This is a genomic window from Clostridium sp. D33t1_170424_F3, from assembly GCF_015667585.1.
Lineage (GTDB): Bacteria > Bacillota > Clostridia > Oscillospirales > Acutalibacteraceae > Anaeromassilibacillus.
The window spans coordinates 1-57,671 of sequence record NZ_JADPEG010000019.1 but is presented as its reverse complement, the minus strand read 5'-3'; the positions used below and the strand labels follow the sequence as shown (position 1 = coordinate 57,671).

The window sequence follows — 57,671 nt, the reverse complement described above, 5'->3', positions numbered from 1 at the left end:
CGCATATAATAAACATATGAACAATAATTCATATGAAAGAATGTGAGAATATGACAGACCCCACCGGCGTGGAACGCTGCGAATTTATTCACGCGCACGAGGACATCGTCCGGAAAGTCAACCGCGATATGCCCGACGAAGAAATCCTGTACGACCTGGCGGAGCTGTTCAAGATTTTTGGCGACTCCACCCGCATCAAGATTCTGTACGTCCTGTTTGAATCCGAAATGTGCGTATGCGACATCGCACAGCTGCTGAACATGACGCAGTCCGCCATCTCGCATCAGCTTCGTTCCCTCAAGCAGAGCAAGCTGGTCAAATACCGCCGCGAAGGCAAAACGGTTTTTTACTCCCTGGCGGACGGCCATGTGCGCACGATCATCGACCAGGGGATGGAACACGTCGCAGAATAAATCAAATTATCGAGGAGGAACCTGACTATGAAAAAACGTTTTAAGCTGATCGATCTGGACTGCGCGAACTGCGCCGCTAAAATGGAAGACGCTATTAAAAAAATCGACGGTGTGCAGGACGCCGCCGTCAGCTTTATGACTCAGAAGATGACATTGGAGGCGGACGACGCCCGTTTTGACGCCATTATGCAGGAAGTGGTCCGCGTCTGCAAGCGCATTGAACCGGACTGTGTAATCCAGCTGTAATCCACAACATTTTAACAGGAGGGATTTCCATGAGCAAAAAGCAAAAGAACACCCTCATTCGTATTATCGCAAGCGCCGTCCTTCTGGCCGCCGCTTACCTCATCCCCTCTGCGGGAATCGCCCGGCTGCTGCTGTTCCTGATTCCCTACGCCATGATCGGCTGGGACGTCCTATGGCGCGCCGTGCGCAACATCGCCCACGGGCAGGTGTTCGATGAAAACTTTTTGATGGCAATTGCCACTGTCGGCGCGTTCTGTCTGGGGGATTACCCGGAGGGCGTGGCGGTTATGCTGTTCTATCAGGTGGGCGAATTGTTCCAAAGCTACGCGGTGGGGCGTTCCCGCCAGTCCATCTCCGCCCTGATGGATATCCGCCCCGACTATGCCAACGTGGAGCGGAACGGCCGGTTGGAGCAGGTGGACCCCGAAGATGTGGAGGTAGGCGACACCATTGTCATTAAGGCCGGGGAAAAAATCCCGTTGGACGGTACGGTGCTGGAGGGCTCTTCTTCTATCAACACCTCTGCGCTGACCGGCGAATCCCTGCCCCGCGACGTTGTTCCCGGCGACGCGGTCATCAGCGGCTGCATTAACCAGAGCGGCCTGCTGAAGGTACAGGTCACCAGGGAATTCGGAGAATCCACCGTGGCAAAGATTTTGGATCTGGTGGAAAATTCCAGCACAAAGAAAGCGCGCGCGGAAAACTTCATCACCCGTTTTGCCCGCTACTATACGCCGGCAGTCGTCATCGGCGCATTGCTGCTGGCGATTCTTCCCCCGCTGATTTTAGGCGGCGGCTGGGGCGACTGGGTGGAACGCGCGTTAATCTTTCTCGTCATTTCCTGCCCATGCGCACTGGTGATCTCCATTCCGCTCAGCTTTTTCGGCGGCATCGGCGGCGCGTCCAAACACGGCATTCTGGTGAAGGGCGCCAACTATCTGGAGGCCCTTGCGGAAACGGAAATCGTGGTTTTTGACAAAACCGGCACCCTGACCAAGGGAACTTTCACTGTAACGGCAATCCATCCCGATCAGATCAGCAAGGAGCAGCTTCTGGAGCTGGCCGCGCTGGCGGAAAGCTATTCCGACCACCCGATTTCCCGTTCTTTGAAGGAAGCCTGCCAGAAACCGCTCGACGCCGCACGCGTTGCGGACGTGGAGGAAATCTCCGGCCACGGCGTGCGCGCCAGGGTGGACGGCAAAACCGTCTGCGCGGGCAACGGCAAGCTGATGCGGCAGATTGGCGCGGACTGGCACGAATGCCATAGAACCGGCACCGTGGTACATGTGGCGGTGGACGGCCTCTACGCCGGACATATCGTGATCTCGGACGAAGTAAAAGAGGATTCGGCATCCGCCATTGCCAGCCTGAAGCGGCAGGGCATCCGTAAAACGGTGATGCTCACCGGAGACAGCAAAGCGGTGGGCGAAAATGTGGCGCGGACGCTCGGCCTGGATGAGGTCCACACCGAACTGCTCCCCGGAGATAAGGTGGACCGGGTGGAAGACCTGCTGAAACAGAAAACCGGCAAGGGCAAGCTGGCCTTTGTGGGCGACGGCATCAACGACGCGCCCGTGCTGTCCCGCGCGGACATCGGTATTGCGATGGGCGGCCTCGGTTCCGACGCCGCGATCGAAGCGGCCGACGTGGTCCTGATGGACGACAAGCCGTCAAAGCTCGCCGCGGCCATGCAGATTTCCAAAAAAACGCTGCGTATTGTCAGGCAGAATATCGTCTTTGCGCTTGGCATTAAACTGCTGTTTCTGGCGATGGGCGCTTTCGGACTGGCAAATATGTGGGAAGCGGTCTTTGCGGACGTAGGCGTATCCGTAATTGCAATCCTGAACGCGTCGCGCGCTCTGCGGGTCAAGACGGACGCGGCATCATCCCCCGGACAGGAACCGTCCATTACACCGCAAAACGAATAATTCTATTTCCCGTTTGTAAATTTCTTCTTTATTTATACAATTTGTAATATTAAAAAAGACGTACCGAAGGATCCGGTACGTCTTTTTTGTCTTATTCCAGATTAATGCCGAACTGCTCCGCGATGTTTTCCAAGCCGTCCTTGATTTCCTCGCGCGAATAGTCGTGCGCTTCCAAAAACGCATCGTCGTAGCCCTTCAGCTTGCTGTAAAACCCCAAAGCAACCTTTAAATCCTGCATATTGCCGGTATCCATTTCCTCATACAACAGGTTTTCCGCCTCGTTGATTTTCCCCTCTTCCAGCATCTGATACAGCCGCATGTACAGCTCGTCCGAAGCCGTCCAGGCCGTCTCGTCCTGAATGGTATATTCGGCAACATTTTTTCCGTACAGCAGCCGCGCCAGGATCATCACAATCATTTCGATCTGCCGCAAAACGTAGTCTTCCTGAAACATTCGATCTCCTCCGCTCTTTTAAAAATACGATAGACCCATCATAGCACAACGCGCTTTTCTGGGCAAGAAAAAGATTGCACCTGTATATTAAATCATATTTTATACAAATTGTATTTTTTATTCTTTCTTTTACCTGTTTTCCGTATAAAGCCGCCGCTTTTTCAAATGCTAGTATTCAGAATCAAGCGGCGGGAGGGAATGCGCGTGGAAAAAAGCGGCGGACTAAAACGGTTTGCTTCCATGATTATCGGCGCGGTGTGCGGCGTGCTGAACGGGCTGTTCGGCGCGGGCGGCGGAATCGCGGCGGTTCCTCTCCTGAAATGGTCCGGCATCCCGCTGAAAAAAGCGCATGCGACCTCCCTCGCGGTCATCCTCCCCATCTCCATTGTCAGCGCCGTTCTGTATTTGATGAACGGCACCATCCAGTTCACCGACGCGCTGCCCTACCTGCCCGGCGGCTTCATCGGTGCGATCCTCGGCGCGATGCTGATGCAAAAGATTCCCGATAAGCTTCTCAGAAAGGCGTTCGGCGCGTTTATGATCTACGCCGCCGTCCGGCTGCTGTTCCGATGAGCACGTGGCTGGTGGCGGGAATTGCCAGTCTGGTGGCGGGCTTTGTCAGCGCGCTTGGCCTGGGCGGGGGCGGCATTCTTGTTTTGTATTTGACGCTGTTCCTCAACATGGAACAGATGCAGGCGGGCGGGATCAATCTCATTTTCTTTTTGCCGCTGGCGGCGGTGTCCATCGCGATCCACATCAAAAACAAGCTGATCGACTACAAGTTTGCGCTGAAATGCGCGCCGTTCGGCGTGCTGGGCGCTTTCCTGGGCGTTTGGCTGGCCAACACGATCCAGCCGTTCTGGATCAGCAAGGGCTTTGCCGTGTTCGTGCTGATTTTGGGCATCCGGGAACTGTTCTTCTCCCCTAAGAAAAAGGAACCGGAGGAGGAAGACGCATAGTTTTCCCGACCGGTTTTATCAATATTGATAAGCGCAAAAAGGTGAACAGCCAAGGCTGTCCACCTTTTCTACATAGAAACAGATTCGCCCATCTTTTTCCACTCACAAAATAAGCTGTACCGCTATGGCTTTGACGTAATATCCTGTATTAGATCTTCTACATCCTGTAAAGATTTTAACTGATAGGAATACGTGTAGTCGTCAAAAATCAATTTGCCGTCATCATAGAGAAAAACATCTCTCCGTCCATCCGTCAATCCATAATCCGCAATGTCCGGGAAATACAATTCTGCGTCGTCGATCCTCCAATAGGACGACGCATCGTATTTTTTGGGCAGGAAAATCCCCGTCATTCCGCTTCTAATGCAGGAAATGACTTCTGAATCCTCATAATGGACAATGGTGTTAATGGGAACAGGCATGAGAAGAGATACCGTTGAACCAACGGTTGCTGTTCCTGACAATACCTTAGTAACCTTTACCTTTGCAATGGATTTGTCATAGGTATAGGAACCGATGGATATTCTTATGTTTTTAATGTCCGATACCTCACCCATAAACATATCCGCCGAATGATTGTTGATGAACTCTTCGGGCGTGTAGTATGGAAACAGGGCGGATGACTCTAATAATGAAAAGTAAAAAGGGATATAAGAAACTTTAGCGTTTTTGGAAGAAGCGGATAAACGCATGGGAATCGAGATGTTCGGCAAAACACATCCTATGCTGATAAGAATCAAGATTGCCACCATGATAATAACCGGTTTTTTCTTAAACATTTTCATTTCCTCAAATAAATTACAGCTAAACACCTACAATTATCAAGCCGCCAACTTCCTGCTATTGATTTACCTGTTTCTCATCGGTTCTTCCCACCAGATAATCCAGCGACACATTGAATAACTCCGCAATTTTGAGCAGGATTTCCAATTTCGGCTCCCGCGTTATCAGTTCATAGTTCTGATAGGTCTTTTCGGTAATATCGCAGTAGATCGCGACTTCGCCCTGCGTAAGCCCCTTCTCTTTTCTGCATTGTTTCAGCCGCTCTGCCAATATTTCTTTCATGTTTCAGCACCTACAATTGTTCTGATCTATACCAAAGTATACGATTTTGCAATAGAGATAATACCAACGATCGTTGGTGACAGGCTGCAAGAGGACAAAAATGGACCACTTGTATGATCGTCCACACAAGCTTTGGCGAACGTCTCCTCACATTTTCACAAACCCTCTTGACATTTCTGTCTAATTGCATTAGACTAAAGATACAAGGCAGTCTAATGCGATACGACAGGAGGGCTTTTCATGCATACCTACCAATTGGGTGAAAAACAACAGCAGTTTGCAGACATCATCTGGGACAACGCGCCGGTTTCCTCCCGGATGCTGGCGGAGCTGTGCGCCGAGGCGTTGGGGTGGAAACGGACCACCACCTATACCATGCTGAAAGGGCTCTGCGACAAGGGGATTTTTGAAAACCGCGGCGGCACCGTCGTGGCATTGATGAGCAAAGAGGATTTCGCCGCGGCACAGGGAAAAGAGTTCCTGCGCGAAAGCTTCGGCGGCTCCCTGCCGAAGTTCCTGACCGCCTTTACCCGAAAAAATAAACTCAGCGACAGCGACGTTGCCGAGCTGCAAAAGCTGATCGATGAACACAGGGAGGGATCGTAATGCTGGAATCCTTGTTTTTATCCGTACTCCGCATGAGTCTCACTGCAAGCTATGCCATTTTGTTCGTTCTGCTTGCACGGCTGCTTTTGAAAAAAGCGCCCAAGATTTTCTCCTATGCGCTGTGGAGCGTGGTTTTATTCCGGCTGCTTTGCCCGTTTTCCTTTGAAAGCGTTTGGAGCCTTCTGCCGGCGAACGAGCCGCCTGTTCTGCAGGAGGTTTTCTACGCCCCAACGACGCCGAACAGCGGCGCAGCCGCTCCCGCCGTCACGCCCATCGTTCCCGCAGCCCCCACGGGGCAAACCCTTTCACCGGACTGGAACGCGATCGCGGCTGTGATCTGGCTAGCAGGTGTTTTCGCCCTCCTTGCCGCCAGCGCCGTCTCGCTGGTCAGGCTGCGCGGCCGCCTGCGGGACGCGGTTCCTTACAGAGACAATATTTATTTTTCCGAATCATTGGAAACCGCCTTTGTCATCGGCTTTTTTCGTCCCAAAATCTATTTGCCCGCGCACCTTTCCGACGCGGAGCAATCCTTCATTTTGCTGCACGAACAGACCCATATCCAGCGTTTGGACTATCTTGTAAAGCTGGTCAGCTTCTTCTCACTGTGCCTGCACTGGTTTAATCCGCTTGTCTGGCTGGCGTTCGCTTTGAGCGGCAAGGACATGGAAATGTCCTGCGACGAAGCGGTAATCAAACGATTGGGAAGCAATGTCAAAAAGGACTATTCCTCCTCCCTGCTCACCCTTGCGGCTGGGAAACGGCTGCCGGGCGGCACGCCCCTCGCCTTTGGCGAGGGCGACACAAAAGGCCGCATCCGGAATGTCCTCCATTACAAAAAGCCGGCCTTTTGGCTCGTTGCCATTGCAGCGGTTGCCGTCGTCTGCGTGAGCGCCGGGCTTTTGGCCAATCCAATCAAAAACACGGCGGAAGCGCCCGGGCCGCAGCCCCTCCTGCAATACCGCACCCCGTATACCGGCGACAACGCCGCCGTGGGGAATCTGGTTTCCGCGTTGGATTTCCCGGAAAACCTGCAATACGACGGCGTCGAACTGCAAACGGCGGAGACGCCCTACGGCATCACGATTCGCTTCAAGACCGATACGGAAACCCGAAATTTTTACTCCGGCGCTTTCAATCAGAACCCTTTTCAGCAAAATGCCGTCCTCCTGTTTTCTCTCATTGAAAACGCTGACACCATTACCTTTACTTGGGACGACGGAAAAGATCCCTATTCAGAAAGCTTCTCCCGCGCATGGGCGGAGGCCCTGATGGAGGAAGAAAATCTCTTTGGGCGCACGGAAACCCCGGAAAAACTGGAAGCGCTGTTACAGGAAATCCCGGTCAAAGTGGGCAATCACACGGAAGATCAGATCAAGCACCCGAAGGAAACGCCTCATGAAGCTATCACCTTCTATGTGAAGCCCGACGAACCGCTGGACGTCATCGGCAACACCGCCGCCACCGTGTTCCTGAATTCCTTTGTGGGAGAAGATGTTCCCGCGGACCGCCGCATCGCAGCCTTTCAAATTACCGACGTTACGGTGATCGCCGGGGAACCAAAGGCCGGGACGACCCGGGAAGAAATGCCGTATCATTATGTGGTGCAGATGACCTACGACATCGAAACCTCTTCTGAGGAATACCTTGCGGCGGGAGACGGCATATCGGGCAAGGGCAAATTCAGCGGCCTGTTCCGCGAGCTTTGCGTGAAGGCTCTGGAAAATGGCGGCTTTGAGATTGTCAGCGCCGGCACCGGCGGCGGCACGCAGGCGTTTGCGCCGCCGGGCTACCAAAACAGTCTGACTGACGGCGAACGGAAGGAAACCGAGGCGATCGCCAAGGCGCATTTTTCCAAAGAACCCTTTGAAGGGGTCGCCGCCCTCAACGCCGTACCCGACGATTCGCCCCAATACCACAACAGAGGCATTGAAAGCGAGTACGCGGCGGGCAATCTCATTATCTATGAGGTCCTCACCGTCAAGGACCAGCGGGAGGGCAGTCCCCCGCGCACAATCTCCATTGCGAGAACCAGCCGGGATGCGGATTGGGAGGTCGTCAACTGGGGCTATTGATATCCGTTTGACAAATGGAAATGCCTGTGATACGATAAAGATACATCAACGGGGGGCTCGCACCGGCGGGCTGAGAGTAAGCGGAACGGAGCTTTGACCCAAAACCTGATTTGGATAATGCCAACGTAGGGAACCACACGATTTTTCGGGGACATGCTTTTGGCGTGTCCCCTTTTGTCGTTTTGATCCGCCGCATATCCAGTGATAGAAAGAAGGATTTACCCATGAACGCAATCGATTGCAGCCTGTATCTGGTGACCAACAGCGACCCGTTCCCGGAGGAACGCTTTCTCAAGATTATAGAAGAAGCTCTGCAAAACGGAGTTACTCTGTTACAGCTTCGGGAAAAGGAGCTGACCGGGCGGGCGTACTATGAACGCGCTCTTGCTGTCAAAAAGCTGGCGCACCAATATCACGTTCCGCTGATCATTGACGACCGCGTCGATATTGCACTGGCGGCAGACGCGGACGGCGTGCATCTGGGGCAGAGCGACCTGCCCGTCTCTGTGGCGCGCCGGCTGATGGGACCAGATAAAATCATCGGCGCGAGCGCCAAGACGGTGGAGCAGGCGCTGGAGGCGGAACGCCAGGGCGCGGATTACCTGGGCACCGGCGCCATTTTTCCCACCAAAACAAAGGTAATCACCCGGCAGACCAGCACGGACACCCTGCGCGCCATCTGCGAGGCCGTGAAAATCCCGGTCGCCGCGATCGGCGGGCTGAACCGTGAAAACGTCCATGTGCTGGACGGTATCCCCGTCAGCGGTTTTTGCGTTGTCTCCGCCATTATGTACAGCGATACGCCCGGCGCGGCGGCAAGGGAGCTGGCGGCGATTTCCACCAAGATGCAGGCCAGGCGCCAGAGTCTGTAACGCGTGTTTCTTTGCCGCCGCTGAATTTTCCACAGGACGCGCGCAGAATGTGGAAAACGGGCGTCTCTTTTCGCTTTACGAATCCTCGAAAATGCGATATAATAACCGCACGGCGTGACCAAAATCAGAGATTTTGACGCCTGAGCGAACATTGTTCCGTTGTGATGGAGGCTGCGCCTCTTCATGGAATAATAACCGCACGGCGTGACCAAAATCAGAGATTTTGACGCCTGAGCGAACATTGAAGCATACCGGCTATGTGCAAATCGACTATAGCTGGTTAAATGCATTCCATAATCGATACGGGTATGCTATAATAACAATTACATAAAAAATTTTAAGTAGTTTAGAAGCGGGAAACGCACCCGTATGGAGGATTCTATATGAAATTAAAACCATTGCAAATCGGCGAATTGACCGCTCGTCTGCCGATCATACAGGGCGGCATGGGCATCGGCGTCAGCCTTTCCGGGCTGGCGGGCGCAGTCGCCAAAGAGGGCGGCGTGGGCGTGCTCTCCGCCGCACAGCCCGGCTTTGACGAGCCGGACTTTTCGGAAAACACCACGGAAGCCAACCTCCGCGCTTTGGAACGCGAGATCAAGCGCGCGAAGGAAACGGCGGACGGCAACGGATTGATCGGCGTCAATATCATGTGCGCGCTGCGCAACTACAAAGAATACGTCCAGTGCTGCATCAAAAGCGGCGCGGACCTGATTATCTCCGGCGCGGGCCTGCCGACCTCCCTGCCGGAGCTGGTGGAGGGAAGCAAGATCAAATTTGCCCCCATCGTCTCTTCCCTGAAGGCGGTCAAGGTGCTGTTCAAGCTCTGGTCCCGCCGGTATAAAACCGTATCCGATATGGTGGTAATCGAAGGCCCCATGGCGGGCGGGCATCTGGGTTTTGCGGTGGAAGAAGTTGACAAGGACGACTTTTCCGACTACGACCGCGAGGTTTCCTCCATCATCGAATATGTGCGCGGCTTTGAAGAGCCTTTCGGCAAAAGGATTCCCGTCGTTGTGGCGGGCGGCGTTTACGACCGCGCCGACATCGACCACTATCTTGCATTGGGGGCGGACGGCGTGCAGATGTCCACCCGTTTTGTCGCCACAGAGGAATGCGACGCGGATATTCGCTTTAAGGAAGCCTATGTCAACGCGAAAAAAGAGGATATTGCCATCGTCAAAAGCCCGGTCGGGATGCCCGGCCGCGCAATCCGCAACGCGTTTATCCGGGAGCGGGAAAAGAGCAAGGAGCGGATTCAGAAATGCTACCACTGTCTGGAGCACTGCGACCCGTCCGCCATTCCCTACTGCATCACGGGCGCGCTGGTGCGGGCCGTCCGCGGCGACGTGGAGAACGGGCTGGTGTTCTGCGGCGCGAACGCCTGGCGGGTAAACCGCATCATGCCCGTTAAGGAATTGATGGCGGAACTGGCAGGGGAAAGTTAATTTGCAAAAAACATGTCATGGAATGCAAAAGCATTTCATGACATGTTTTTTTATTATCCTATCCATCTTTCCTTTTTCTGTTCTGACACCATCGTTTCAAAGGTAACAGGATTCAACATATAAATTTTCTTTTTGTATTCCTGCGCTTGTCGGATTGTTCTTCCTGTTCCACTTTTTATATTTGGATGCTCCCAATCATAAACAGCAAATAAAGCATCTGATTTTTCAACCATATATAGATTGCGCTCCTGATATTTGTCATGAACAGAAAAGTTGCTCAGACAGACTCGTCCATCACAATTTTTAATAATAATATGGTATCTTTTTTGATCTTCAAAGGTCCAAAATCTTTCCCTTTCCCTAAAGGGATCAATACAGATTAACTTTATATCTTGATATGTCGTCTTCAGCTTTATAATTTCTTCTGCACTCCACATATCCACGCCCAATGTCATCGATGAATAAAAGCATCTTGCTCCGTAATCATATAACAGCTTTATCTGGGTTTCAATCGCAGCTTTTAATGCTATGCAGTCTGGGTCCCACTCATCATATCCAAAGGTAAAACGGATTGGCCTGGGCCCTGTGATAGAACAAGAAAAAAATTTTGTCATGTCAAGCCTCCTCTTGGTCAATTATTGACCAAATTATAGCACGAAAATCCTTTAGAATCAATACAGGTCTACTTTTGACCAAAAATTGTGAGGAGGATTGACATGCCTAAGCTTTTAGCACCAGATGGAAGCAAAAATATAATAGGCCCGCGCATCCGCCTCTTAAGAAAACAAGCAAAGCTTTCACAAGAAAAATTAATGGAGGATTTACAGCTACTAGGGTTTGACAGTGAACGCGGCGTTATAAAACGAATTGAAAACGGTGATCGTTTTGTCTCCGACATTGAGCTGAAAATGCTGGCCAGTTATTTTCATGTTAAATACGAGTATTTGCTTGACGGCAAAGAAGAAAATTAAAATGCGTCCTCACAACATTCTGTGAAGACGCATTTTTTATCGGTTATTCCAATATTGTTCGAGTTTGTCCTCCGCGTCGCGCAGAACGTTTTCCACAAACTCCTGCGGCAGTGTGGAAAACCCGCGCGGCGGCTCCGGCTTGTCCGGTTTGGGCGCGAGCCGCTTTTCCAGCACCAGCATGTCGTGCCACGTGCCGAGCTTATAGCCCGTGCGCGGATACTTTGCAATCTGGTGAAATCCCAGCCGCTCATGGAACGGGATGCTGTCCCGGTTTGGAATCGTCACCAATGCATACAAGGACAAATATTCCATTTCCCGCAGGAACTGGAAGACGCATTCATACAGCACCTTTGCGATACCGCGCCGGTGGAACCGCGCGGAAATATAGACGCTCAGCTCCGCGTCCCACTGGAAGGCCTTGCGCTCCCGGAAGGCGGCGGCGTAGGCGTAGCCCGCGATTTCCCCGTTGATTTCACAGACCATATAGGGAAACCCCTGCGAGATTTTCCGAATGCGCGCGGCGAATTCCTCCACGCTGGGCACATCGTATTCAAAGGTAATCGAAGTGTCTTTCACATAAGGCTCGTAGATACCCACCAGTGCGGCGGCGTCTTCCGGCCTCGCCAATCGAATCTGCACCATTGGGGTCCCCTCCTCTTATACGTTGAAACGGAACAGGACAATGTCCCCGTCCTTCATCACATACTCCTTGCCCTCCGAACGGACAAGGCCTTTTTCCTTTGCCGCGGTCATGGTGCCGCAGGCCATCAGGTCGTCAAACGCGATAACCTCCGCACGGATGAAACCGCGCTCAAAATCGGTGTGAATCTTGCCCGCCGCCTGCGGCGCTTTGGTCCCCCTGGTGATGGTCCACGCGCGCACCTCCGGCTGGCCGGCCGTCAGGTAGGAGATCAGGCCCAGCAGGGAATAGCACTCGTTGATCAAGCGGTCCAGGCCGGACTCCGCAAGGCCCATGTCCGCCAGGAACATCTGCTTTTCTTCCAGCTCCATGCCGGAGATTTCCGCTTCGATCTCCGCGCTGATGGGCAGGACACCCGCGTGCTCGCTGTCCGCAATCTCTTTCACCTGCTTGAAATAGGGGTTGTTTTCAATGCCGCCCTTGAAATCGTCTTCGCTCACGTTGGCGGCGTAGATCACGGGCTTATTCGTCAGCAGGGACACGGTGGAAAGGAGCTCGGCCTCTTCCGGCGTACACTCCACGCTGCGCGCGGACTTGCCCGCGTTCAGCGTCTCCTTAACGCGGTGGAAAAAGTCCAACTCTTCCTGATACTTCTTATCGGCTTTGAGCATCTTCTGGGTTTTATCGATCCGGCGGTCCAGCACCTCGATGTCAGAGAGGATCAGCTCCAGATTGATGGTTTCAATGTCGCGCCTGGGATCGATGCTGCCTTCCACATGAACGATGTCATCGTTGACAAAACAGCGCACCACATGGACGATCGCATCCACCTCGCGGATATTGGCAAGGAACTTATTGCCCAATCCCTCGCCCTTGCTGGCACCGCGCACCAGACCGGCGATGTCCACAAACTCGATGGTTGCAGGCGTATATTTTTCCGGATGATACATTTCCGCCAGCGCGTCCAGACGCTTGTCCGGCACTGCGACGACGCCGACGTTCGGCTCAATGGTGCAAAACGGATAGTTTGCGGACTGTGCGCCCGCGTTGGTAATGGCGTTAAACAGGGTGCTCTTGCCGACGTTCGGCAGGCCTACGATTCCCAGCTTCATTCGTTCAACCTCTTTTTCGTTATTTTCCAGCCGTAAGGCATTTCTTTTCATTGTTATTATACCTTTTTTCGGGAAAAAGAGCAACAACAGGGTTGCTGGCATCTAACGCGTTTTCCCGCTTTTCTGAAAAGCGGCGGTTTCCAAAGGCAGGGCCTTTGGCCGTTCTCCGCAGAGAACGGAACTCTCTTCCTGAGAAGAGCGAGTGGAAACGAGTGATATTGTTGTTTATGAGGCAGGAAGCTGCCTCTGGGGCTTTTCTTTGGTTCCCCGGCTTTCGCCGGGGGGTTTCGTCGCTTTGAAAAGCGACAGCAAAGACTTTTTACTTTAATAAAGTAAAACAAATTTAACATTGCAAAAGCAATAGAATTCCTTGATTTTAATAAGCAAAAAAATTGTTGCACAAGCAATGTTTTTTTAAAATCTTTAACTTTACTTCAATAACATCTTATTCTTAGATTGTTGCATTAACAATATTATATTAAAAATCCTAAATATCCTTATAGGACTTTACATAAAGCAAGCAAATTGACTGCACGCACAATCTTTGTTGCTTACTCGCTTTTGATAAAGCGGGAAAAAACCGCAGGTTGCCCTCATGCCGGGCGGCACTTACTTTTCGTCTTGCCACAAAAGTAAGCAAAAGCACGCGAAGGGGGGCGTGAGAGATGGGCTCCGGATGGGTACGACTCGCGCCCCCCTTCACCCCCGGTATCCCCCGTATACCTAAGTTGCTCAGGGCCAGCAGTGTGGTTTTCATTGCCGGCGGAGCTTTGGCTGAATTTTCTTCTTTAAATTTTTAGCAAATTATCGGTGCAGATGCCACACGGGAGATTGTTCTTTCCGTCGCGGGTATCCGTGGTATTTTATTTTGCTCCACGTCCGCCCGCGCCGTGCCGACCGCAGGTCTGGTATGAGGGAGGAAAAAGTGGTAATATTATGAAAGGAAACCAATCCAGGAAGAGAGGATCTGAACGTATGCCGTCCTTTAACGAACTATATGACCGACTGGTCCGCGCGTCTTTGGCGGACAAAACCGAAGAAGAGCTGGAACAGCTCCGGCGGGAGGACTTTGACAAAAGCCAACTGGAATGCCTGCTGCATCCCGACCAATACCCCGCCGTCTGGAAGATCGGCGACTGCGACTGCTCACAGGAAGAAGCCGCCAACTGCGCGGGAAAATGCCTGTTTGACGCGCTCCACACCGATGAAAAGGGCAACGTCACCGTCAACAACAAGCTGTGCGTCGGCTGCGGCGCGTGTGTGGAACGCTGCAAGGCGAAAAACCTGGTGGAAAGCAAAGACATCCTGCCCGCGCTCAGCCTGCTCCACAACGAGGACGCGCCGGTCTACGCCATCGTCGCGCCCGCCATCATCAGCCAGTTTACGGAGGAGGTCACCCCCGGCAAGCTGCGCACCGCGTTTAAGGCGCTGGGCTTCGCCGGCATGGTGGAAGTCGCGCTGTTCGCCGACATCCTGACGCTGAAGGAAGCGCTGGAATTTGACCAGAACATCCACACCGATCAGGACTATCAATTGACAAGCTGCTGCTGCCCCATGTGGATCGCCATGCTGCGCCGCGTCTACAAGCAGCTGATGCCGCACGTCCCCGCCGCCGTCTCCCCGATGGTCGCGTGCGGACGCGTGATTAAAAAATTAAAGCCCGGCGCCAAGGTCGTCTTCATCGGGCCGTGCCTCGCCAAAAAGGCGGAGGCCAGGGAACCCGACGTCGCCGACGCGGTGGACTATGTACTGACGTTTAAAGAGGTGCAGGACATCTTTGCATTCGCGGACATCCACCCAGAGAAAATGGCGGAGGACAACCGCGACCACTCCTCCACGGGAGGGCGCATCTACGCGCGCAGCGGCGGCGTCAGCCGCGCCGTCAAGGACTGCGTGCAGCGCCTGAATCCGGACCGCAAAATCAAGGTGCACGCGGTACAGGCCAACGGCGTTCCCGCCTGCAAGCAGCTCCTGAACGATTTGCAGGAGGGCAAGATCGACGCCAACTTTCTGGAGGGCATGGGCTGCGTCGGCGGCTGTGTCGGCGGGCCGCGCGTGCTGATCGACAGGGACGCTGCCCGGGAAAACGTCAACCAATACGGCGAAGAGGCCGCCGCGTCCACGCCGATCGACAACCCGTATGTGATCGATCTGCTGCACCGGCTGGGCTTCTCCACCGTGGAACGGCTGCTGGAGCACGACCACATGTTTACCCGCAAATTTTAATTTCATATTCAGAAGGAGGCCCGCGCGGCCTCCTTTTTTTGGTACATAAAAATTTTTTGAAAAAGTTGAAGTCAAACCGCGCCCTGCGTCGTTTTATTGATTGAACGGCCGGGAACACAGGAGGGGGTGAACACGGGCAATTATGACAAATGAACATTTTTCACAGCTGGTAAAGCAATATGAAAAGCTCGTGTTTACCATCTGCTTTCAGATGGTGCGGGACTATCAGGAGGCGCAAAATCTTTCGCAGGATACGTTCCTCTCCGCGTACCGCAGCATCGACAGCTGTCCTCCTGAACAATACAAGCCGTGGCTTTGCCGCATCGCTTCCAACAAAGCCAAGGATTATTTAAAAAGCGCCTACGCGCGGCGTGTGGCGATTCCCGGCGAAGAAACGCTGGACGCCATCCCCTCCCACGCCAGCCCGGAGGACCTCTACATCGAGGGCGAGAGCGAAACCCGCGCCCACCGCATCGTGCGGAACCTGCAGGAACCCTATCAAAAGGTATCCGTCCTCTATTTTCTGGAAGAAAAAAGCGTGGAGGAAATCGCGGAAGCGCTCAAGCGCCCTAAAAAAACCGTACAAACACAATTATACCGCGCAAAAGCCATACTGCGAGAACAACTGGGAAAGGAGCTGAGCCAATGAAACCCTATTTTGACGCGGACGGCCATCTGACCGATTTTGCCTTTGACGAACTGCTGCACGGGGAACCGGCTGAGCTGACCCGGCTGGAGATCGCGGAGCATCTCTCCTACTGCGACGCGTGCACGGAACGGTACGCCGACCTGCTGTGCGGGGACTCGCTGCTCGACGCACCGGAAACGCTTCATCCTCTCACGATGCGGCGCCTCCGGCAAAGGGCTGCGGAGCTGTTCTTCAACCGCTATGTGGCGGTGGGCGTCGCGGCGTGCCTGACCATGCTGCTCTGGCTGGGCGGCGTCTTCAACCTCAGCACAAACGAAACAAAGCCGGACCCCTTCCAAGGCCTGACAAGCTTTTCCACACAATTCTCGGAGAAGACCAACGAGATCGGGCGGCAGGTATCGGACGGCATTCAACAATTTTTTGACCACCTGAATTTGAAAGGAGCTTCCGGCAATGAAAAAAAGTAGTGTTTTGACCTTCCTCTTTTCCATGTTCCCGGGCGCCGGGCATATGTACCTCGGAATGATGAAAAAGGGCGCGTCGCTGATGCTGGCGTTCTGCGGCGTTATCGCTGTGGCAGGCTTTTTCAGTCTGCCCTTCCTGACGATTTTAATCCCTGTCATCTGGTTTTATTCCTTCTTTGACGCAATAAATCTGTGCCACCTCCCGTATGAGGAGCGTCTGGCACAGGAGGATCACTTCCTGTTCGGCGCGGACGATTTCTTCAAAAAAGACTGGCTGGGCGTCGCAAAAAAGCGCCACCTGCTGGTCGGCGGCATCTGCATCTTCCTCGGCGTCTGGATGCTGTTCCAAACCTGCATCGGGCCGTACATGTCCCTGATCTACGACACCCTGCCCTGGCTCTACCGTCTGATCGACAACCTGCCGACGATTCTGGTCGCCACCTGCGTCATTTTGCTGGGCGTTTACCTGGTGGGCGGCGGCAAAAAGAACAAGGAGCCGATCGACACCGACTACATTGAATACGGAGGGAACCGCGATGAATAACGAATACCCGGAACTTGATTTTGGCAAACAGCCGGAACCGGAACAGGAGGTCTGCTACTCCCCGGAGCCGGAGCAAACCCAGACGGAGCCGCCGCGCTATTCCGCGCCTGTCCGGCAGCCCGTGCCGGCGCGCCCCCAGCCCGCGCAGCGCGTGCGCCGGGTCGGCAGCTTTTCCATGGGATTGGCGCTGATCGTCTTCGGCGTGCTGCTCCTGCTGTTCCTGTTTACCCGCAATTACAACATCCCGCTCACCGCGGCAAAATGGTCGCCGCTGCTGCTGGTCTCCCTCGGCATCGAAATCCTTCTCAGCAACGTGCTGTTCCGCAAGGATAAGTTGAAATACGATTTCCTCAGCTGCCTGTTTACGCTGTTCCTGCTCGGAAGCAGCATGGTCATCGCGTCCATCCCCGTCTTTTATGAAGTCGGCCCGCAGCGGAGAATGGCGGAGGAAACCATCTCGCAGGAAATCCGCAGCCAATATTACGACACGCTGAAGGGCACGCCGGAAATTTCCGCCCTTCATGTACGGGTCAATCTGTACGGCGTCGATAAGGAGATTCCCAAAAACGCGCAGGATCTGCGCGCGGGGGACAGCGTGTACACCAGCATCGAGCTGCTGGACAGCAGCGAAACTCCGGAGGCCTTCGCCGCGCGCTGCAAGACGCTGATCGACAAGCTGAAATTCAGCCAGGGGTATGCAGAAACCATTCATTTTTCATCCATCCCCGCCGACAGCCAAACCGCACGGACCTACGACCTGACCGTCAACGACCGCTTCCAGGCCGATATGACGGCGGAAACGCTCTCCCGCCTGGTTTCCACCACGGAGCCGGAAGTGGACGCATAATATATATAAGCGCAAAACATAAAACAGGGCCGCGGCAAAACAAAGAAGTTTGCTGCGGCCCTGCTTGTTTATGCCAGAACGCGGAGCGCTTTTAACAGGATCACACAGTCCCGCATACCGCGGCGGTAGGCGCGTTCCTCATAAATCTCAGTTACTCCTTTATAGCAAATCGATATTATGCACAAAGGACTTAATTAAGGCCAGCTGTTCTCTCGAACAATCAATCAGCAATTGAGAAATCTCTGAAATACAGGCAAGCTTTATGGGGTCGTCTTCATCTTTCGCATCAATTCTGATAATATCGTCGAGGGGAATCTGGAAGCAAGTACAAAAAAACATTAGCTTTTCGAGGCTCAGCTTTTTAACGCCACGCTCAACCTGTCCATAATATTGCTCGCCAATGCCCAGTATTTCTGACAGTTGCTTTTGAGTCATCCCTGCCAGCAAACGGTACTTTTTGAGCCTCTGACCGACCGCTTTCAATATACTTTTGTCCAACAATATTCTCACCTCGTTATTCCTTACCATGTGTCACATATTTGCATGTAATTAAAATTATCACACTTCAAGTTGAAGCATACAAATTCACTTCAACTTGAAGTACAACTAATCATAAAATAAAATCACTATAAAGGTTAAAGACACTCGTTACATATGGAACTTACAACGCCGGTACTATCAGCGAGAATTGGCGGAGTTTTTAGAAATCGACCGTTCTACTTACGCTTATTACGAAAGCGGAAAAGTTGTTCCACCTTTGCATATCCTATTGGAGCTTAGCGATTTGTATAAAGTGTCGCTCGACTTCCTCGTTGGAAGGGAATGGAATGTTTTGGGGTCTGAACAAACGGAAGAGACGAAAGCGGGTGAATATTCTTCACTCGCTTTCGTCTCTCTATTTTTTTGAAAAGCTCCACATGAATTTTTTGTACTGCTCCTCACACTGTATTATTATATTTTTCGTGCAATGTATTGTATTCTTCGTGCAAATTGCATATAATATAAGTATCTACTGGAAAGGGGCGATCTAATGGCCAGCAACACAACAAACATCAGCATTCGCATTGACACGGAGCTTAAGGCACAGGCAGACGCGCTTTTTGCCGAGCTTGGCATGAACCTTTCAACGGCATTCAATATTTTTGTCCGTCAATCTCTCCGTGAAGGCGGCCTTCCGTTTGAAGTAACGTTAAATCAACCAAACAAGGAAACCATTGCCGCAATGCTTGAGGCGGAAAGGATTGCGAAAGACCCCACAGTAAAGGGTTACACGGACGTAAACCAGCTTTTCGCGGATTTGAAAGAATGACAAAATACATTGTTAAAACCACCACACAGTTTAAGAAGGACTACAAACTGGCGATCAAGCGCGGACTGAAAATTGAATTGTTGGAACAAATTGTAGCAAGCCTTGCAGCCGGCATGCCTCTGCCGGAGCAAAACAGGGATCATGCCTTGAGCGGCGATTGGCGCGGGCATCGGGAATGTCATATTCTTCCTGATTGGCTGCTTATTTACCACATTGAAGACGACGTTCTTGTCTTAACCTTAGCCCGCACCGGAACGCACAGCAATTTATTTGGAAAATAATCTGCCCTATTTAGAAAGTTTATGCGGTGTTTTTTGTTTATCGTTCCTGCGTCTGCTCATCTGCCTCGACAAACGGTTCAAAAAAGATACAAATAAAAACATCGCCCTTGACGGCTGAACCAGCCGGTCAAGGGCGATGTTTTTATATCACTTTTTAAAAAAGGCATTGCGCGATCCGCGCTTTTTATCTCCGGTTATGGATTAGAAACCCTTCGGGTTCGGGCCATACTGGTTGGCGCCGGGCTGGCTGTCCATGCAGGCGAAGACCAGCAGGACGATCGCACCAACTGCCGGGATCAGGCCCAGAAGCAGGAACCAGCCGCTTTTGCCGGTGTCGTGCAGTCTTCTGACCCACAGACCAAGCATCGGGACCAGAATCGCCAGGCTGTAAATACCAGAAATAATGCCAAAGAAGGACGCAATGTTAACAAGGATGCCCAGAATAAACACCACGATAAAGTTTACAAGAAAGGCCATCCAGAAGTCTCTGCGTCTTGCACGATCCTTGAAGTTTACGTAGTTGGTCCACATGCTAATGTAAGGCTGCAAAAATTCCATAGTGAGCAACTCCTTTTGTAATAGAATGTTCACATTATAGCACATATCTATTCACAAGGAAATGCTAGTATCCCATTTCATTGTAAAAATTTCGACTTTTTAAGACTAACTTTTATAAATCTTGTATAAATGCTTTATTGATCTTTCTTAACAAGGAAGATTTTTACAGATTTTACGCCTTTTCTGCACGGCACACGCATTTTCATAAGAAGACGCGCTTTTGTCAAAGCGTATTTTCTTTTCAGCCACCGAGTCAATGCAGCATACGCGGACCCCGTATTTTTTATTCCTCTTTGGGCGGCAGCATCGTCAGGGAAATGCGCTTTTTTGCCATGTCCACGGACAGCACCCAGACCTTGACAATGTCGCCCACCTTGAGCACCTCGCTGGGATGCTTGATATAGCGGCTACACACCTGGGAAATGTGCACCAGCCCGTCCTGATGCACGCCAATATCGACAAACGCACCGAAGTCGATCACATTGCGCACGGTGCCCATCAGCTCCATGCCCGCCTTGAGGTCCTCCATGCCCAGCACATCCGTGCGCAGCAGCGGGGGCGGCAGCTCGTCGCGGGGGTCGCGTCCGGGACGCAGAAGCTCCGTCACGATGTCCTGCAAGGTCGGCACGCCGACGCCCAGTTCCTGCGCGGCGGTATCCTCGCCAATGGACTGCACCTTTTCCCGCAGGCCGTCGAGCTTCCCGGCGCGGATGTCCTTCATATCGCAGTCGCAGAGCTTAAGCAGCGCCTTTGCCGCCGTGTAGCTCTCCGGATGGACGGCGGTGTTGTCCAGCACGTTGTCGCTTTCGCTGACGCGCAGAAAGCCCGCGCACTGTTCAAACGCCTTGGGGCCGAGCTTGGGCACCTTCTTCAGCTCCGCGCGGCTTTTGAACGCGCCGTTTTCCTCGCGGTACTTGACGATATTTTTGGATACCGTTGCGGAAACGCCCGCCACCTTTTCCAGCAGGGACGGCGACGCGGTGTTCAAATCCACGCCGACGGTGTTCACGCAGTCCTCCACCACGCCGGAAAGCGCCTCATTTAACCGTTTGGGCGGCATGTCATGCTGGTACTGCCCCACGCCGATGGCCTTGGGGTCGATCTTGACCAGCTCCGCCAGCGGGTCCTGCAAGCGGCGCGCGATGGAAACCGCACTTCGCAGGGTGACGTCGAAATCCGGGAACTCCTGCGCCGCCAGTTTGCTTGCGGAGTAGACGGACGCGCCCGCTTCGCTGACCACCATATACGAAACGCCGGTGTGCAGCTCCCGGATTACCTCGGCGGCGAACAGCTCCGTTTCCTTGCTGGCAGTGCCGTTGCCGATGGCGATCACCTCCACGCCGTGCTTCTGAATCTGCTCAGAGACAAATTTCTTCGCCTCCTCAACCTTCACCTTGGAGTGGGTCGGATAGATCACGCCCGTGTCCAGCACGCGCCCGGTCGGGTCGACAACCGCCACCTTGCAGCCCGTGCGGTAACCGGGGTCCAGCCCCATGGCGACGCGGCCCTTCACCGGCGGCTGCATCAAAAGCTGGCGCAGGTTGACGGAAAAGACCTTGATCGCCGCCTCGTCCGCGTCCTCTGTCAGCTTGCTGCGGATTTCGCGCTCAATTGCCGGAAAGATCAGCCGGCTGTACGCGTCCTCGCCCGCCTCGCGCACTGCCTCCGCACAGGGGGTATTTTCCCTGACGCAGGTGGTGTAAATGATATTTAAGCCGCGCGCCGGATCCAGCACGATGCTGGCCTTGAGAAAGCCCTCGCGTTCGCCGCGGTCCACCGCCAGCACGCGGTGCCCCTGCAATTGGCGGATGGGCTGGCGGAAATCGTAGTATTGCGCATAGACGGAGTCCTCGTCCGGCCTGGCGGCCTTGCTGACCAGCTCGCCCTGTGCCAGCGTCACCACGCGCAGCCGCTTGCGGATGCCCGCATCGTCGGAGATCATCTCCGCAATGATGTCCTTCGCGCCCGCCAGCGCGTCCTCCGGCGTTTCCACGCCCAGCTCCGGATTAACATACGATTGCGCCATATCGATGGGATAGGCCGCCTTCGGTTCCTGCCTGTAGATTTCCAGCGCCAGCGGCTCCAGCCCCTTCTGCTTTGCCACGGAGGCGCGCGTCTTGCGCTTGGGACGGAACGGGCGGTAGATGTCCTCGATTTCAGAGAGCGTCGCGGCGTTCGCCAGCGCGGCGGAGACCTCGTCCGTCATGCAATCCGCGGCGGTAATCAGGTCCGCCACCTCCTGGCGGCGCTTCTCCAGTCCGCGCAGGTATTCCAGGCGCTCCGCAATCTCGCGCAGGGTCTGGTCGTCCAGGGAACCGTGGGCCTCCTTGCGGTAACGCGCGATAAACGGGATCGTGTTCCCCTCGTCGATCAGCTCGATCACTTTTTCAATCTGCCAGGTCTTTAAATGAAACTGGTCTGCCAGTACTGCTGTAAAATCCATACTTACCACTCCCGTGCGGCGGTTTCCGCCTGTTTTTTCGCCTGTTCCATGCGCAGCGCGACTTCCTCCGCGGGGAACAGGTCCGTCCCCTCCGCAAAGATGCACGCATAGTCCGGAATGCCGAAGAATTCCGCCAGCGCCTTCAGCTCATACGAACCCAGTTCCAGATGCGATGCCGGGCCGGTGTACACGCCGCCGCGCGTGGTGAGGAACAGCAGCTTTTTCGCCCTGCAGCAGCCGATGCAGCCGGTGTCCCCCTCCCCGTAGCGGAAGGTCACGCCGGGCGCGGAAATGTTTTCGATATAGGTTTTGATGATGGCCGGGAAGCTCAGCTCCCACATGGGCGCGGCGATGACAATGCCGTCCGCCGCCGCGAACCGGCGCGCCTGCGCAAACTCCGGGCCGTCCAGCTCGCCCTGTTTTTTGAGCAACTCGTGCTGTTCAAAGGTCTCTCCTGTTATATTGGAAAAGTTCTCTTCCGCCAGACGGAGCGTATCCACGATATGGTCCGGATGCGCTTCCCGGTACGCGGCCAAAAACGCTTCCATCAGCACACGGGTGCGGCTGTTTTTGCGCACGCATCCGTCCACCACCAACAGCGTTGGGAAAATGCGTTTTTCCATCACATAGTCATCCATCACAAAGCCATTACCGATGTCCGTCACCAGCGGATGAGATACGACAAAGTCCAACGCCTTATAGCACGCGATGGAACCGTCGTTATATTTATTGACTGTGAGCCAGATTTTTTTGAGCCCTTCCCCGCGGCACAGGTCCGTCAGGAACGCAATCCCCCGCGAGGCGATCCCTCTGCGGCGGAACTCTTTCCGCACATAGATTTTGCTGAGAAACAAGGAATCCTCGTCGCGGCGGATGCCGGTATAGCCCGCCTTTTCCCCGCCGCAGATAAAGAAATAATAATGGTACCCGTCGTCCGCCATCTGCGCCCGCATCGCCGGGGCAGACTGGAATTTTTCAATCATATATGCGGTCTGGTCCGCGCCGATGATCGGCGTAAAATGCTCCGTCCAGATGATTTTTGCCAGCGCGGCAAGCTCGTCCACCTGCTCCGGGGCCACCTCCAGAATTTGCACTTCTGTCATTGCAATGCCCTCTTTCCTGATAAACTTAACGTTTCTATTATACGTTTTTTTCCAAAAGAGCGCAACGTGGAATTCGAGACCTGCGGTCAGCTCGCGCCTGCGGCGAGGATTATTTTCACCTGGCTGGTGATGATTAAAACTTGTTTCCCCACCTTTCTAAAAGGTGGAACCTGCGGTTAGCTTGCGCCTACGGCGAGGTTGTTTTTCACCAAACAGGTAATTTCTAAAACGTGTTTTTCCGCTTTTCTAAAAAGCGGCGGGATCAAAGGGCAGAGCCCTTTGCCGTTCTCCGCAGAGAACGGAACTCTTTTCCTGAGAAGAGCGAGTGGGAACGAGTGATATTGCCGTTTATGGGGCAGGGAACTTCCTCTGGGGCTTTTCTTTGCTCCCCCGGCTTTCGCCGGGGGATGTACGTCGCTTTGAAAAGCGACAGCAAATACTTTTTTCCCTATAAAAAAGTAAAACAAAAACAGGGCGTCCGCCAATCCTGACGAACGTCCTGTTTCATTTCCGATGATTCTTTTTTACTTCAGAAGCGCATCCTTATTCTCAAGAATCGCCTCCACCGCCGCGCAGGCCGGGCAGTCGCAGTATTTGGCCCCGGCGGCCTTGATTTCCTTTGCGTGCGCCGCGACTTCCTTCGCCTTGTCCGCTCCAAAAATCCGCGCGCCCATATCCGACTCCGCAAAGCCGATCAAGCCGTCAATCGGCATGATGTCCGCTTCCAGCTCTTCAATGTATTTCTTTGTTTCCGCGGCTTCGCTTTCCGTTCCCACCGCGTCCAGCCAGGCCTGTGCCGCCGCCTTTGTCTCACCGCTGCAAGTCGGGGCGTTCATCAGTTCGCGCGTTTTTTCAACCACAGCATTTAATACCGTTTGATCCAGCATGTAAATTCCTTCTTTCTTCTGGATTTTTCTATATTTTACCACTGTGGTTCCTGCTTTGCAATTCCCAGTTGTTTCCTCTTTGTAAATTTTCAGTTATCTTTTAGAGAAGTGATGACACTGTTGAAGATATCCAAAACCTGCTTTCTCTTTGAAACATCGACGGATTCGAGCTTCTTTAAGAGGTCGTTGCTCTTCGACTGATAGCCAACCGATAAACTATCCTGTAGCACGTCATCCGCAGAAGCAGTCAGGGTATTTAAAATCAGGACGAAGGTTTCCAGCGTGGGGATTTTGTCTCCGCGTTCAATATCAGCCAGATACCGGGTGCTGATGCCGATTTTCTCTGCGCATTCCTTTTGGCTCCAGCCGCATTTCGCCCTATGGTTTTTCAATTTCTTCCCAAAACTTTTCGAATCCACAACGATCACCATCCATACTTTAGGAAATCTTTTCCATCAACAGTATACCGATTCTGTGAAACAGATGGAATGATCTATCCGTCGGAAAAACTCCGGATAGCGGGTGTTGTCCAAAACTTATTGATGTTACCATAAAGCAGAAAGGAAGGGAAAATAAATGATAGAAACAACGGACATTGTCCGAAAGGTGGACGAGTTGGGGCGGATTTTATTGCCAGTGGAAATCCGAACCGCTTTGGGAATCTCGGAAAAAGACCGCTTTATCATATCCGTGGACAAAGAAAACCGTCAAATCATTCTGCAAAAGGCCGATTATGTGTGTTTGAAATGCGGTTCAACGGAGTTGTTAAAAGAAATCACACCGGACTTTTATCTATGCGAAACCTGTATCAAAGAGCTGAAATAGCAAAAAGAGGGGCCGTTGCAGAATAAAACTGCAACGGCCCCTGTAGTTTGCCCTGTAGCATAAAATGTCCGTAAAGGACCATATCACTCGTTCCCACTCGCTCTTCTCAGGAAGAGGACCTCCGGTCGGGACGCTCGCTAGAGGCTAAAGCCTCGCTCGAGGATCTAAACGACAATCGCCGGAGGCGCGAAAGACGTTGCACGTCCCGCTCCTTGCGAGGAGCGGCAAAGGGCGCCGCCCTTTGATCCCGCCGCTTTTCAGAAAAGCGGGAAAACGCGTTGTTTTAATAATTACCAGTCAGATAAAAACAATTCTCGCCGCAGGCGCGAGATGACCGCAGGTCCCGCTTTTCAGAAAAGCGGGAAAACGCGTTTTAGCCTACGCTACAATCAACCTTTACAGATTACGCCTGCTCCAGACCGAACGTCACGGTTTCGCCGTTGACGTCCCATTCCTTGACGTAGCCGGCGGGTTCCGCCGCGTCCAGCGCCTCGGCGAGGACCTCGCCCATGATGAAGTCGCGGTTCTTCTGAATGACGCCGTCCGCGTATGTGCCCGCCTGATAGGTGATCTTCACATGGTCGGTCACCTGTGCACCGGATTCCTTGCGCATGGTTTGCAGCTTGCTGACGACCTCGCGCAGGAAGCCTTCCTCGCGCAGCTCCTCCGTGATGTGCGTATCCAGCGCCACGGTGCGCCCGTGGTCGCTGACCGTGTACGCGCCCGCCTTCTGCTCCACGCTGATGAGCAGATCGTCCGCCGTCAGCCTGACTTCGCCGGAGGGCAGGTTCAGCACCAGTTCACCCGTGGCGTCCAGCTCCTGCTTGGCGGCGACGCCGTTCAGATTGGACAGAGCACTGCGGATTTCACCCAGCTGCTTGCCGTACTTCGGGCCCACGGTCTTAAGCTGCGGCTTGAAGCTGTAATCCATGAAGGAAGCGGCGTCCTCCACAAACTGCACGTCCTTGACGTTCAGTTCCTCCATTACGATGCGGCGGAAGGCGTCGTCCAGTACGCGGCTTCCCTGCACATACAGCACGGGCAGCGGCTGGCGGTTCTTGATTGCCGCACCGTTGCGCGCCGCGCGGCCCAGCGTCACAACCTCCAGCACCTCGTCCATATTGGCCTCCAGTTCCGCGTCCATATAGGACGCGTCCGCTGTTGGGAAGGTGCTCAGGTGCACGCTCTCCGGCGCGTCTTTGTCCACCGTGCGCACGATATTCTGGTAGATTTCCTCCGCCATAAACGGGATCATCGGCGCGGCGGTGCGGGAGACGGTCTCCAGGCAGGTATACAGCGTCATAAACGCGTTGACGCTGTCCGTATCCATGGTATCCTTCCAGAAGCGCTCCCTGCTGCGGCGCACATACCAGTTGCTCAGCAGGTCCACAAACTCCTGCAGGCCGCGCGCGGCCTCCGGCAGGCGGTAGTTCGCCATATCGTTGTCCACGCCCTGCACCATGTGGTTGAGCTTGGAGAGAATCCAGCGGTCCATCGCGGACAGCGTTTCCTTCTCCAGCTTGTGCCGGGTGGGATCGAATTTGTAAATATCCGCGTACAGCACATAGAACGCGTAGGTATTATAGAGCGTGCCCAGGAAACGGCGCTGGCCGTCGAGCACGGCTTTGTCGTAGAATTTATTGGGCAGCCACGGCGCGGAGTTGGTCAGGAAGTACCAGCGGATCGGGTCCGCGCCGTACTTTGCCAGCGCTTCCGCCGGATTGACTGCATTGCCCTTCGATTTGGACATCTTCTGCCCGAACTGATCCTGCACATGGCCCAACACCAGCACGTTTTTAAACGGCGCTTTGTTGAACAGCAGCGTCGAAATCGCCAGCAGGGAATAGAACCAGCCGCGGGTCTGGTCGACCGCTTCGGAAATAAAGTCCGCCGGGAACTGCTGCTCAAACAGCTTCTGATTCTCAAACGGATAGTGATGCTGCGCGAACGGCATGGAGCCGGAGTCGAACCAGCAGTCGATGACCTCCGGCACGCGGCGCATCTCCCCACCGCACTTGGGGCAGCGGATGGTCACGGCGTCGATATAGGGGCGGTGCAGCTCGATGTTGTCCGGGCAGTTATCGCTCAGCTCTTTTAATTCTTCGATGCTGCCGATCGCGTGCATATGCCCGCAGCCGCACTGCCAGACATTGAGCGGCGTGCCCCAGTAGCGGTCGCGGCTGATGGCCCAATCCTGCACGTTTTCTAGCCAGTCGCCAAAGCGGCCGGTACCCATGCTCTCCGGAATCCAGTTGATGGTCTTGTTGTTGGCGATCAGATCATCCTTGACTTCGGTCATGCGGATGAACCAGCCCTCGCGGGCATAGTAGATCAGCGGAGTGTCGCAGCGCCAGCAATGGGGATAACTGTGCTCAAACTTGGGCGCGGCAAACAGCAGGCCGCGCTTCTTCAAATCCTCCAGGATGGGCTTGTCGGCATCCTTGACAAATACGCCGGGCCAGTCGGTCTCCGGCTTCATTTCGCCCTTCGCGTCCACCAGCTGCACAAACGGCAGGCCGTAGCGGCGGCCGACCTTGGCGTCGTCTTCACCGAACGCGGGCGCGATATGGACCACGCCGGTGCCATCGGTCAGGGTGACGTAGGTATCGCAGGTGACATACCAGCATTTCTCCGCCGGCTCCACAAAGCGATAGAGCGGTTCGTACGCCATGTGCTCCATCGTTTTGCCGGGGAAGGTCTCCAGCACGGTATAGTTGTTTTCACCCAGGACGGTATCCAGCAGCGCCTGCGCCATGTACAGGACTTCATCCTGGTACTGGACCTTCGCGTAGGTTTCCTCCGGATTGACGCAGAGCGCCACATTGGAGGGCAGCGTCCAGGGGGTGGTCGTCCACGCAAGGATGGAGGCATTCTCCTCCCCCTTCACGCGGAACCGCGCGATGGCGGAACGCTCCTTGACGTCCTTGTAGCCCTGCGCCACCTCATGGCTGGAAAGCGGCGTGCCGCAGCGCGGGCAGTACGGCATGATCTTATAGCCTTTGTACAGCAGCCCGCGGTCAAAGATATTTTTCAGCGCCCACCATTCGGACTCGATAAAATTGTTGTCGTAGGTGACATAGGGATGCTCCATATCGGCCCAGAAGCCGACGGTGTCGGAGAATTCCTCCCACATGCCCTTGTACTGCCAGACGCTGGCCTTACAGTGGTCGATAAACTGTTCCATCCCGTAGTCTTCGATCTGGTCCTTGCCGTCCAGGCCCAGTTCCCGCTCAACCTCCAGCTCTACCGGCAGGCCGTGGGTATCCCAACCGGCTTTGCGCGGCACGTTCTGGCCCTTCATCACATGGTAGCGCGGGACCGTGTCCTTGATGACGCGGGTCAGCACATGGCCGATATGCGGCTTGCCGTTCGCGGTCGGCGGACCGTCGTAGAACACATAGCTTTCGCCTTCGCCGTTGGCGTTCAGGCTCTTTTTAAAAATATCGTTCTCGCTCCAAAACTCCAGGACTTTTTTCTCCCGCTCGGGGAAGCTCAGGTCCTGCCCTACCTTCTGGTACATGCTGCGTCCTCTCCTTATTAAATACTCTGTTAGATGCGTTTTCCCAATTTTCACGCGCGTTGCCGCCAGCCAGTCAGAAATGGACTTCCTGAGAAAACAAAAAATCCCCGCCCCAATAACAGGGCGAGGATTTGCTCGCTATACCACCTATTACTGCATACCAGCATATGCGCTCCCGATAACGGGGGAACCGGCATGGCCTACTGACGCAATGCGCGTTTGGCCTGCGACTCGGGAGGGATTTTCCGTCGGTTCTACTCGCGCCGGGCTCGCACCCTCCCCGGCTCGCTGCGCCTTTCAACGCTGGCGTACTCTTCTCCGTCTACGTCTCTTTGTGTATTCATTTAGGAAAACCATATCACAAAACGGGGCCTTCGTCAAGCCCTGAAAACCATCTAATTTACTTATGTTCTCTCAGAATTTTCAACAGCCGTTTCTGGCTCCTGCCTTCGCATACAGCGACAATCTCGTCGTTCGCGTGGATGACCGTGTTGCCGTTCGGGATCATCATATTGTCCCCGCGCAGAATGGAAATGACCAGCGACCCCTCCGGCAGCTCCAGCTCTTTGAGCGTGATGCCCTCCAGCGCGGTGTCCTTGGGCAGCGTCATCGCACAGATGCCGGCCTTTCCCTTGTTCAGCGTCGCCAGCAGGTGCATCTCGGCAATGTCGACCTCCTGCTCGATCAGGTTGGTGATGATCTCCGTGCTGCTCACGGCGATGTCCGCGCCCAGGATGCGCAACGCGTCCATATTGCGGGGATCGTTCGCGCGCGCAATTACCTTGACCGCCTTAAACTGCCGCTTTGCTAGCTGGGAAGCAACCAGATTGTCCTGATCCTGCCCGGTCACGGCGATAAAACAGTCCGCGTTCTGCGTACCGGCGTTGTCCAGCGTCTCGATCTCCGTGCCGTCGCCGCAGATGACCTCCACATCCAACTCGTTTGCGATCCGCATGCAGCGGAATTTATCTTTTTCCACCAGGCGGACGTCGTATTTGCGCTCCAGCATATTTTCCGCCACATGGTAGCCCAGCTTGCCGCCGCCGACAATGACAACTTTCATAACAATCCCTCCGCAGGAAATTCCTTCCGGTTTCTATCTGCTCTTTTTATCAATCGATCATCATTGCGAATACAATGCGGTCGTTATCGGTGACATACAGGTCCTTGCGGCCCGCGCTGAGCTGCATGGTCCCGTCCGCATGTACCAGGCCGAACGGCGTTTCCCCCGGATCACAGGGCAGTTTGGTAACCAGCTGGCCGATCCAGGAGCGGTCCGCCTCCTTGACATGGAACGCCACCGTCGCGGTGCCAAAGGTTACCTCGCGGGAATCCCAGGGCTGGGTCAGCGCGGTAAACATCGCGTCGCTCGCCAGCTTGGTATGGCAGACCGTTTTCAGGCCGAAGCGCTTAAACACCTTTTCCCGTCCGGGATCGGAAATACGCGCGACCACGTTGCGCACGTTGAAAAACTCCCTTGCAATCTGAGAAATGGTGATATTGAGGTTGTCGTCCGGCGTACAGACCGCGACGGCGTCGCAGCTCTCAATTCCGGCGGTGCGCAATACCTTCATTTCCATGGGAAAACCGGTGACGGTCATCCCGTTGAAGTCCTCGTCCAGCATGCGGAAGTTGTCGACATCCGAATCCACCACCGCAACATCGTGCCCGTGCTCATCCAGAAGTTCCGCCAGGCGTCTGCCCAGCCTGCCGCACCCGATTACCAGAACGTTCACTGAAAATTCCCCTTCCAATACAAAAATGCCCTCTCCCGGTACAGGAAAGGACGTTTTGACTGCGGCGGCGCGTTCCGCCGCCCCGGAATATGGTTCCCAATATGATCGAAATAACACGCTCGGCCCTCTCTTGCGCTCTGCAAGGAAACAAACCGATCAAACAACTGCTGTGCACCGCGCACAGCGGGGATCTTGTGGCCCGCCCGGAGGGATTTACCGGACGCCCTGCGCCCTGCCAGCTTGCCCACCCGCGCTTGATGCGCCGGTACCGGGCTGCGCTGCTCCTCGCTGAAAACGTGCCACTGGCACCTTTTCCTTACGCTCGGACCCTTTCGGGTTCAAATCCCTCCTTGTGCTCCACAGGAGGGTCAAACCGATCAAACAACTGCTGTGCACCGCGCACAACGGGGATCTTGTGGCCCGCCCGGAGGGATTCGAACCCCCGGCCTTCAGAATCGGAATCTGCTGCGATATCCAGCTTCGCCACGGGCGGGTATATAAAAGCAAGTATGATTATAGCACGACCGTTTTAAAATTTCAATCACTGTTTCCAGAAAAGAAGGGATATTTTTCACTTATCTGTAAACAGACAAAGAAAGAGGCCGCGGTGCGTTCCGCGGCCTCTCCTGCTAAAGGGTTTAAAAGGAAGATGAAAAAGAAATATGTTACACTCGTTTATGAATGAAGAACGGAATTGCCGCCCTGTCCAGCGGGCCTTTTCCGGGCGCTTATCTCCGGAAGGCCCGCTGCGGGTTTTCTGATGAATCTTATGCGATTGCTGTGGTACAGTGCCGCGCGGCCGCCTGACCAGAGGCTTCCGGCCGGGACGCGCTTACTGCGAGACTCATTTTACGCGACTGCCACGGTGCAATGCTGCACGGCCGCCTGTCCGGGCAGCTGGGTATATACGCCTGTGGACTGGCCTGCGTTGCCGATCGCCCAAATACGGAAGTAATAATCGTTGCCGATCTGGGTGACAAACTGGGTCTTGAAGACGCCGCCGTTACCGACGGTGAAGCTCGGCGCTACGCCGTTGCCATTGAGAACGGTCATCTTGAAGCAGTACGCCTGGCCGCGCTGGACAGTAAACGGCAGTGTGGTATCGGACTTCACGCTGGCGGCTGTGGTTCCTGTGCCGGCGCCCGGCGTGGTCCCCACAATGCCATCGCTGCCATAGGAGCTGCCATTCTCATAGACATACACGGTCTTGGAGCCGCCTCCGGAGGAGCTGGAAGTGGTCTTCGGAACCAGCGCCATGATGGCGTCTTTAATGGCCTGCTCGGCTGCGTCTACCTTATTCTGTGTGGCTGTTGCGGGCAGTGCCTTCGCCGCTGCGACGGCTGCCGCCAGCTTCGCCCAGGAATCGCTAGTATACTTGCTGGAGCTGCGGGATTCCGCATCCTGAATCGCCGCATTCAGGCCGGTCACATCCGCGTCCATAACCTGATACGGGAAGTAAACGATGTTTGCTCTGCCATAGGTCGCATAGCTTGCATCTCTTCTCGTATAGATTGTCGGGGTAATGGAGCCGTCCACGATGCCTTCCGCGCACTTCATGATTTCCTGGAGATATTCTTCTGTGAAGGGCTCCAGATATTCCGCGTGGCCGGTGCGCACATTCAGCTTCTGGTCTCCCAGCTTGTCAAGAACCTTATTCAAATTCTGAATATAGGTCTGGATCGAGCACATGCCAATCTGCATCCACAGGTCGCCGGAACCGACTGCGTCGCCGGTATACAGGTCGTCACCATGCAGAAGAAGAATGGAGCCGGCGGTATGGCCCGGGAGCGCCAGCACTTCCATTGTCTCGCTGCCAAAGGCAATCTTGTCGCCGTCTTTCACAACTTTGACCTTGCCGGCATCCGCGCCCATCTTCCTGATGATAGAAGCTTCGTCGCCTTCTCCGGCATAAACATTCTTGACCTGGTCGTGTCCGACAAAATCGTCGAGACAGCCGATGTGATCGCCGTGGTTGTGCGTGAGGATTACGTCGATGTCCGCGTTCTTGTTTACCAGGACTTCGTTGACAATGTAGTCGTAGAGATTGCCGGCGCCCATGCCGGTGTCGATCACAACCGCCTTGTCGCCCTGCTCAAGGACCCAGATCTGGCCCAGCTCATAGTCTCTGATGACGCTGACGCCCGGTTCGACGGTCTCATGGACATAGTTCATGGACGGGTTGATCGTATGGTTTTCGCTTCTTTCGAGCGTCTGGTCAAAGAGCCAGTTATACGGGGTACCAGTGCTGTACACGTATTTCCACACGTGGTGAGACGGGATGATGGAACCCGCTGTGAACTCTTCAAACTTGACGCACTTGCTGCCGGCGGCCTTCAGCGCTGCAACCGCCTGGCGGGTGCCTTCGATATTGACGCTGTCGTCGTCCGCCGCATGGAACGCCCAGATTGGCATGTTGATAATGCCCTTGAGCTGCTCCGCCTTGTCGCCGTAGTATTCGTTCGGAATTCTGCCGCAGATCGGCATCGCCGCCGCGAACATGTCCGGATGGTCGAGGATGATCTTCCAAGTGCCGATGCCGCCCATGGACAAGCCCTGGATGTAGATGCGGCTGGTATCGATCGTGTCCGCGTTTGCCTTGATGAATTCATCCAGCATCTGCATCACGAGCGCTTCATTTGCTTCATTGACCCAGCCTTCGCTTGCGGTCGGGCACTGCGGGGCCAATACATAGGTCGGATTCATATCTGTGCGCTCTGCCCAGGCGACCGCGCCCTTGTTGGCGATCAGGTGGGACAGGTTGTTGCTGCCGCTTTCGCCGCTGCCATGCAGGAACAGGACCAGCGGATATTTGCCGTCCTTGTCCACGCCTGCGGACTTAATCGGGTCGAAATAGCGGTAATTGATGGTTTTGCCGCTCTCATTGGTCACCTTTCCGCTCTGGAAGTCGTCCACAACCAGATTCTTGACGGAATTGCTCAGGAACGCGTCGCGCGGAACGATTTCACCGCCCGCCGTCTTGATGTCGGTGAGCTGGGATACCTTGTAGGAGAGGTTGTATGTGCTGGTCACCTTGCCGTCGTAATAACTGGTAACCGCCTCTTCATCCGCCGGATCCAGTGTGATGGTCACGGTCTTGCCGTCCACCTTGACGTCCGTCACGGTGCGCAGGCCGATCTGATCGAACTTCGGATTGCTTGCAGACAGCGTCGCCTGCACCTGATAGGTTGCCTTGGAAACGGAAACCGGATCGATCTCATTCTCATATGTGATGGAAGCCTGGATGACCTTCTGGCCGTCGTCCTTCACCTCGGTGGTGAGCTCCGCGCCGATGCCGTCCTTGAGGATGCGGCGCGGGTCATAAACGATGGAAGCGGTTCCATAGGTTGCAACCTTCGCGTCGCGCACATTGCCGCGCAGGTACTGTGTGCCAACGATGGATCCGTCCACAATGCCCTTCGCGCATGCGAGGATGTCGCGGACATACTGGTCGGTCATGGTGCCGCGGAACTGTGCATGGCCGCCGTAGACCGTCAGGTCCATACCGGCAACTGCATCGTTCAGGTGCTGCAGGGAATCGACATATTCTTCGATGGAGCACACGCCGATCTGCATCCAGACGTAACCGGAGCCGATCGCGTCGCTGGTGAAGAGCTTGTCGTCAATCAGGAAGGCAACCGAGCCTGCCGTATGACCATAGATGTCAATGACCTGGAACGATTTGCCACCAAACGGAATCTTATCGCCGTCGTTGACCGGCGTAACTTTAGAGGTGTCTTTTCCTCTTCTTGTCAAGGCAGACTTCAGAGTCGCTTCATCGCGCGTGCCGACATAGATATGTTCCACGTCCTCACGCTCTGCAAAATCGTACGCCTGTCCAGTATGGTCGCCGTGTCCATGCGAAATCAGAACATCAATTTTCTTAACGCTCTCCGGCAGCATGGCTTTCATGGTATCGTAAAGGTTTCCAGCGCCCATGCCGGTATCGATGAGCACTGCACGGTCTCCGTTGACCATGACATACATCGGGTCTACATCGTAGTCCCAGATTGCCTGTACGCCATCGCCGTAATCCTTGAGCGTATACAGGGTCTTCGGGTTGATCTTGCCGTAATCGGTTCTGGCTTTATTCTGTTCAAACAGCCAGTTGTAGATTTCCTGGTCCGCGTACACGGCCTTCCAGCTGTGGTGCGGGTCGGGAGTGATGGAGCCTTCGAGGTACTCATAATATTTGACGGAGGTGTTGCCGTGCGCCTTCAGCGCCGCAACCGCCTTCTGCGAACCGGAGACGTTGACCGTGGTGTCGTTTTCCGCGTGCGCCACCCAGATGGGCAGGTTCGCCAGCGCGTCAAACGCCGCGCCGTTGTCTGTCTCATAGACAGAATCGTTGACCATGCCGCAGATCGGGATCGCCGCCGCGAAGAAGTCCGGATAGGTCAGGATCATGTTCCAGGTTCCCATGCCGCCCATGGACATGCCTTCAATATAGATGCGGTCCATATCCACCTGCGGATGCGCCTTGGCGAAGTCCTCGATCATCTTCATCAGCAGCTGGGGCATTCCTTCGCCCTGCCAGCCGCCGACGGAGAAGCCGGGGCTCTGCGGCGCCAGGATATAGCACGGATTCTGTGCGATGCGGTCTGCTTCCGCCCAGGCGACCGCGCCCTTGTTGGCGATCAGCTGTGCGTTGTTGTTTGTGCCGGATTCGCCCGCGCCGTGCAGGAACAGGATCAGCGGGTATTCGCCCTCGTCGTCCACCTTGTTGACCGCAACCGGGTCATAATAGCGGTATGGGATGGTCATTGTGCCGTCGCTGACGCTCGCCGTCTGGAAGTCGTCCACAACCAGATTCTTGACGGAGCGCTGCTTGCATGTCGCCGCCTTGGCGGTGTCGCCGTTCGCAAGCGGCAGGTCTTTTGTCTGGCGGATGGTATAGGCCAGGTCGTACATGGAGGTCTGGAAGCTCATATAATCAAAGTAGCTGGTGGCTCCCATTCCGTCGTTCTGGTCAAAGGTCAGGGTGATCGTCTTGCCGTTGACTTTAACGTCGGAAATGGTCCGCATGCCGACGTTATTGAAGGATTCTGTGCCCGCTGTGAGGCGCGCCTCGACCTGGAATGCGGATCTTGCAATCTGGCTTGCCTTTGCCGCGTCAAGCTCGCTCGGATAGGTGATGGTCGCGGAAACGACCTTCTGTCCGTCGTCGAACACTTCCGTGGTCAGGTCCGCCCAGATGCTGTCCTTCCGGACCCAATCGGGGCGATAGGCAATGGAGGCCGTGCCGTAGGTCGCCTGTCTTGCGTCGCGCACGCTGCCGCGCAGATACTGCTTGGTCTCGATGGTGCCGTCCACGATGCCCTTTGCACATTCGAGAATGTCGCGCACATACTGATCGGTCATTTTACCGCGGTACTGTGTATGGCCGCCGTAGACGGTCAGGTCGCGGTCGCCGATCGCGTCGTTCAGGTGCTGCAGGGAATCGACATACTCTTCGATGGAGCGGTCCCCGATCTGCATCCAGACATAGCCGGTGCCGATCGCGTCGCCTGTGAACAGTTTATCTTCCAGGAGGTATACAACCGAACCTGTGGTATGGCCCGGGACGTCGATTACCGTGAAGGACTTATTGCCAAACGGGATCTTATCGCCGTCGTTGACCGGGACAACCTTGTCCGCATCGTCTCCCATGCGGGGAATCACTGTTTCCGCGTCCGCCGCACCGATATATACGTGCTCAACGTCGTCGCGGTTCTGGAAATCTGCAATTTGTCCGATATGGTCGCCGTGACGGTGCGTAAGCAGGACGTCGATCTTCTTGACGCTGTCCGGGAGAATGGATTTCAGTTTGCCATACAAGTCGCCTTTTCCCATGCCGGTATCAATGAGAACCGCACGGTCGCCGTTGGTCAAGACCCACATCGGGTCCACGTCGTAGTCCAGGATCGCTTGTACCCCTTCGTATTCCCATGTGGTGTACTGGGTCTTCAGGGGGTGTTCCGGGTTGTGGTTTCTCGCTGTATTCTGCTCGAACAGCCAGTTGTAGATTTCCTGGTCTTCATAGACCGCTTTCCAGCTGTGGTGCGCGTTCGGGACGATTGCGCCCGGCAGATACTCATAGAATTTGACCGAGGTGTTGCCATGCGCCTTCAGCGCCGCAACCGCCTCTCTGGAACCCGCGATATTGACGGACGGGTCGTTCTCCGCGTGCGCCACCCAGATCGGGAACTCCGCCAGCGCGTCAAACGCCGCGCCGTTGTTGTCGGTAAAGTAGTTGTAATCGCTGCCGCTGGGAACGCGTCCGCAGATCGGGATCGCCGCCGCGAACTTGGTCGGGTAATCCAGAATCATCTTCCAGGTGCCGATACCGCCCATGGACAGGCCCTGAATATAGATGCGGCTGGTATCCACATTATGGGTCGCCGCAAATTCGTCCACCATTTTGATGACCAGGTCCTGGTTGTCCTGATTGATCCAGCCTTCGCGCGCCGTCGGGCACTGCGGGGCCAGGACATAGACCGGATTCTGCGCCACACGGTCCGGCTCCACCCAGGAGACGGCGCCCTTGTTGGCGATGATCTGGGACAGGTTGTTGCTGCCGCTCTCGCCGCTGCCGTGCAGGAACAGGATCAGCGGATAGCTGCCGTCCGCTGCCGCATCCGCGGATGCAATCGGATCGTAGTATTTGAAGTTGATGGTCTTGCCTTTTTCATTGCTGACGCTTCCGCTCTGGAAATCGTCCACAATCTGATTGGTAATCTTTGTGCTGCGGTACTTTGCCGGCTCCACCGTGCCGTTGTCCGTCTCGATCTCGCCCTTCTGGGTGATCAGATAGGAAATGTCGTACACGTTGGTGGTGCCGTTGTAGAAACTGGTGGTTGCCGCCGCGTCGTCCGGGTCAAGCTTGAGCGTAACGACGTTCCCGTTGACCGTTACATCCGTGATGGTGCGGTAGCCGTCCATATCGCTCTTGCCGTCGCCGTAGGTCAGGGACGCCTTGACTTTATAGTCGTTTTGGGAAACGCTGTCCGGATCGACCGCGCCGTCGTAGGTCAGGTTGACTTCTACCACGCGCTGGCCTTCCTCCTGGACCTCTGTCACCAATTCCGCCGGAACGTCGCCGAACGGGATCGCATACGGCAGAAGCAGGTCGTTTTCCGTCAGGCCGAGGGAGTTCATATTGAACTTCATCATTAAACGGTCGCGGGCCGGGAAATCGCTCCTGGTCGTGCAGACCGCCGCCGCGCCGTCTTCCGTATCCTTAAAGTGCATGAACGCGCCGTCCGTATCGGAGGTGCACTCTTCCCAGCTGGGCAGGCCTTCGCCGTTCGGGTCGCCGGTCTTCACAAAGTTCGCCCAGTAGGAGGACATCGTATCCGCCAGATAGTGGTCGTCTTCCGTCCACAGGCGCTGGCCTTCCACGCCGTCGCGCATGGAGTTAAACATAAACCACAGCTCGCTGGAATGGAACGAACCGTAGAAATCCTCGTCGCGGCCGCCCACGATTTCCGGATCGTGCGGGGCTAGGTCGTGATCGAAGTAATAAACATACGCGTTGTGGTCTTCGTTATGCGTCTTGCCATATTCCGCGGAAATGCGGTATTTTGCCAGGCTTCCGTCGCTGATGGCGCGGAAGTTCAGGCGGTATGCTTCTTTTTCTGTCCGCGGGTTATAGATGCTGCGGTTGTAAAGATCGCCGTACTGTTTTTCTTTGGAAGCATGGAACGCTTCAATATCCATCTCCCCGTCCGGATTGCCCGCGAGGGAGGTGTACTCGTCCGCCGTGCCGCCGATCATCACGTCGATGCCGTCCAGCGCGCCGTCCCTTGTCAGGTCGATGGATTCTTCGGTAAACACATAGCCGTCCAGCGTGTTGCTGCCGGCCGCGCTCTTCAGGGCGCTGTAAACGCCGGAATCCATAAACTCCTTCGCATCCATCGCGCGCAGTTTTTCCAGCGTGGCGCCTTCGCCAAACGCCTTTTCAATCGCCGCCTGGCAGGTCTCCTCTTTCTTTTCCAGCGTGGTATAGCTGCCCGGGGCCGCATAGCCGCTGAATCCGCTCTGGATGATCGCGCGGTTGTAAAGGCCCTTGGTCAACGGGGTGGAAAGCAGGGCCGTCACGGACATCGCGCCCGCGGACTGGCCGCAGATGGTCACGTTATCTTTATCTCCGCCAAAGGCTTCGATGTTCTGGCTGACCCATTCCAGCGCCTTGACCTGGTCCAGCGTACCGTAGTTGCCGGAAACGCCGTTGTTTTCCTCGCTCAGCTCCGGCAGTGCCAGGAAGCCGAACACGTTGACGCGGTACTGGATGCACACCACGATGATGCCCTTCGCCGCCAGCTTGGAGGCGTTGAACTCCATCTCGGAAGCATTTCCGTGGTCGTAACCGCCGCCGTGGATCCACACCATGACGGGCAGGTCCTCGACGTCCGCGTTTTCGGGCTTATACACATTTAAATAGAGACAGTCTTCGCTGATCTCCGGATTGTAGTCTTCGTCAAAATAGAACTCATCGCCCCAGAACTCTCCGACAGGGTTCAGATTCTCGGGCTGCATTGCCTGGTTGCCCCACTCGTCGCAGACGCGCACGTCTGTCCAGGTTTCTTCCAGGTCCTGCGGCGCTTTCCAGCGCAGGTCGCCCACCGGGGGCTGTGCAAACGGAACGCCTTTGAATACTGTAACGCCCTCCGTGTCGGACGGGACGCCCTGGATCGGACCGTTTTCAATCTGGACGATGCCGTCCCCCGCTTCTGCCTGGACCGGTTCCGCTGTGGCTGCAAACGCGCTTGTACAGACGCTGCACAGCATGGTCAGGGTCAAAAGAAGCGATAAAATCGATCGATGCATCTTTTTCATCTTTACTTGCTCTCTCCTTTTCCTCAATGGGTAATTTTGTGTCTGCTCTGCCGGACCGTGTGTTACTGCATGGGCAACCTCTCCTTCTTTTCTGGTTATATTCTTTAAAAAAAGCTGCAAAAACCTAAGCCTGTCAAACATTTTGCTTTTGACAAGCCGGGACCCCTTATTTGAATGTCTATGTTTAACCGGCTGCGCCGGGTGTTTTCTGCTGTACGATCCAGCGGTCCAGCTGGGCCTGCTTTTCCCTGACGATTTCGTCAATGCCCGCCGCCCGCAGTTCCTCGTTCATGCACGGCAGCGCCGTCGCCGGGTCGAGGCTCCCGCATTCCAATGCGTCCCGGTATCTATCCAGCACGATGGTGCAGGCGGTCACCTGCCCCAGCACCTTCGTGTCATCCCAGACAAACCCCCGCGCGGGGGACGGACGCGCTTCGCTGTTATACCGCTGCACCCGCTGCCAGATATCCGGCGGGTCGCCTTCCCACACGTCCACAAGCAATTCGTTCGGCCAGGACCAGATGGCAAAGGAATACTGGTTCTGCTTTATATCCCAGTCCTCCATCCGCCCGATCAGCCGTTTTTCCCGGTCGACCACCCGGTATGTCTTTCCTTCAATCCCATAGGTAAACAGGTTGGCCAGCTCCGGATTGGTGTACATTTCATTGAGCACCAGCATGGCCTTTTCCGGGTTCCCGCTGGTGGAGCAGATGTTCCACATGGAGGAAACCAGCGTCGATTCGCTGTAGGGCGGCACGATCTGAAAAATCGCAGTGGGGTATCCCGTGCCGCTGGTGGTTTCGCGCTCCTTGTCGGGCTTGACGTTTGCAAAATGGCCGAAGCCCTTGCCCGCGCGGATCAGCGCAAACTCATTGCTGGTATTGCTGGAGCCGTCCGGCATCATCAACCCCATATTGGCCCATTTCCATTGCAGTTCCACCATCGCACGGTAGGAATCCGTCTCAAAGAGGTTGACCACCCGGGTGCTGTCGGAAAAACTGTCCTCCAACACGCCGAGGCTGTCTCCCAGCCGGTCGTACGGCAAAGGCAGCCTTGCCAGCCCCGTGCTGGTGACGATGGGGTACATGTCCGGGTACGCGTCCCGCACTTTTATGAGCAGCGCTTCCAGATCGTCCATCGTCCGGATGGAATCCGGATCGACGCCCAATTCTTCCGCAAGGTCTTTCCGATAGACAAAGCCGCGTCCGTTCGCCTTCTCCCGGTTGATCGGCACGCCGCAGATTTTGCCGTTCATGGTAACGCAGGCCCAGTCCTCCGCGGGGATATCCTCCCGGATTTCCGCGCCGCAGAGTGGCAGGTACTCGTTGAGCGGCAGAATCAGGTTGTTGTTGACCATTGCGCCCACGCCGATTTCAAACGACGGGAACAGGTCGCACTTTTCCCCCGTGGAAACTGCCAGCTTCACCTGCTGCAAACAGTTTTCCTTGCTCCCGAGATAGCGCAGCCGCACATGCGCGCCGCAGGCTTCCTCTAGGATTTCGTTGGCCCGCGCTTCGATCTCCGCCCGGATTGGGTCCGCCGCCGTCCCCAGCGCATAAACGTCCACCGTGTAAAACGCCTCATCGGAGGACGACGGGTCCCCGCTGCTCTGCGGTTCTCCGCCGGGCTGTGTGCACGCGGACAGGCAGAACGACAGCAGGGCGGCAAGCAAAAGCGGCAAGCCTCTTTTTTCCCATTTCATACCTGGTCCTTTCCCAATCGTCCGCCGGGCACATCCTCCGCATTCTTTGACGGTCTTCTTATTTACTGGGTTTTTATGATTCACTGTGTTTATATTGTACTTCATTTGCTTTTCGATTTCTGCCAAAATACCGACCTCCGATGTTATAAAAATGACCTGTTCCCCTGTTTAAAAACCGGCTGAAACCCGCACTGTCATAAATCCGACCCGCGCGCTGTCAAAAATCCGACTTTACCAAAGTACAGGCGCGCCGCGCGATGCGGCACGCCTGTCTGTTCCGTCTTTTTCTATTCCCGCGCGGCGGCACGGTCCTCCGCCGGCGTCCTGCCCATCGCCTTCTTATACACCTGCGAAAAGTGGGAAAAATTGGAATACCCCACCCGGACGGCAACCATGCTGACCGGCAGATCCGTGGTGCGCAGCAGCGTCTGGGCCGCCTTCATTTTCTCCGCCACAATATAGTCCTTGAGCTGTACGCCGGTTTCCTTTTTAAACAGGCGGGAGAGATAATCCGGATTTAAGTAGAACGCCTCCGCGATGTCCGAGCGGCGGATATCCCGCTCCATGTGCGTCTCTATATATTGTTTGATCTGCTCCACCTGGCTCCTGACGTCCGCCGGCTGTCCGGCGCGCGCAAAGGGCTGGACAGCCGATTCAATCCACAGCTTGACGCCGTCGATTGTAAAGGCCTCGTGCGGGGAGCGTTCAAACAGCTGCCGGCCCGGCAGGAACGCATCCGCCGGGATGTTTGCCGGTTCGCCGGCGGCGCAGAGCATCTGGAGGAACGCCTGATAAAACCGCTGGAGCGTTTCGGCATTCAGCCGCCCGTCCCCGGCCGCTCCGTCCAACCATCCGCAGGCCTCCGCGCGGACCGCCTCCGCGTCGCCGCGGACCAGACGCTCCTCCCAACGCTTCCACTCCGGCGCCGCGAGAGTCCCCCGCGGCGCATCCGCGATACTCCCCCAGATAAACACCTTGGCGGCCAGCGCCACATTGCCTCTGCGGCAGCCGTACAAAATCCGCGCGCGCTCCGTCAGCTCCGGCGGCGTCAGCCGAGGACCGGTATAGCACGCGGCGTCACAGTGAAAATGCGCCCGGCACACCTGTAAAAAGTGTTCCAAGAGCGTGCGGAGCGCCTCCTCTTCCATCAACCGGGGCCCGTCCGCATAGGAAAGAAACGCAAAATTGCAGTGGTCCAACTGGATCAGCAGAAGCTTTTGCCCATGCTCGCCGAACAGCTCCGACAGGACGTTCAGAAACGCATATTTTAGCAGCTCCGCGCTCCATACGGCGGCGGCGTCCTCCCAGCGCAGCACCTGTATCAATGTAAAATAGACCGGCGTCACATCGTCGATCTGAATTTCAAGCTTTTGAAAATCCTCCAGCAGCCGCGGCAGGCTGACCTCTTCCCCCAAAAACCAGTTTTTGAGCAGCCCTTCCATCAGCACATCCCGGCGGCGCTCCATCATTTTCCCATAGGAAGAGTACGCCTGCAGCTCTTTTTTTGTCTCGATCCGGTGCGCGGCGCGCAGGACCGCCGCCTGAATATCTGCATAGCGCGCGGGCTGCAGAATGTAGTCCAGACCGCCCAGCCGCACGGCCTCCTTGGCGTAATCAAAATCCGCATGCGCCGTCAGGAAGATGCATTCCGTCTCCATCTTCTGATCGCGCACCCAGCGGAACAGGTCCAGTCCGGACTCCACGGGCATTTCAATGTCACAGAGCATCATATCGACCTTTTGATGCCGCAGGATTTCCTTTGCTTCCGCGGCATTGTACGCCTGCAGGACCCGGTCCACACCCACGGCGACCCAGTCCACGCCGGATACAATGCCGCTGACCACATTGATCTGATCGTCAATTACAAGGACGGTCATTTTCTTTCCTCCTCATCCGGTATAAAAATCTCTATGCTGGAACCCTTCTGCAGATTGCGGAAGGAAAACACGCATTTCCCCTGGTACAGCAGCGCAAAGCGGTGCTTGACGTTCATAATGCCCACACATTGTTCGCTGTATGCGATCTCTCCCGCGCCGTTGAGCTCTTCCAGCCGGTCCGGCGGGAACCCGCTGCCGTTGTCGGTCACGGAGAGGTTGACATATTTTGCGTCTTCCGTCTCCAGGCGGATCGCCCGGATCGTGATCCGCAGCTCCTCGCCCGGCAGGGACGCGTGCTTGACGGAGTTTTCCACAAAGGTCAGCAGGGACAGCGGCGGGATCTGGAACGACGCCAACCCTTCCTCCGCGTCCACCTCGCAGACCGGCGGGCTGGAGGCGCTCATCTGCTGCAAACACATGTAGTTGCGCACATTGCGCAGCTCGTCCTCCAGCGGCACCAGCCTCATATTGTCGCGGAACAGACAGCGCAGATAGTCGGACAGCGCCAGGATCATCTGCTGAATCTGCCCGAACTGCCGCTCCTGCGCCAGGGCATACAGGTTTTTCAGGCAGTTCAGGAAAAAGTGCGGCCGGATTTGAATCTGCAAATATTGCAACTGCGCCTGCTGCAGCTCCAGTTCCTTCTCATAGGCGGAGATTTTCAGCGCCTTGATCTCCCCCATCATCTCATTAAAGGTATCGCTCACCTGCTTAAATTCCACGATGCGGTAATCGCTGTCCATTTTCGCTTCCAGGTCGCCGCTTTTGATGGCGTTCATCGTCTTCACCAGCTGCTCCATCGGGCTGAAGAACAGCCGCTTGAGCAGGTAATAGCTGATGGGAATCAAAACCAGGATGAACACGGAAACCGCCAGCAGCAGAATCTGGACAAAATCCAGGTGGTTCAAAATGCCTTTATAAGGAAGCAGGTAGACAAACCAGACGCCCGCCGCTTCGGAGAAGCTCTGTACCGCCAGGTATTCCTGCGGTCCGCGGGTGAGGTAGTACGGGTCCCGCGCATGCGCCGCGGGATCGACGCCGATCTCCGCCGCCCAATCCTGTGCGGTGAGAATCCCGCCCTCCCCGTCCGCATAAAACAGGACGCCGTTCTCATAGTCCGCCGTGTCCTGCGGTTTGGACAGCCGGTTTAAATCCACCGCGCAGATACTGTACGCGCCGTCGCTTCCCAGCACGCGCAGCAGGAAGGGGATTTCCCCCACCCGGTGCACAAACCAATCCTTGCCAACGGCCGGTTCGCCCCGCGTCAGCTCCCGCAGGTACTGCTCCAGCGCGGTCTTCTGCTCATAGGAGTAGGAGCCGCCGTAGCGCTCCCGGTAGAGCCCGTTCCGGTCCAAAAACAGGAACATGCCGCCGATGATCTGCTTGGTGGCAATCAGTTCCTGGTAGCGGTCCGTGATCTCCTTGGCGCAGAGATGCGCCTCCATCGGGTCCATGCGGTAGCGCAGCTGCTGATAATTAGCGTCGCCGGCGACCAGGTTGGCCATAAAAATATCGATATCCCCCAGGTCCTTTTCCAGAGAAGTCTGGTAGAGATAAACCGTACTTCTGCCGCTCTCCGCAATCCGGTCGTTCATGGCGCGCACCGTGTAAAAATTGTACACCCCAAGGAAGGCCACAAGCGGAATGACAAACAGCATCAGCACCTGTATAATCTGTTTTTTTGATGAGATATGAATCTTCAAGCTTCCACCCGCTTTCCGCACGGTTTTCCAGTCATTTACCAATTCTTTTTATCTATTTTACCATAAACCTCCGTCTTAACAAGTATTTTAACGATTTAACAGAACCGTTTTCCCATCTTTTTAACCGGGAGGGATAAGGCCGTGCAGAATTTGCCTTTTTTATAAAAACGGATGCAAGCTGTGGGGAATTATGGTATAATTTAAATTAATATTGGCGTTTGGAAGGTGAAGTATTCCGGACACGCGTCCCCGCCCCGTTTTTCCTGAAAAAAGCGACGTTGTGCATCAAATGTCCATAAAATTGATACGCAAATGCCTTGTTTCCACGCCCCGTTGGCGATACAATGGAATTACAGAAACCATACCGGGGACAACACAAAGAACCGGCCCGCGGCAATCTCCCGGGAACCGGGGCTTCACACGATCAAACGTACATTTTTTGGGAGGTAATTCATACATGTTATCTGCAGAAGTCAAAAAACTGATTTCCGGCGGCGGGCTGGACGAAAAGCTCGCTTACATCTATGCCTGCGGCGTGGAAGACGCGGCCGGCTACCGTGAAAGATTCGTACATGCGGTCGAGTCCTTTGAAGGGCTGTATGGCACAGACCGCGACATTTCCATCTTCAGCGCGCCGGGCCGCACCGAAATCGGCGGCAATCACACCGACCACCAGCGCGGCAGGGTTCTGGCGGCCAGCGTCAACCTGGACGTGATCGCCATTGTCGCCGTCAACGCGGACACCAAGGTCCGTATCAAGTCCGAGGGCCACAGGGGCGACGAAATCGACGCGAAGAACCAGGACGTCAACCCCTCCGAGCTCAACACCTCCCGCGCCCTGATCCGCGGCATCTGCGCGCGGTTCCAGCAGCTGGGCTACACCGTGGGCGGCTTTGACGCCTACACCACGTCCAACGTACTGACCGGCTCCGGCCTGTCCTCCTCCGCGGCGTTTGAGGTGCTCGTCGGCACCATTGTGAACGACCTGTTTTGCGAAGGCAGGGAGACGGCGCTCTCCATCGCGCAGATCGGCCAGTATGCGGAAAACGTATACTTCGGCAAGCCCTGCGGCCTGATGGACCAGGCGGCCAGCTCCGTCGGCGGCTTTGTCCAGATCGATTTCCAGGATAAGGACCACCCGGAAGCGCAGAAGGTCGACTTCGATTTCACCAAATGCGGCTATGCGCTCTGCATCATCGACACCAAGGGCAGCCACTCCGACCTGACCCCCGACTATGCGGCGGTCCCGGCGGAAATGAAGGAAGTCGCGGCGTTCTTCGGCAAGGAAGTCCTGCGCGAGGTGGACGAGGCGGACTTCTACGCCAACATCGCGGCTCTGCGCCAGAAGATGGGCGACCGCAGCGTGCTGCGCGCCATCCATTTCTTCGGCGACAACGCCCGCGTTCTGGACGAGGCGGCGGCGCTGAAGGCGAACGATTTCGACACCTTCAAGAAGCTGATCATCGAGTCCGGCTATTCGAGCTATATGTACCTGCAAAACGTATTTTCGGCGGGACATCCGCAGCAGCAGGGCGTCTCTTTGGTGCTTGCGCTCTGCGAGCGCCTGCTCCGCGGCAAGGGCGGCGCGTACCGCGTGCACGGCGGCGGCTTCGCCGGCACCGTACAGAGCTTTGTTCCGGTGGATTACCTGCCGGAGTTCGTTCAGCAGATGGAAGCCGTTACCGGCGAGGGAAGCTGCCACAACCTGCGCATCCGTCCGGTGGGCGGCACACGCATCCTGTAAGAACCGGCGGGATTGCCGCCGTTAAATCATTACATCCATTCACAGGGATATAGGAGGAAAATGAACCATGGCTGAATTAAGATGGCACCCGCTGATCCAGGACTGGATCATGATCGCGTCCAACCGTCAGGGACGCCCGCAAATGCCCAAGGATTACTGCCCGTTCTGCCCGAGCTTCGGCAACGTGCCGGAGTACGAGGTGCTGGAATACGACAACGATTTCCCGGCGCTGTCCCAGAACCCGCCGGCGCCTGACGAGGGCATCGCGAACGATTTCTTCAAGGTTCGCCCGTCCTACGGCAAATGCGAAGTCATTCTGTACTCGCCCGGCCACACCGTGACCATGCCGGAGCTGTCCTACGACCACATGAAGAAGCTGGTCGACCTGTGGTGCGAGCGCTTTGAAGGCATGCGCGCCGACGAAAACATTAAATATGTGTACCCCTTTGAAAACCGCGGCGAAGTCGTGGGCGTCACGATGCCCCACCCGCACGGCCAGATGTACGGCTATTCCTTCATCCCGAAGAAGCTGCAGCTGGAAACCGATTCCGCCAAAGAGTATTTTGAGAAGACCGGCAACTGCCTGTTCTGCGACACCCTGAAGAACGAGCTGGAGGCCGAAAAGCGCATCATCTTCCGGAACGAGCATTTCACGGTGTATCTGCCGTTCTACTGCGAGTATCCGTACGGCGTATATATCATGGCGAACCGCCACGTACAGTACATCTCTGAGCTGACCGAAGAAGAAAAATACAGCCTGGGCGTGACCATCCGCGACACCGTCGGCATGCTCGACAGCCTGTTTGACTACAATTTCCCGTACATGATGTGCATGCACAACGCGCCGGTCAATTCCGGCGACTATTCCAAGGACTATCATTTCCACATCGAGTTCTTCCCGCCGATGCGCAGCGCCGACAAGCAGAAGTTCAACGCGTCCAGTGAGACGGGCGCCTGGGCGCACTGCAACCCGACCTGCCCGGAGGAAACCTCCGTGGAACTCCGCGCGGCCTACAAAAAGTTCATGGACGCGAAAAAAGGCGAGTAAGACCTCCGGTCGGGACGGCCCGCCCCTTCCTCTCACTAAAACCGTTTCCGCGCAGTTGCGGGACGGAAAGAACCTGTTCCCGATACATATTGCCGCAGCAGGCATAAAATAGCGGCCTATACCGCGAACCGGGCTGGAAAAAATCTGCTCCCGGCAAAATGTTTTCGCAACAGGCCCAGATCATAGAAAAAACGACCCTCCCGATGCGCGGCCCATGCCGCGGACGGGTTGGAAATACACCTCTCCCGATTTGCACAGCAGTCACAGAATCTCTCGCCGTAGGCGCGATCGTCGCTGTGCGCCTGGGAACCTGAAAGGATGGTTTGATTATGAATGTTCTGGTTACCGGCGGCGCCGGATTCATCGGCTCCCACACCTGTGTGGAACTGCTCAACAATGGATTTGGCGTTGTCGTCATGGACAATTACGCAAACTCCTCCCCGGACGCTCTGCGCGCCGTGGAACAGATCACCGGCAAAACGTTTCCCAGCTACGAATGCGACATGCTGGACTACGACAACTTTGAGAAAATTTTCAAAGAAAACAAGATTGACGCGGTCATCCATTTCGCGGGCCTCAAAGCGGTCGGCGAATCCGTACAGAAGCCGCTGGAATACTACCACAACAACATCACCGGCACTCTGCATCTGCTGGACCTGATGCGCAAGTACAACGTGAAGAAGGTTGTGTTCAGTTCCTCCGCGACGGTTTACGGCATGAACAACCAGGTGCCGTTCAAGGAGGATATGCCGGCGGGCGGTACAACCAACCCGTACGGCACCACCAAATTCTTCATTGAGCAGATCATGCAGGACATGTGCGTTGCGGATAAAGACCTGAAGGTCGCACTGCTGCGTTACTTCAACCCGATCGGCGCGCATCCCTCCGGCCTCATCGGTGAGAACCCGAACGGCATCCCGAACAATCTGATGCCGTATATCGCGCGCGTGGCAGCCGGCACGCTTCCGTGCCTGTCCGTCTACGGCGACGACTACAATACCCCCGACGGCACCGGCGTGCGCGACTACATCCATGTGTGCGACCTTGCGGTTGGTCACATCAAGGCGCTGGAGAAGCTGGACAGCATCCAGGGCGCGGAAGTCTATAACCTGGGCACCGGCAAAGGCAGCTCCGTGCTGGACGTTGTCAAGGCGTTTGAAAAGGCCTCCGGCGTGAAAATCAACTACCAGATCGCGCCCCGCCGCCCCGGCGACATCGCGGAATGCTACGCGGACGCCAGCAAGGCGAAGAACGAGCTGGGTTGGGAAGCCAAATACTCGTTGGACGACATGTGCCGCGATTCCTGGAACTTCACCCAGAAGCATCAATAATTATCCTTTATAAAACGCAGCCCCCGGTTAAAACCGGGGGCTTTTTTATTGCGCTGATTGTCCGTCTAGATCGTGAACAGGCGGAACATCTTCCGTTTTCCAGGCTTCAGCATTTCACGCCGTACAGATATTCTTTTCCGGACCGCTTTTCAACCTGCGTGTTGACGCGGATTCCTCATGGGATCTTAACGGAAAGGGCGGAAATCTTTCTGTCCTTTTGATCCCTTTTCACAGCGGTTTGTTTTATAATAGGGCTACCTTTCCGGGACGGCAAAACGCCGGAAAGAGGATTTTAAATTTGAGTATCATGCGGTCGCTTGAAAGGATGTTACTTTATGAACAGAACGGTTTTTCGCGGCGCAGGTGTTGCGCTGGTCACTCCCATGCATCCCGATGGAGGGATTCACTACGAAATGCTGGGGCGTTTGATCGATCTGCAGCTTGCAGGGCATACCGACGCCATCGTCGTGGCAGGCACCTCCGGCGAGGGTTCCACCCTGACGGATGAGGAGCACCGGGCGCTCGTATCCTATACGGTACGGCGCGTCAACCACCGGGTTCCCGTGATCGCCGGGGCCGGGTCCAACAATACGGCGCACGCGGTCGCGCTGTCCAAGGCGGCGGCGCTCGCCGGGGCCGACGCCCTGCTGCATGTGACGCCCTATTACAATAAGGCGTCTCAGCGGGGCCTGATCCGCCACTTCGACGCCTGTGCGAACGCCACGGATCTGCCGGTGATCCTTTATAATATCCCGGCCCGCACCGGGGTGAACATCCAGCCGGAGACGTATTCGGCTCTCTGCGAAAATGAGCGCATCGTAGGCGTCAAAGAAGCCAGCGGAAATTTCTCGCAGATGGCGGAAATCGCCGCCCTGTGCGGAGACCGGCTGGACCTTTATTCCGGAAACGACGACCAGATCGCTTCCGCACTGGCGCTGGGAGCAAAAGGCGTGATCTCTGTTTGGTCCAATCTGATGCCCTGCGCGGTGCACGACCTGTGCCAACACTTTTTTGACGGAGATTCGGAACGCAGCCACACGCTGCAGCTGCAATACCTGGCGCTGATCGAAGCGCTGTTCTGCGACGTCAACCCGATTCCGGTCAAGCAGGCGCTCATTTACATGGGTTTGGACGTCGGGCCCTGCCGCCTGCCGCTCTGTGAAATGGAACCGGCTCTGGCGGAAAAACTGCGGTTGGTTTTAGAAAAATACCACCTGTGCGCGGACCATTTGGATTCGCACCGCACGGCGGCAACCCGTTCGCAGACGCTTTGCCGCCGCGCCTGCGGCCTGTAAGAAGAAAGGAGCTTTGCTATGGACTTTATGGAATTGGGAAATGCCAGCCTGCCGACCGTGCTGATTCTCAATATCGGAACCCGGAGCGACCTCCCCGGCGTCTCCCAGCTACAGCAGAAATACCACCTCGTCATTCCGCTGGTGCAGAGCAGCACCGATCTGGAATCGGTTGCCGACGGAATCCGGAAAAAGTGCAGCGACCACGTGTACGCCATCTGCGTGCTGAGCAGCGGCTGGCCCATTGTGCGCCGTCTGCTGGAACAGCGCCGTATTTCTGCCGATAAAACCATTGTGGAGGGGCCGGAATGCGTACCGGGGGATCTGGTCGTGCATTCCATGATGACCTGTTGATGGCTTTTCGATTTTACGGTTCCGTGTACAATTTCTGTTTACTCCCTCTGATCCATTCGGTATGTCCTCGTGACATACACTTGATCCGGCGGATAGCAGAACGCCGGCTGTTTGGGGAGGTTACAATAAAAACCGCGCGGCGGAAGGGTTAAAACAGGCCCTTCCGCCGCGCGGTTTCTTTTATGCATTCTATTCCGTCGGACTGAGCAACTCGTCAAGCTCCTCCTGTGCGTTTTCCTTTGTCACAACGCGGTGCGGCACCCGCACATACTGCCCGTTGACCACGCGCAGGCGCTCCTGCGGGTTTTCACCTGCCGCAAGCACGCACCCGATGTCCAGCATGGCCAGAGCCTGCCGGCGGGCGTCATTGATAACGGAGCCGTACAACTCCCCGTCCAGGATGGACTGCAGCGCCGCCTTGGTCCCGTCGATCCCTACAACAATCGGTCCGTCTTCCAGCATATCCGCTTCTTTGAGCGCATCGATCGCCCCCAGCGCCATATCGTCGTTGTTGCTGAGCACTACCTCGATCCCGTTGCCGTACAGATCGAGCCAGGAACGCATCTTCGCCGCGCCCAGCGACCGCTGCCAGCTCGCCGTGTCGTTCGCCAGCTTTTCCATCTGGATATTGGCGGCGGTGATGGTTTTGACGGAATATTCCGTGCGGATCAGGGAATCCTGATGCGCCTGCTCGCCCTCCAGCATCACGTATTGCAGCTTTCCGTCGCCGTTTTTGTCGATGCCCGGATTCTCCCTGAGCGCCTCGATGATCAGCTGCCCCTCCAGGATCCCCGATTCCTTCGCGTCTGTGCCGACATAGTACACCTTGTCCCACATGCGGATATCCTCCTCCACCGGCTCGCGGTTGAAGAAGATCACCGGGATATTGGCGCGTTTGGCCTTGTCCACGATGACCGCCGCCACCGTGCGGTCCACCGGATTGACACAGATGACGTTGTACGACTGCGCAATAAAGGTATCGACCTGATCGTTCTGGTTCGACTGGCTGTTTTTACCGTCCACCACATTTAAAATGATCTTTTTCCCTGTCTCGTTTTCTTTTTCCTTTACCAGGTTTTCCAAATCTTCACAAAGACTGGCGACGAACGTATCGTCGCTGCGGTAGGTCGCCACGCCGATCTTGATGGTCTCCAGCTGCTGCCCCGTTTCGTCCTCCCCGCAGGAGGAGGTGAGCGCCAGCAACAGCAGACAAATCGCCAGCGCTGTAATTCGTTTCAAAAAAAGCCGCGTCATCGATGTTTCATTCCTTTCTGCCGTCTGCTTCAGCGGACAAACGGGAAAAGCAGGCGCTGATTTTCCGGGGAATACATATCTGAGGCGTTGACAATGGAAAAGTTGACAATCGTGTTCTCGCCGTGCAGGCCGTTGATCATATTGACTGCGGTCTTCACGCCGAGGTAGCCGATGTTGAATTCATTCTGCACGCAGAGGGAGGTAATCACCTTCTCCTCCACATAGGAAACCACCTGGTTGGTACGCCCCACGCCGTAGATTTCCACCGTAGTGACGCCCGGCGGGCTGAGGTCTTTTTCCGCTTTGGCCAGCGATTCCAGCGTGGCCCCGTCAAAAGCCACCGCCTTGTTCACGGTATTTTCCTGCAACAGTGTCTTAGCCGTCTCATATGCCTGGGTCGGATCGTCCGGAATTTCCCAGAAGGAGAGCTCCATTCCATTTTGTTGCAGGCTTTCCACCATACCCTGGTACCGCTCCTTGACGCTGGAGCTTCCCAGGCTGTTTTGCAGAATCGCCACCTTATTGCCCTTACCGCCGCTGTGGATGATTTCGCGCGCCAGTTTCTGCCCCAGCTCATAGTTGTCGCAGCCGACATACGGCAGGCTCGCCATATCCTCTACCGTCGATTCGATTGTGACCACGGGCACCGATTCCGTCGCTTTTGCAATCGGGGTCCGCAGATTCTGAGAGTTGACCGGCGCGATGACAATCGCGTCCGCACCGTTTTCCACCTCACGGCGCAGCAGGCTGATCTGCTCCCGTACATTGTTCTCACTGGAAAGATAGATGGGAGTGATTTCCACGCCCAGATCGCTGGCGGCCTGATTGATTCCCTGCTCAATGGTGCTCCAGCTTTCCGTCTTTTTCCCGCGGGCGATATAGGAGATCTGGTACGTCCCTTTTTGTTTTTTGTTCCACACGCTGTCGCTGGAAATCCAGATCAGAGAGGCGCCCAACAGCACCATGATCAGGAAAAAAGAAACGATCGTCCGTTTATGCATGGCGTTCCCCTCCGTCCATGGATTTCCGCCCGCCTCGTCCGGGAGCTGTACCGCCGTTGCGGTCGATGTCCTCCACTGTCATCGCCGGCAGATGGATGCGCGCCGTGGTGCCTTCGTCGGGTTCGCTGTGGATGGACAGGCCGTATTCCGCGCCAAAATAAAGCTGGATGCGCTCCTGTACGTTTTTCAGACCGATGCCGGAGCCTTTCCCGCGCGTTTTACCGGAATCTCCGGTCAGCAGCGATTCCGCCTTCTCCTGCGGCATGCCGAGTCCGTTGTCCTCCACGTCGATATATAGGTCCCCGTCCTTCAGATAGGCGCGAATGTTAATTTCGCCGTCGCCGTCCATGAACTCCATACCGTGGTAGATGGCGTTTTCCACCAACGGCTGCACGATCAGTTTGATCGTCGCGCAGCGCAGTGCGTTCGGCTCCGCCTGAATATCATAGACAAATTTATTTTTATACCGGATTTTCTGGATGGTCAGGTAATTGCGGACGTGTTCCAGCTCATCCTCCACGGAGATGATGTTTTTTCCCTTGGACAGGCTGATGCGGAACAATCGCGCCAGCGCCGTGACCATCTGGATTGCGCCGTCGTACCGCTCGTTTTCCACCATCCAGACGACGGAATCCAGCGTATTATAAAGGAAATGCGGATTGATCTGCGACTGCAGCGCATCCATCTCGCTCTTGCGCTTGCTCTCCTGCTCCGCCACAACGTCGTCCATCAGCTTGCGCATCTGCTGCGCCATGGAGGTGATGGTCTTGCCGAGGTGCTGTACCTCATAGGAGCCGTCGATGGAAATCTTCGCGTCCAGGTCCCCCTTTTCCAGCTCCTTGACAGACTTTTCCAACGCCTTGATTGGGTCCGCGATGCGGGAGGAAAGGAACATATTGACGGAAATCAACAGGAAGGTTGCAAAAAACACAAAGAACCAGGAGAAGACCTGAATCTGGTTATAATCGCTTGTGATGTCCGACATCGGGGACACGCCCACAATCTTCCAGCCGGTATAACCGACGGTCTTTACCGTAACCAGGCGTTCCTGCCCCTCAAACGATTCGCGGTGGTTGCCGTCCTCATAGTTCGCGGCGACCAGATTATTTTCATGGATCAGATTGGAATAAATCAACTGCTGGCGCGGGTGGTAGATGATTTCTCCCTTCCCGTCCATCAGGTACAGATACCCCGATTCGCCGAGATCGACATTCTTGCAGATCTGCTCGATGCCGCTGAAATTCATATCGACCAGCAAAACGCCGTGCAGAATCGACCCGCTGCGGGTCAGCTCCACGGAACGGCTGAGAGAGACGACCCAGCTGTACCGGTTGTCGGAATTCGTGAAAAGATTCTGCACATGCGGGGTGGAGAAATGCAGGTTTTCAATTTTATTATTCGCATCGACAAACCAGTCCTGGCTTTTGGGGTCCACCGTAAATTTCAGCTGGGAAAGCGGCTCCGCGGCGATGACCTCGCCGCTGTCCGTAAAGACCGCGACACTGACCAGCAGGTCGCGGTTGGTCTCATACAGCAGACGCATGTCCTGTGTCAGCTTGTCCAGATCCGAGGAAAGGTCGACGTTTTTAATCACGCGGTAATACATGGAATCGGAAACCTTCATCATGTTGTGCAGGTAGTTGTCCAGATTCAGGTTGACCTGGTTCAGCATGCGGCGGTTATCCTCGGAGACCATCTGCTCGCTGGAGCTGATAAAGCGCGCGGATAAAATCGCAGCCACCAGGATCATTCCCGCTACGGCGACCATCGTGAAGGAGATGGAAATCGTAAACTGGATGCTGCGCCGTTTGAGCGCGTGCCGGGCCCGGTCGGTTATGGCTTTATATCGTTTCAGCATCCTGTCCTCCCCCGGAACGCGGGCCTTCCATTACACATTCGCTCCGTCCCGTCCGGCGGTCCGGTATTTGGACGGAGAAACACCAAATCGTTTTTTAAAAACATAGCTGAAATAGTTCGGCTCCGTATAGCCGACCTTTCCGGCAATCACATATGTCTTGTCATCGGTGGTATTGAGCAGGTTCAGTGCCTGCTGCAACCGCACCTCCGTCAGGTAGGAGACGAAGCTCATTTCCGTCTCACGCTTAAATACCGTGGAAAAATACGCGGGGCTGACATGCAGATGGGCGCAGAGCATTTCCACGGAAATCTCCGGGTCCATATAGTGCTCTTCAATATAGAGCTTCGCATTGCGCGCCAGCAGTTTGGTGGAATCCAGCCGCTCCCGTTTGATCTGCACGCTGATCTTGCAGCAGCTCTCAATCATCCACTGCCGGATTTTGGAGGGGGAATGTGTGGCAAACGCGGTAAAATAGTTGAAATCCTTGCCAAAAATTTCGTCCGTGTTCAGCTCATAGGTGCGGATTACCTTCAGCAGGGAGGTCACCATTTCGACCAGGTACACCTGGTACTGGCTGAATGGCAAAATCGTTTCGATGCGGGAGAACAACTCGTTGATTACCTTGGTAATATCCTCTTCCCCGCCCAGCTTGATTGCGTTCAGGATGGCGCGCTCGTCCTGCTCGTCAAACTGGACCTGCACAGAGGCGTCCGGCTCGACGTCCTTGATGTAGACCGCGCGGCCCTCCCCCATGATGGAGCTGTAGTCCAGCGCACTCTGCGCCTCCCGGTAGGAGCGGCGGATCCCGTTCAGGTCCGCGGTCAGACCGCCGATCCCTGCGGCGATGTCCCCCTCCAGCACGCGGCTCGCGCTTTTACACACCTCATTCAGGCCGGTAATCAAACTGGTAACACCGATCGCGTCCGGAAAATCCGCCAGGATCGCAACATTGTCGGAATACAAAAAGCTGGTAAAATGGCAGAAACGCCCCAAAATTTCTTCGACCGTGCGCGCAATGGAGATCGGAATCAGCTCTTCCGCATCGTGCAGCGCCCGCGCGTCCGTGCCCGGCAGGCCGGCCCCCGCATGGATCAGCGCGACGGTCCAATATTTGGCGCGCAGGTTCAGCCGGTACATCCCGGCCTGCGCGCGCAGCTTTTGCTCCGGAACGCGCCCTTCCAAAAGCCCCACCAGGAACTGTTCGCGCAAAACCGGCAGGCTTTCTTCATAGTGGTGGCGCAGCGTCTCGATATCCCGCCGGTCGATCAGCTCCTGATCGAGCTGCCGTTTCAGCTTTTTGAGCGTCTCGGACAGCTCCTGCGCGTTGACGGGCTTGAGCATATATTCCGCGACGTTCAGCTTGATGGCCTTCTGCGCATATTCAAAATCATCAAAGCCCGAAAAGATGATCAGCTTGACGGACGGCATCTGCTCGGAAATTTTTTTGCACAGCCCCAGCCCGTCCATAAACGGCATTTTGATGTCCGTCATCACAACGTCCGGATGCAGGTGCTCCGCCATTTCCAGCGCGTCCAAGCCGTTTTCGGCGCTGCCCGCCACCTCAAAGCCAAGTGTTTCCCAATCTATTTTACGGATGATCCCCTCGCGGATTTCCTCCTCGTCGTCTACGACAATTACACGATATAAGCCCATATTTTAAGAATTCTCCTTCTGCCCACCCGATGAAAGCGGACGAATTCAGACGGTTCTTTTCACGATTTTACCTGAAAATCTGCTATATTGCAAGTCCTTTGCATTTTGTGCTTTTATTTATTGTACCATTCCAACAGAAAATGCGCAACTATCTTTGCCGCGGGCTGTTTCTCGTCCTCTGATTTCGCTCCATCATTTTAAAGACGATTCCTTTTTCAGGCATGCAAAAAGGCCCGGTGTGATGATTCACACCGGGCCTTTCCGGACAAGCCGGCCGGATTCCGCGCCATGGCGCGGAATCCGGCTTTGCACAATCGTGCGGGCCTGTAATTTTTATTTTCTTCTGTACTTGGACATATCGATCGCAACTGCGATGGCGATGATGACGCCCTTGATTACCTGCTGCCACATCGGGCTGACGCCGATGAACTGCAGGCCGTACTGGATAACGGTGAAGATCAGAACGCCGCTGATGATGCCGCCAACGGTACCGATACCACCGTTCAGGGATACGCCGCCGACCACGCAGGCCGCGATCGCATCGAGTTCGTAACCATTACCATAGTTGTTCGTTGCACCAGCGGTTCTTGCCGCTTCCAGAACGCCGCCAACACCATACAGGAAGGAAGCGAGGATAAAGATGCCCATGATGGTCTTGAACACGTTGACGCCGGAAACAACAGCCGCTTCGCGGTTGCCGCCGATGGCGTAGACGTTCTTGCCAAACACGGTTTTATTCAGAACAAACCAGATTGCGACCGTAAAGACAATTGCGATCGGAATCAGGATGGAGAACTGTCCGCCAATCTTGGTCTGGCCAATTGCAGCGAAGTCCGGACGGACGCCGCCGATCGGCTGGGAGTTGTTCGGAGGCATGTCGAAATACAGAGAACATGCGCCGTAAATCATAACCTGTACCGCCAACGTCGCGATGAAGGGGTGCATGTCATATTTTGCTACCAGGAAGCCGTTCAGGGTACCGAAGAGCATGCAGGCGATGATCGCCGCAACAATCGGAATACCGACCCACAGTTCCGGCAGGTTCGGATAGAAACGGTTCGCATATGTAGCAGTCTGCAGCATAGAGGTGGAGATAACAGCCGCCAGACCAACCATACGGCCAGCGGACAGGTCAGTACCGGCAATCAACAGGGTGAAGCAGATACCAAGAGCGATAATCATTCTGGTGGAGGACTGGGTCAGAATGTCCAGCAGCACGCGGATCTGCATGAAGCGCGGCTCAATGAAGCAGATTACAACAACCAGTACCAGCAATGCCAGCATAATTGCATTGTTTGTCAAAAAGTTTTTCGCAGTTTTCGCAGAGAAGGAAACTTCGGGATGGAGGCGCTCGCCTCTTGTAATCTGTACCACGCCGTAGATGAGGGCGATCGCACCGATACCCAGAATAAACCACGGCATATCAAATGTTTTTGTTGCGTCAAGTATGAAATTAAACGCGACTCCGAGGATAGCCAGTATCGCACCGACGACTATAAAGATCAGCGCATACTTTTTGCGGGGAATCGTCTTTTCTCCTTGCATACCCATTTACCTCACTTTCTTTTTTTGCAGCGCCCGAACCGCTTCGTACATCCGGCCCAGCCGCTTTAGGGAAATTCCCTGAAATCCGTGCCCTTCCGGCCGCGGATTTATTTCATAAACGCGGTGGCCAGGCGCATGACCTGGACGGAGTCGGCCTCTTCGCGGCTGAGGATGCCGGTAACGCGGCCTTCGCACATGACCATGACGCGGTCTGCCATGCCCAGCAGCTCCGGCATCTCGGAGGAGATCATGATGATCGATTTGCCCTCTTTGATCAGGTCGTGCATGATGGTGTAGATTTCGTATTTCGCACCGAC

The 57,671-nt window shown here is 55.4% G+C and carries 49 protein-coding genes, 1 tRNA gene and 1 pseudogene; 24 read left to right on the top strand and 27 right to left on the bottom strand.

Annotated features, from left to right (window positions below; translation table 11 throughout):
• Positions 1-50: 50 nt before the first annotated feature.
• The 3 genes from I4V53_RS12275 to I4V53_RS12265 are packed head-to-tail and all read left to right on the top strand — an operon-like array spanning position 51 to position 2,587.
• Positions 51-413 (top strand): ArsR/SmtB family transcription factor, encoded by a 363-nt coding sequence (locus I4V53_RS12275; RefSeq protein WP_195985984.1) that lies wholly within the window; start codon positions 51-53, stop codon positions 411-413.
• 27 nt (positions 414-440) lie between these two features.
• On the top strand, positions 441-659 hold the full coding sequence (locus tag I4V53_RS12270) for a cation transporter (RefSeq protein ID WP_050696714.1): 219 nt from the start codon (positions 441-443) through the stop codon (positions 657-659).
• A gap of 29 nt (positions 660-688) precedes the next feature.
• A complete protein-coding gene (locus I4V53_RS12265; protein WP_195985983.1) occupies positions 689-2,587 on the top strand; it encodes a heavy metal translocating P-type ATPase in 1,899 nt (632 codons plus the stop codon).
• Positions 2,588-2,678: 91 nt separating this feature from the next.
• On the opposite strand, the gene I4V53_RS12260 is transcribed toward I4V53_RS12265, so the two are convergent.
• Positions 2,679-3,041, bottom strand: a complete 363-nt coding sequence (locus tag I4V53_RS12260) for a DUF6483 family protein (RefSeq protein ID WP_195985982.1) — start codon at positions 3,039-3,041, stop codon at positions 2,679-2,681.
• A gap of 165 nt (positions 3,042-3,206) precedes the next feature.
• Between I4V53_RS12260 and I4V53_RS12255 the strand changes: the two genes are divergently transcribed.
• Both I4V53_RS12255 and I4V53_RS12250 read left to right on the top strand, forming a co-directional pair.
• Positions 3,207-3,614, top strand: a complete 408-nt coding sequence (locus tag I4V53_RS12255) for a sulfite exporter TauE/SafE family protein (protein WP_195985981.1) — start codon at positions 3,207-3,209, stop codon at positions 3,612-3,614.
• Complete coding sequence (locus I4V53_RS12250; protein WP_195985980.1) at positions 3,611-4,000, top strand: sulfite exporter TauE/SafE family protein; 390 nt, start codon at positions 3,611-3,613, stop codon at positions 3,998-4,000. The genes I4V53_RS12255 and I4V53_RS12250 overlap by 4 nt, the downstream gene beginning before the upstream one ends.
• 122 nt (positions 4,001-4,122) lie before the next feature.
• Here the strand turns inward: I4V53_RS12250 and I4V53_RS12245 are convergent, their stop codons facing one another.
• Both I4V53_RS12245 and I4V53_RS12240 read right to left on the bottom strand, forming a co-directional pair.
• Positions 4,123-4,779: a hypothetical protein gene (locus tag I4V53_RS12245; protein WP_195985979.1), complete on the bottom strand. Its 657-nt coding sequence runs from the start codon at positions 4,777-4,779 to the stop codon at positions 4,123-4,125.
• 61 nt (positions 4,780-4,840) lie between these two features.
• The gene (locus I4V53_RS12240) at positions 4,841-5,065 is read right to left on the bottom strand and encodes a helix-turn-helix domain-containing protein (protein WP_195985978.1); all 225 of its coding nucleotides are present in this window, start codon (positions 5,063-5,065) and stop codon (positions 4,841-4,843) included.
• A gap of 240 nt (positions 5,066-5,305) precedes the next feature.
• Here I4V53_RS12240 and I4V53_RS12235 point away from each other — a divergent pair, with 240 nt between their 5' ends.
• The 4 genes from I4V53_RS12235 to I4V53_RS12220 all read left to right on the top strand — a co-directional run bounded on the left by I4V53_RS12235 (position 5,306) and on the right by I4V53_RS12220 (position 10,063).
• Positions 5,306-5,671: a BlaI/MecI/CopY family transcriptional regulator gene (locus I4V53_RS12235; RefSeq protein WP_195985977.1), complete on the top strand. Its 366-nt coding sequence runs from the start codon at positions 5,306-5,308 to the stop codon at positions 5,669-5,671.
• Positions 5,671-7,743 (top strand): M56 family metallopeptidase, encoded by a 2,073-nt coding sequence (locus I4V53_RS12230; RefSeq protein ID WP_195985976.1) that lies wholly within the window; start codon positions 5,671-5,673, stop codon positions 7,741-7,743. The genes I4V53_RS12235 and I4V53_RS12230 overlap by 1 nt, the downstream gene beginning before the upstream one ends.
• 224 nt (positions 7,744-7,967) lie before the next feature.
• Positions 7,968-8,615, top strand: a complete 648-nt coding sequence (gene thiE / locus I4V53_RS12225) for a thiamine phosphate synthase (RefSeq protein ID WP_195985975.1) — start codon at positions 7,968-7,970, stop codon at positions 8,613-8,615.
• A 383-nt stretch (positions 8,616-8,998) separates the two neighbouring features.
• Positions 8,999-10,063: an NAD(P)H-dependent flavin oxidoreductase gene (locus I4V53_RS12220; protein WP_195985974.1), complete on the top strand. Its 1,065-nt coding sequence runs from the start codon at positions 8,999-9,001 to the stop codon at positions 10,061-10,063.
• 53 nt (positions 10,064-10,116) lie between these two features.
• Here the strand turns inward: I4V53_RS12220 and I4V53_RS12215 are convergent, their stop codons facing one another.
• The gene (locus I4V53_RS12215) at positions 10,117-10,677 is read right to left on the bottom strand and encodes an SLOG family protein (protein WP_195985973.1); all 561 of its coding nucleotides are present in this window, start codon (positions 10,675-10,677) and stop codon (positions 10,117-10,119) included.
• Between the two features lie 102 nt (positions 10,678-10,779).
• Here I4V53_RS12215 and I4V53_RS12210 point away from each other — a divergent pair, with 102 nt between their 5' ends.
• Positions 10,780-11,034 (top strand): helix-turn-helix domain-containing protein, encoded by a 255-nt coding sequence (locus I4V53_RS12210; protein ID WP_195985972.1) that lies wholly within the window; start codon positions 10,780-10,782, stop codon positions 11,032-11,034.
• Between the two features lie 36 nt (positions 11,035-11,070).
• On the opposite strand, the gene I4V53_RS12205 is transcribed toward I4V53_RS12210, so the two are convergent.
• Positions 11,071-11,676 (bottom strand): GNAT family N-acetyltransferase, encoded by a 606-nt coding sequence (locus tag I4V53_RS12205; protein WP_195985971.1) that lies wholly within the window; start codon positions 11,674-11,676, stop codon positions 11,071-11,073.
• Positions 11,677-11,691: 15 nt separating this feature from the next.
• Positions 11,692-12,786, bottom strand: coding sequence for a redox-regulated ATPase YchF (ychF, locus tag I4V53_RS12200; protein ID WP_195985970.1), 1,095 nt, complete (start codon positions 12,784-12,786; stop codon positions 11,692-11,694).
• Between the two features lie 975 nt (positions 12,787-13,761).
• Here ychF and I4V53_RS12195 point away from each other — a divergent pair.
• From I4V53_RS12195 to I4V53_RS12175, 5 genes are all read left to right on the top strand, one after another.
• On the top strand, positions 13,762-15,012 hold the full coding sequence (locus I4V53_RS12195; RefSeq protein ID WP_195985969.1) for a [Fe-Fe] hydrogenase large subunit C-terminal domain-containing protein: 1,251 nt from the start codon (positions 13,762-13,764) through the stop codon (positions 15,010-15,012).
• Positions 15,013-15,154: 142 nt separating this feature from the next.
• Positions 15,155-15,661 carry an RNA polymerase sigma factor gene (locus tag I4V53_RS12190; RefSeq protein ID WP_195985968.1) on the top strand — a complete coding sequence of 169 codons (507 nt, stop codon included), beginning with the start codon at positions 15,155-15,157 and terminating at the stop codon, positions 15,659-15,661.
• Positions 15,658-16,128, top strand: a complete 471-nt coding sequence (locus I4V53_RS12185) for an anti-sigma factor family protein (RefSeq protein WP_195985967.1) — start codon at positions 15,658-15,660, stop codon at positions 16,126-16,128. The genes I4V53_RS12190 and I4V53_RS12185 overlap by 4 nt, the downstream gene beginning before the upstream one ends.
• Positions 16,115-16,669, top strand: coding sequence for a hypothetical protein (locus I4V53_RS12180; protein WP_195985966.1), 555 nt, complete (start codon positions 16,115-16,117; stop codon positions 16,667-16,669). The genes I4V53_RS12185 and I4V53_RS12180 overlap by 14 nt, the downstream gene beginning before the upstream one ends.
• Positions 16,662-17,516 carry a hypothetical protein gene (locus I4V53_RS12175; protein ID WP_195985965.1) on the top strand — a complete coding sequence of 285 codons (855 nt, stop codon included), beginning with the start codon at positions 16,662-16,664 and terminating at the stop codon, positions 17,514-17,516. Before I4V53_RS12180 ends, I4V53_RS12175 begins: the two co-directional genes overlap by 8 nt.
• A 159-nt stretch (positions 17,517-17,675) precedes the next feature.
• Here the strand turns inward: I4V53_RS12175 and I4V53_RS12170 are convergent, their stop codons facing one another.
• Complete coding sequence (locus I4V53_RS12170) at positions 17,676-18,017, bottom strand: helix-turn-helix domain-containing protein (RefSeq protein WP_195985964.1); 342 nt, start codon at positions 18,015-18,017, stop codon at positions 17,676-17,678.
• A gap of 121 nt (positions 18,018-18,138) precedes the next feature.
• On the opposite strand from I4V53_RS12170, the gene I4V53_RS12165 reads away from it, so the two are divergent.
• The 3 genes from I4V53_RS12165 (at position 18,139) to I4V53_RS12155 (ending at position 19,106) form a co-directional block, all read left to right on the top strand.
• Entirely contained in the window at positions 18,139-18,423 is a 285-nt protein-coding gene (locus I4V53_RS12165; protein WP_353616521.1) for a helix-turn-helix domain-containing protein, read from the top strand.
• Between the two features lie 123 nt (positions 18,424-18,546).
• Positions 18,547-18,825 (top strand): type II toxin-antitoxin system RelB/DinJ family antitoxin, encoded by a 279-nt coding sequence (locus I4V53_RS12160; protein ID WP_195985962.1) that lies wholly within the window; start codon positions 18,547-18,549, stop codon positions 18,823-18,825.
• Entirely contained in the window at positions 18,822-19,106 is a 285-nt protein-coding gene (locus I4V53_RS12155) for a type II toxin-antitoxin system YafQ family toxin (protein WP_195985961.1), read from the top strand. Before I4V53_RS12160 ends, I4V53_RS12155 begins: the two co-directional genes overlap by 4 nt.
• Before the next feature lie 201 nt (positions 19,107-19,307).
• Here I4V53_RS12155 and I4V53_RS12150 read toward each other — a convergent pair whose 3' ends face one another.
• The 6 genes from I4V53_RS12150 to I4V53_RS12125 all read right to left on the bottom strand — a co-directional run bounded on the left by I4V53_RS12150 (position 19,308) and on the right by I4V53_RS12125 (position 24,516).
• Positions 19,308-19,664, bottom strand: a complete 357-nt coding sequence (locus I4V53_RS12150; protein ID WP_286167146.1) for a DUF805 domain-containing protein — start codon at positions 19,662-19,664, stop codon at positions 19,308-19,310.
• Between the two features lie 283 nt (positions 19,665-19,947).
• A complete protein-coding gene (locus I4V53_RS12145) occupies positions 19,948-22,107 on the bottom strand; it encodes a Tex family protein (RefSeq protein WP_195985960.1) in 2,160 nt (719 codons plus the stop codon).
• A 2-nt stretch (positions 22,108-22,109) separates the two neighbouring features.
• Positions 22,110-23,210 carry a GNAT family N-acetyltransferase gene (locus I4V53_RS12140; protein ID WP_195985959.1) on the bottom strand — a complete coding sequence of 367 codons (1,101 nt, stop codon included), beginning with the start codon at positions 23,208-23,210 and terminating at the stop codon, positions 22,110-22,112.
• Between the two features lie 176 nt (positions 23,211-23,386).
• Positions 23,387-23,695 (bottom strand): hypothetical protein, encoded by a 309-nt coding sequence (locus I4V53_RS12135; protein ID WP_195985958.1) that lies wholly within the window; start codon positions 23,693-23,695, stop codon positions 23,387-23,389.
• 39 nt (positions 23,696-23,734) lie between these two features.
• Positions 23,735-24,097 carry a molecular chaperone Hsp90 gene (locus I4V53_RS12130; protein WP_502709370.1) on the bottom strand — a complete coding sequence of 121 codons (363 nt, stop codon included), beginning with the start codon at positions 24,095-24,097 and terminating at the stop codon, positions 23,735-23,737.
• An 89-nt stretch (positions 24,098-24,186) separates the two neighbouring features.
• Positions 24,187-24,516, bottom strand: coding sequence for a helix-turn-helix domain-containing protein (locus I4V53_RS12125; RefSeq protein WP_195985957.1), 330 nt, complete (start codon positions 24,514-24,516; stop codon positions 24,187-24,189).
• A 157-nt stretch (positions 24,517-24,673) separates the two neighbouring features.
• Here I4V53_RS12125 and I4V53_RS12120 point away from each other — a divergent pair, with 157 nt between their 5' ends.
• A complete protein-coding gene (locus I4V53_RS12120; RefSeq protein ID WP_195985956.1) occupies positions 24,674-24,922 on the top strand; it encodes an AbrB/MazE/SpoVT family DNA-binding domain-containing protein in 249 nt (82 codons plus the stop codon).
• 403 nt (positions 24,923-25,325) lie between these two features.
• Here the strand turns inward: I4V53_RS12120 and ileS are convergent, their stop codons facing one another.
• The 8 genes from ileS to I4V53_RS12080 form a co-directional block, all read right to left on the bottom strand.
• Positions 25,326-28,442 (bottom strand): isoleucine--tRNA ligase, encoded by a 3,117-nt coding sequence (ileS, locus tag I4V53_RS12115; RefSeq protein ID WP_195985955.1) that lies wholly within the window; start codon positions 28,440-28,442, stop codon positions 25,326-25,328.
• A 400-nt stretch (positions 28,443-28,842) separates the two neighbouring features.
• Positions 28,843-29,505: a potassium channel family protein gene (locus tag I4V53_RS12110; protein ID WP_050696742.1), complete on the bottom strand. Its 663-nt coding sequence runs from the start codon at positions 29,503-29,505 to the stop codon at positions 28,843-28,845.
• 49 nt (positions 29,506-29,554) lie between these two features.
• Positions 29,555-30,178, bottom strand: a complete 624-nt coding sequence (locus I4V53_RS12105) for a potassium channel family protein (RefSeq protein WP_195985954.1) — start codon at positions 30,176-30,178, stop codon at positions 29,555-29,557.
• Positions 30,179-30,594: 416 nt separating this feature from the next.
• A tRNA-Arg gene (locus I4V53_RS12100) sits at positions 30,595-30,671 on the bottom strand.
• Positions 30,672-31,027: 356 nt separating this feature from the next.
• Positions 31,028-38,992 (bottom strand): carboxylesterase family protein, encoded by a 7,965-nt coding sequence (locus I4V53_RS12095; protein WP_195985953.1) that lies wholly within the window; start codon positions 38,990-38,992, stop codon positions 31,028-31,030.
• Positions 38,993-39,176: 184 nt separating this feature from the next.
• A complete protein-coding gene (locus I4V53_RS12090) occupies positions 39,177-40,694 on the bottom strand; it encodes an ABC transporter substrate-binding protein (protein WP_195985952.1) in 1,518 nt (505 codons plus the stop codon).
• Between the two features lie 287 nt (positions 40,695-40,981).
• A complete protein-coding gene (locus tag I4V53_RS12085) occupies positions 40,982-42,571 on the bottom strand; it encodes a response regulator (protein ID WP_195985951.1) in 1,590 nt (529 codons plus the stop codon).
• Positions 42,568-44,274 carry a sensor histidine kinase gene (locus tag I4V53_RS12080; protein ID WP_195985950.1) on the bottom strand — a complete coding sequence of 569 codons (1,707 nt, stop codon included), beginning with the start codon at positions 44,272-44,274 and terminating at the stop codon, positions 42,568-42,570. The genes I4V53_RS12085 and I4V53_RS12080 overlap by 4 nt, the downstream gene beginning before the upstream one ends.
• Positions 44,275-44,731: 457 nt before the next feature.
• Here I4V53_RS12080 and I4V53_RS12075 point away from each other — a divergent pair, with 457 nt between their 5' ends.
• The 5 genes from I4V53_RS12075 (at position 44,732) to I4V53_RS12055 (ending at position 50,043) form a co-directional block, all read left to right on the top strand.
• Positions 44,732-46,018 carry a galactokinase gene (locus I4V53_RS12075; protein ID WP_195985949.1) on the top strand — a complete coding sequence of 429 codons (1,287 nt, stop codon included), beginning with the start codon at positions 44,732-44,734 and terminating at the stop codon, positions 46,016-46,018.
• A 67-nt stretch (positions 46,019-46,085) separates the two neighbouring features.
• Positions 46,086-47,066 carry a galactose-1-phosphate uridylyltransferase gene (galT, locus tag I4V53_RS12070; protein WP_195985948.1) on the top strand — a complete coding sequence of 327 codons (981 nt, stop codon included), beginning with the start codon at positions 46,086-46,088 and terminating at the stop codon, positions 47,064-47,066.
• A 329-nt stretch (positions 47,067-47,395) separates the two neighbouring features.
• Positions 47,396-48,397 (top strand): UDP-glucose 4-epimerase GalE, encoded by a 1,002-nt coding sequence (gene galE, locus I4V53_RS12065; protein ID WP_195985947.1) that lies wholly within the window; start codon positions 47,396-47,398, stop codon positions 48,395-48,397.
• 335 nt (positions 48,398-48,732) lie between these two features.
• Entirely contained in the window at positions 48,733-49,692 is a 960-nt protein-coding gene (dapA, locus tag I4V53_RS12060) for a 4-hydroxy-tetrahydrodipicolinate synthase (RefSeq protein ID WP_195985946.1), read from the top strand.
• A gap of 18 nt (positions 49,693-49,710) precedes the next feature.
• Positions 49,711-50,043 carry a hypothetical protein gene (locus I4V53_RS12055; RefSeq protein ID WP_195985945.1) on the top strand — a complete coding sequence of 111 codons (333 nt, stop codon included), beginning with the start codon at positions 49,711-49,713 and terminating at the stop codon, positions 50,041-50,043.
• Between the two features lie 189 nt (positions 50,044-50,232).
• On the opposite strand, the gene I4V53_RS12050 is transcribed toward I4V53_RS12055, so the two are convergent.
• From I4V53_RS12050 to I4V53_RS12025, 6 genes and pseudogenes are all read right to left on the bottom strand, one after another.
• Complete coding sequence (locus I4V53_RS12050) at positions 50,233-51,282, bottom strand: galactose ABC transporter substrate-binding protein (protein ID WP_286167144.1); 1,050 nt, start codon at positions 51,280-51,282, stop codon at positions 50,233-50,235.
• 44 nt (positions 51,283-51,326) lie between these two features.
• Positions 51,327-52,298 (bottom strand): substrate-binding domain-containing protein, encoded by a 972-nt coding sequence (locus I4V53_RS12045; protein WP_195985943.1) that lies wholly within the window; start codon positions 52,296-52,298, stop codon positions 51,327-51,329.
• A complete protein-coding gene (locus I4V53_RS12040; protein WP_195985942.1) occupies positions 52,291-54,156 on the bottom strand; it encodes a sensor histidine kinase in 1,866 nt (621 codons plus the stop codon). Before I4V53_RS12040 ends, I4V53_RS12045 begins: the two co-directional genes overlap by 8 nt.
• A gap of 30 nt (positions 54,157-54,186) precedes the next feature.
• Positions 54,187-55,809 carry a response regulator gene (locus I4V53_RS12035; RefSeq protein WP_195985941.1) on the bottom strand — a complete coding sequence of 541 codons (1,623 nt, stop codon included), beginning with the start codon at positions 55,807-55,809 and terminating at the stop codon, positions 54,187-54,189.
• 333 nt (positions 55,810-56,142) lie between these two features.
• Positions 56,143-57,354, bottom strand: coding sequence for a galactose/methyl galactoside ABC transporter permease MglC (gene mglC / locus I4V53_RS12030; RefSeq protein ID WP_195986001.1), 1,212 nt, complete (start codon positions 57,352-57,354; stop codon positions 56,143-56,145).
• A 107-nt stretch (positions 57,355-57,461) separates the two neighbouring features.
• Positions 57,462-57,671: pseudogene (locus tag I4V53_RS12025) on the bottom strand (sugar ABC transporter ATP-binding protein); the annotation flags it as partial.

Excerpts from the sequence above, each read along its gene's own strand:
- I4V53_RS12120 (WP_195985956.1), top strand. The coding sequence starts at position 24,674 with ATGATAGAAACAACGGACATTGTCCGAAAGGTGGACGAGTTGGGGCGG.
- I4V53_RS12155 (WP_195985961.1), top strand. The coding sequence starts at position 18,822 with ATGACAAAATACATTGTTAAAACCACCACACAGTTTAAGAAGGACTAC.
- I4V53_RS12245 (WP_195985979.1), bottom strand. The coding sequence starts at position 4,779 with ATGTTTAAGAAAAAACCGGTTATTATCATGGTGGCAATCTTGATTCTT.
- I4V53_RS12150 (WP_286167146.1), bottom strand. The coding sequence starts at position 19,664 with ATGGAATTTTTGCAGCCTTACATTAGCATGTGGACCAACTACGTAAAC.
- ychF (WP_195985970.1), bottom strand. The coding sequence starts at position 12,786 with ATGAAGCTGGGAATCGTAGGCCTGCCGAACGTCGGCAAGAGCACCCTG.
- I4V53_RS12195 (WP_195985969.1), top strand. The coding sequence starts at position 13,762 with ATGCCGTCCTTTAACGAACTATATGACCGACTGGTCCGCGCGTCTTTG.
- I4V53_RS12160 (WP_195985962.1), top strand. The coding sequence starts at position 18,547 with ATGGCCAGCAACACAACAAACATCAGCATTCGCATTGACACGGAGCTT.
- I4V53_RS12210 (WP_195985972.1), top strand. The coding sequence starts at position 10,780 with ATGCCTAAGCTTTTAGCACCAGATGGAAGCAAAAATATAATAGGCCCG.
- I4V53_RS12260 (WP_195985982.1), bottom strand. The coding sequence starts at position 3,041 with ATGTTTCAGGAAGACTACGTTTTGCGGCAGATCGAAATGATTGTGATG.
- I4V53_RS12040 (WP_195985942.1), bottom strand. The coding sequence starts at position 54,156 with ATGCTGAAACGATATAAAGCCATAACCGACCGGGCCCGGCACGCGCTC.
- I4V53_RS12255 (WP_195985981.1), top strand. The coding sequence starts at position 3,207 with ATGCTAGTATTCAGAATCAAGCGGCGGGAGGGAATGCGCGTGGAAAAA.
- thiE (WP_195985975.1), top strand. The coding sequence starts at position 7,968 with ATGAACGCAATCGATTGCAGCCTGTATCTGGTGACCAACAGCGACCCG.
- I4V53_RS12215 (WP_195985973.1), bottom strand. The coding sequence starts at position 10,677 with ATGACAAAATTTTTTTCTTGTTCTATCACAGGGCCCAGGCCAATCCGT.
- I4V53_RS12180 (WP_195985966.1), top strand. The coding sequence starts at position 16,115 with ATGAAAAAAAGTAGTGTTTTGACCTTCCTCTTTTCCATGTTCCCGGGC.
- I4V53_RS12185 (WP_195985967.1), top strand. The coding sequence starts at position 15,658 with ATGAAACCCTATTTTGACGCGGACGGCCATCTGACCGATTTTGCCTTT.
- I4V53_RS12205 (WP_195985971.1), bottom strand. The coding sequence starts at position 11,676 with ATGGTGCAGATTCGATTGGCGAGGCCGGAAGACGCCGCCGCACTGGTG.
- I4V53_RS12090 (WP_195985952.1), bottom strand. The coding sequence starts at position 40,694 with ATGAAATGGGAAAAAAGAGGCTTGCCGCTTTTGCTTGCCGCCCTGCTG.
- I4V53_RS12075 (WP_195985949.1), top strand. The coding sequence starts at position 44,732 with ATGTTATCTGCAGAAGTCAAAAAACTGATTTCCGGCGGCGGGCTGGAC.
- I4V53_RS12035 (WP_195985941.1), bottom strand. The coding sequence starts at position 55,809 with ATGGGCTTATATCGTGTAATTGTCGTAGACGACGAGGAGGAAATCCGC.
- I4V53_RS12055 (WP_195985945.1), top strand. The coding sequence starts at position 49,711 with ATGGACTTTATGGAATTGGGAAATGCCAGCCTGCCGACCGTGCTGATT.
- dapA (WP_195985946.1), top strand. The coding sequence starts at position 48,733 with ATGAACAGAACGGTTTTTCGCGGCGCAGGTGTTGCGCTGGTCACTCCC.
- I4V53_RS12145 (WP_195985960.1), bottom strand. The coding sequence starts at position 22,107 with ATGGATTTTACAGCAGTACTGGCAGACCAGTTTCATTTAAAGACCTGG.
- I4V53_RS12270 (WP_050696714.1), top strand. The coding sequence starts at position 441 with ATGAAAAAACGTTTTAAGCTGATCGATCTGGACTGCGCGAACTGCGCC.
- I4V53_RS12235 (WP_195985977.1), top strand. The coding sequence starts at position 5,306 with ATGCATACCTACCAATTGGGTGAAAAACAACAGCAGTTTGCAGACATC.
- I4V53_RS12095 (WP_195985953.1), bottom strand. The coding sequence starts at position 38,992 with ATGAAAAAGATGCATCGATCGATTTTATCGCTTCTTTTGACCCTGACC.
- I4V53_RS12140 (WP_195985959.1), bottom strand. The coding sequence starts at position 23,210 with ATGACAGAAGTGCAAATTCTGGAGGTGGCCCCGGAGCAGGTGGACGAG.
- I4V53_RS12265 (WP_195985983.1), top strand. The coding sequence starts at position 689 with ATGAGCAAAAAGCAAAAGAACACCCTCATTCGTATTATCGCAAGCGCC.
- I4V53_RS12085 (WP_195985951.1), bottom strand. The coding sequence starts at position 42,571 with ATGACCGTCCTTGTAATTGACGATCAGATCAATGTGGTCAGCGGCATT.
- I4V53_RS12240 (WP_195985978.1), bottom strand. The coding sequence starts at position 5,065 with ATGAAAGAAATATTGGCAGAGCGGCTGAAACAATGCAGAAAAGAGAAG.
- I4V53_RS12275 (WP_195985984.1), top strand. The coding sequence starts at position 51 with ATGACAGACCCCACCGGCGTGGAACGCTGCGAATTTATTCACGCGCAC.
- I4V53_RS12220 (WP_195985974.1), top strand. The coding sequence starts at position 8,999 with ATGAAATTAAAACCATTGCAAATCGGCGAATTGACCGCTCGTCTGCCG.
- I4V53_RS12045 (WP_195985943.1), bottom strand. The coding sequence starts at position 52,298 with ATGCATAAACGGACGATCGTTTCTTTTTTCCTGATCATGGTGCTGTTG.
- galE (WP_195985947.1), top strand. The coding sequence starts at position 47,396 with ATGAATGTTCTGGTTACCGGCGGCGCCGGATTCATCGGCTCCCACACC.
- I4V53_RS12250 (WP_195985980.1), top strand. The coding sequence starts at position 3,611 with ATGAGCACGTGGCTGGTGGCGGGAATTGCCAGTCTGGTGGCGGGCTTT.
- I4V53_RS12190 (WP_195985968.1), top strand. The coding sequence starts at position 15,155 with ATGACAAATGAACATTTTTCACAGCTGGTAAAGCAATATGAAAAGCTC.
- I4V53_RS12230 (WP_195985976.1), top strand. The coding sequence starts at position 5,671 with ATGCTGGAATCCTTGTTTTTATCCGTACTCCGCATGAGTCTCACTGCA.
- I4V53_RS12130 (WP_502709370.1), bottom strand. The coding sequence starts at position 24,097 with ATGCTGGATCAAACGGTATTAAATGCTGTGGTTGAAAAAACGCGCGAA.
- I4V53_RS12175 (WP_195985965.1), top strand. The coding sequence starts at position 16,662 with ATGAATAACGAATACCCGGAACTTGATTTTGGCAAACAGCCGGAACCG.
- galT (WP_195985948.1), top strand. The coding sequence starts at position 46,086 with ATGGCTGAATTAAGATGGCACCCGCTGATCCAGGACTGGATCATGATC.
- I4V53_RS12110 (WP_050696742.1), bottom strand. The coding sequence starts at position 29,505 with ATGAAAGTTGTCATTGTCGGCGGCGGCAAGCTGGGCTACCATGTGGCG.
- mglC (WP_195986001.1), bottom strand. The coding sequence starts at position 57,354 with ATGCAAGGAGAAAAGACGATTCCCCGCAAAAAGTATGCGCTGATCTTT.
- ileS (WP_195985955.1), bottom strand. The coding sequence starts at position 28,442 with ATGTACCAGAAGGTAGGGCAGGACCTGAGCTTCCCCGAGCGGGAGAAA.